This window comes from Pseudomonas eucalypticola (assembly GCF_013374995.1).
Classification (GTDB): Bacteria; Pseudomonadota; Gammaproteobacteria; order Pseudomonadales; family Pseudomonadaceae; genus Aquipseudomonas; species Aquipseudomonas eucalypticola.
On the sequence record NZ_CP056030.1, the window covers coordinates 3007991 to 3064068 of the forward strand.

The following is a 56078-nucleotide window of genomic DNA, read 5'->3' on the forward strand; positions in this document are numbered from 1 at the left end:
TGATGGAGGTCGGCGACCTGGTAGATGCGGCGCTGACAGGCTATGACCGGCGCGAGTTGGTGACCATCCCGCCACTGCATGTGGCCGAGCGTTGGGACGCGCTGGACGGCGCGCGCCGGCTGTTGTTGTCGGACCTGCGCCAGGCGCAGCCGGCCGAGCGGTATCGCAGCGCCTCCTGACCTCGCAAGAGGGGGGAGGCAACTGGTTGGTCAGCGAGGGGTGCAAGCCTCCAACCAGCTCCCCCCGAATGAGCCTTGCCGTGGCATCAACTGCCAGGCGAGCAGTTGATGCCACCCGTGTTGGTCGCCAGCACTTCCTGATGGCGTCGCAACTGCAGGCTGACCTTGTCGGCGATGCGCTGTTCATGGATGTTGTATATCTCGCCATCCTTGAAGTGCGCGTACTCGATCTTGGCGTAGCAGAACTGCGTTTTACCGTTGGGGTCACGTCGCTCGACGATGACCACCAGGTCGTGAGAGCCGGCCGGAAGTTGGAAGGTCCTGCCGTCTTCGGTGGTCTTGCCGTCGAGTTTTTGCCCCAGCACTTCATCCTGGTTGTCATGGCTGAAACGTACCACGGAAAAATCCGGCCCGGGGTTGGGCGGTGGGGCGGCGCAGGCGCCAAGGCAGAGGGTCAGGGCGCATAGAACGGCGTTGGCTGGGCGGGTCGTTTTCAGCATGGCACTTCCTTTTTTCTTTTGTGGACAGGTGACACGGTGAGCGTAGCAGGGGCCGCGAGGCCGCGTCGCGCTTGTGGGCGTGTCGCGGCTCACCACCAAGGGTTCAGATCATGATCACCTGGCGCATCGCGCTGCATCAGAAGCTGTAGCGCGCCGTCATCATCAGGTTGCGCGGGGTGCCGTAACTGTCGCCGCCGTAGTCCACCGAATTGGCGATGGTGGTGTAGTACGTGCGGTCGAAGATGTTGTTGGCGTTGAGTTGCAGGTCCAGGTGCCGATTGACCCGGTAGCCGGCCATCAGGTCGGTGACCGCGTAGGCACCTTGTTCCAGGCGATGGACGCTGCCGTCGGGCACTTGGATATCGTTGTACAGGCGGCTTTGCCAGCTCAGGGTACCGCCTACCCGCAGGTCTTTCAGGGCGCCCTGGAATTGATAGCGGGTGGTCAGCTTGAACAGATGCTCCGGCACGTCCGTGTCGAACCGCTGGTTCACGTTTTGCGGGTTGGCAGCGTCCTTGAGGGTGTGCACGCGGGCGTAGGTATAACCACCGCCGACTTGCCAGTTCTCGGTCAGCGCGCCTTGCAGCTCCAGGTCGACACCCTGGCTGCGCACCTCGCCCGAGGCCTCGGAACAGGTGGCCTGCGGGCAGTTCGGTACGGTGATCGCTACCGCGCGGTTTTGCTGGTCGACGCGAAACAGCGCGAGGCTCGCGTTCAGCGCGCCGTCGAAATATTCACCCTTGATGCCCACCTCGTAGTTCTTGCCCACGATGGGTTTTACCGGGGTGCCGGAGGTATCCTTGGCCGTCTGCGGGGTGAAGATGTCGCTGTAGCTGACGTAGACCGAGTGGTGCTCGTCCAGGTCGTAGATCAGGCCGGCATAGCGGGTGACGTTGCGGGTTACCTTGTAGTCGCCGTCGCCATCGCGGTTGTCATAGTCATACCAGTCCAGCCGCCCGCCGAGGATGAGCTTGAGTGGATCGGCCAGGCTCAGGCGGGTGGTCATGTACACGCCGTCCTGGGTGGTGACGTCGCGGGTGTTGCCGCTATGGACGAAGTTCGGCTTGCCCGCGTTGAGCGGCCAGTTCATGTCGTAGGGGCTGTAGGCGTGGGACGTCATGTCGTAGATGCGCTTGCTGGCACCGACCACCAGTTCATGGGTACGCCCGAAGGCTTCGAAGGGACCGCTGGCGAATGCGTCGATACCCGCCTGGTTCTCGTCATAGGCGGCCTGGTACACCGTGCGCGCCAGGGTGTTGTTGACCCACCGCGACTGATAGGACCCGGAGAACAGCGCGTTCTGCTCGGCGTAGTTGGCATTGACCTGCAACTTCCAGTCGTTGGCCAGACGCTGGCGGACCTCGGCGAACACCGTGTTGATTTCCTGGTCCTTGTCTTCCCATGGAGTGCCGGGGTTGTAGGAGCGCGGCAGGTCGAGGTGGTGGCCGTCCTGGCCGATCATGGCGGAACCCCAGAAGTAATTGGTCTTGTCCTTCTGGTGGGAGAAGCCGAGGGTCAGGGTGGTGTCCTCGCTCAGATCGGCCTCGGTGACCGCGTAGAACAGGTCGTGGCGTTCCTGCACATCATCGATGAAGCTGTTGGCGTCGCGGTAGGACGCCACCACACGGCCGCGCAGCGTACCGCTATCATTGAGCGGGCTGGAAGCGTCTACTTCGCCGCGGTAGTCGTCCCAGCTGCCGGCCGCACCGGTGAGCGTCAGGGCCTGTTCGGCCAACGGCCGCTTGCGCACCAGGTTGATGGCGGCCGAGGGGTTGCCGGCACCGGTCACCAGGCCGGTGGCGCCACGCACGACCTCGACCCGGTCGAACATCGCCAGGTTCGGCTGCGCACCTACCGACACACCGTTGTAGCCGCTGGGAATGCCGTCGTACATGAGGTTGTCGACGTCGAAACCGCGCGATGTGTAAGACTGCCTCCCCGGACCATTGGAAAAATTGAGGAACAGCCCCGGCGTGGCCTGGACCACGTCGTTGATGCTGGTCATGGCCTGGTCGTCCATGCGCTGGCGGGTGATCACCGTGACAGCCTGGGGCGTTTCGCGCAGGGACAGCGGCAATTTTGTCGCGGTTGACATGATGCCGGTGGTGTAGGAGTCGGAGCCTTCGGTAGTGCTGCCAAGTTCAGTGGTACTGACCGCCGTCGCCCCCAGTTCCAGGGTCGTGGCGGGGCCATGCTGCTGTTTTTCGCTGGCCTCGTCGGCAAGCGCCGGCGCCAGGGCGGACATGCACATGGCCATGGCCAAGAGATTGCGGGAAGGGGCGAAACAGCGTTGAGAGAAAACGTGCGACATGAAGGCTTCCTGGCTCGACTACACAATTAATGCATCTGAGAATCATTTGTATTCAATTGTGTCAGTATTTGATACACAGGCAAAGCCATTCATGAACAAATGTTCATAAATATTCTTAAATGCTTGGCAGCGGGGCGCCATTCAGATGCTTCTGCAACGCCTGAGGCGGCTGCCCGAAGGCCCTGAGAAAGGCTTGGCGCAGCCGTTCCCGGTCCCCAAAGCCGGTTTCCCGGGCGATGACCTCCACGGGATGGCGGCCGGTTTCCATCATGGCGCGGGCGGCCTCTACCCGCAGTGACTCGATAGCCTTGGCCGGTGTGCGTCCGGTTTCTTCGCGAAACACCCGGCTGAATTGGCGCGGGCTGAGGCGTGCCACGGCGGCCAGGGACTCCACCGACAGCTCATCGCGCAAGTTTTCCCGGGCGTAGCCAAGGGCCAGTTGCACGCGGTCGGACTTGGGGTCCAGTTCCAGCAGGGCGGACAACTGCGACTGTTCGCTGCCACGGCGTTGGGCGATGACCAGCTTGCGCGCTACCTGCCGGGCCAGGTCGCTGCCCAGGTCGTTTTCCACCATCGCCAAGGCCAGGTCGAGGCTGGCGCTCATGCCGGCGCCGGTCCACACCTGGCCGTCGATGATGAACAGCTTGTCCTCGTCGAGGTCGATATCCGGGTAGCGCTTGCGGAAGGTGGGCACGTGCAGCCAGTGGGTGGTCGCACGCTTGCCGGCCAGCAGCCCGGCTTCAGCCAGCACGAAGATGCCCATGCACAAGGCCACGACCCGCCGCGATTGCGTCGCCGAGGCTTTGACCCGCGCCGGGAGGCTGGCGTCCGGCAGGCGGAAATCCAGGTAGCCGCTGACGATCAGCGAGTCATAGCCCTCGGCCCGCAGCGGCACGGTGTTCACCGAGAACCCCTGGGACGACATCACCGGGCCGCCGGTTTCGGAGACCAAGTGGAACTCGTAGGCGGGTTCGCCGCGCAGCAGGTTGGCGCATTCGAATACCGAACCGACCGACAGGCCGAGGGGCTGGAAGCTAGGGTAGACGACGAGGGCAACGCTGTGCATGGCGGCTTTCCGGGTGGCGGCAATCGGCCGATTGTCGGTGACGCCCAATGCCCTGGCAATGGCTTTGTGCTCGGCCATCGATGTCCGAAATCCTTGCGGATTCGACATTGTCCGGTGGCGACCTCGGTCCTACCATGAACCCACGTTTTATCACTTTGCGAGGAAGCAGCGATGAAAGTACTGATGGTTTTGACCTCACACGACCAACTGGGCGACACCGGCCGCAAAACCGGTTTCTGGCTCGAAGAGTTCGCGGCCCCGTATTACACCTTCAAGGACGCCGGTGCCGATCTCGTCCTGGCCTCGCCGGCCGGTGGCCAGCCGCCGCTGGACCCGAAAAGTGACGAACCGGACTCTCAGACCGAATTCACCCAGCGTTTCAAGGCTGATCCTGCCGCTCAGCAGGCCCTGGCCAGCACCGTGAAACTGGACAGCGTCAACGCCCAGGACTTCGATGCCGTGTTCTACCCGGGTGGCCACGGCCCGTTGTGGGACCTGGCGGAGTCGCCGGTGTCCATCGCCCTGATCGAAGCCTTTGAGCGCGCAGCCAAACCCATTGCCTTTGTGTGCCACGCCCCGGGTGTTTTGCGCCACGTCAAGGCGGCCAATGGCGAGCCGCTGGTCAAGGGCCGGCGCGTGAGCGGCTTTACCAATTCGGAAGAAGCGGGGGTTGGCCTGACCGACGTGGTGCCGTTCCTGGTTGAAGACGAGTTCAAGAAGCTTGGTGCATTGTACGAAAAGGGCCCTGACTGGCAGTCGTTCCTCGTGGAAGACGGCCTGCTGATCACCGGCCAGAATCCGGGCAGCTCCGAGGCGGTGGCTGGGGCATTGGTAAAACGCCTGGCGTGAGTGCTGCCGTGGGCGAGGGACCCGGCGGGCTTGCCGCCGGGTCCTGCCCGGGAGCGCGGGTCAGGCCAACGACTCCCGGGTAATGTCCTGCACCGACCTGGCCCCGGTCAACACCATGGCCACGCGCATTTCCTTTTCGATCAATTCCAGCAGGTTTCGCACCCCGGCACCCCCCGCGACCGCCAGTGCGTAGACGAACGCGCGGCCCAGCAGCACGGCGTCCGCGCCCAAGGCGATCATGCGCACGATATCCAGGCCGCTGCGGATGCCCGAGTCCGCCAGAATCGACAGCTGGCCTTTCACCGCGTCGGCGATGGCGGGCAGGGCACGGGCGCTGGACAGCACGCCGTCGAGCTGGCGGCCGCCATGGTTGGACACCACGATGCCGTCGGCACCAAAGGCGACGGCGTCGCGGGCATCCTGGGGGTCGAGGATGCCCTTGATCACCATGGGCCCTTGCCAGTATTCGCGTATCCATTCCAGGTCTTTCCAGGAAATGGACGGGTCGAAGTTGTTCGCCAGCCAGCCAATGTAGTCGGCAAGCCCGGTGGGGTTGCCCCGGTAGGTGGAGATGTTGCCCAGGTCATGGGGTCGGCCCAGCAGGCCCACATCCCACGCCCAAGCCGGGTGGGTGACCGCCTGCAGCATGCGCCGGGTGGCGGCGTTGGGGCCGCTCATGCCCGAATGGGCGTCGCGGTAGCGGGAACCCGGCACCGGCATGTCCACGGTGAAGATCAGCGTGGTGACGCCGGCGGCGCGCGCACGCTCGAGGGCGTTCTTCATGAAGCCACGGTCCTTGAGTACGTACAGCTGGAACCACATGGGCCGCTGGATGGCTGGGGCGACCTCTTCGATGGGGCATACCGACACGGTGGACAAGGTAAAGGGAATGCCCCGTGCCTCGGCCGCCTGCGCGGCTTGCACTTCGCCGCGGCGGGCGAACATGCCGGCCAGGCCGATGGGGGCCAGGGCAGCCGGCATCGCCAGGGTTTCGCCGAACAGGCGGGTTTCCAGGTTCAGTTCCGACATGTTGCGCAGCACGCGCTGGCGCAAGGCGATGTCGGCCAGGTCATCCACGTTACGCCGCAGGGTGCGTTCGGCGTAGGCGCCGCCATCGAGGTAGTGAAAAAGGAAGGGAGGTAGTTTGCGCTGGGCGGCGGCGCGGTAATCGGTTGAAGCGGAAATGATCATGGAAGGGGCGTTCTCTCACCGGGCAGGAACAGCGCGCATGGCAGCCAGTGGCGAGAAGGTTAGTCCATGTGCCACCAGGCGCAAGCGCGGCCCCACGGCTGTGTCATGGCCCTGTAGCAGCGGACCCGGCCGCGTCGCGACGCGGCGCAGTATCAGACCCGCCGCACGCACCGCCCCGCGACCGCTGCGCCGGTCACGGGTAGCTCGCCACCTTGTTCAGCCGCGCCAGGGCGTGGTCGTACATGCGGGTGCGGCGGTGCCCCTGGGCATAGCCGCCACAGGCGGCCACGGTGCCGGCCTGGATGTGGTCCAGGTAACGGAACAGGCGGCGGGGCGAAATGCTTGCCACCGTCAGGCCCGCTTCGACCATGCGGTCCTGGAGGGTATAGCCGGGCACCCGGTCGTCCATGCAGAAGTGCAACCCGCGCTGCTTCATCACCTTGGCATTCCACAAGGTACAGAAACTTTTCAGATACACTTCTTTCCACGGTTTTGGATCACGCCCAGGCAAACCGACCGCACGTACCAGCCGGCGATAGTGATGTTTGCAATAACGCGAGGTGAAACGCCACGCGGTGCGAATCAGGCCGCGGTCAAGTTGCTCCACGCAACCGGCTGCGACCCTGTTTTCATCACGCATGCATTCATTGAGTAATAATTGGAATACTGCATTATTGTATATAAATGTATCCGTATGCATGAGCAGGATATAATCGGTATCAATACGCTCAAGAATCAAGTCAAGCGCCTTGCCATGGGCGATATGCCCCGGTTCGCCAGCCGCGGGGGCCCGCTCGATGAGGTTGATCCAGTCCAGGCCGCGCAGGTACGCCGTGCTGGCATCGGCGGAACCGTTGTCCACCACCCACACGGGCACGTCCAGGCCTGCGAGTTGTTCGCGCAGCAGTTCCAGGCAGTTGCGGGTGAGTTCGGCGGTCTTGTAATTGACCATGGCGATACTGAAGCGCGGCGTCGAAGTCGATCGAGTAGGGATGTTCATGGGCGTTGCCTTGATACTCTGGCAAAAGTTAAGTCAGATTGAATGAAATAACTATCGCGGCGGCAACGTGAAAATTTCGTCAGGGTTTGGGCAATAAAATGTTTGAACAATGGGCGAAGTGTAAAAGTATGTAAAACGGTGTATCGAATTGTTTCGATAGTTACCACGCTGTGGTGGATGAGCAGACAGGTACTGCTCATCCACTCCCTCTTGTCAGAAGGTCGTACGCAGGCCCACTTCGATACTGCGTCCCGGTGCCGGGGCGATATCGCGCAGGATGGAACTGGCGTAGCGTACCGTCTGGTTCGTCAGGTTCTCGCCCTTGACGAAGGCCAGCCATTGGCTCTGGCCCACCTTGAACCGGTACCCAGCGCTTGCACCCAGGGTGGTGTAGCCGTCGGTGCCGGACTCGTTATCGGGCACGCGGTGCTGGGCGCTGGCGTGCTGCACGTCCACGCGCGCCTGCCACGCGTCCTTTTCCCACAGCAGGCCGCTGTTCAGGCGCAGCGGGGCGATACGCGGCAGGGCTTCGCCGTTATCGAGGTTCGTGGCGCGGGTGTAGTCACCCGACAGCTCCAGGGCCCACTTGCCGTAGGCATTCTCGCCAAGGGCCCAGTGGTCCTGGGCCTCGACGCCGGCGAAGCGCGCGCGCACCCCTGAGTAGGTGTATTCGGGAATGCCGCTGGCGTCGGCCTCACCCTCGTCGTTGAGGGTGCGCCCGGTGCCCAGCAGGCCGATGTAATTGGAGAAGTGGCTGTAGAACACCCCGACGCTGCCGCGGTGCACACCGTTGTCGAAACGCAGCGCCAAGTCACTGGACACCGCCTTTTCCTTGGACAGGCTGGCGTCGCCCACCTCGTAGGTGCCGGTGGCCACGTGCGCGCCATTGGCATACAGCTCGTAGAAGGTCGGCGCGCGTTCGGTGTAGGCCAGGGTGGCGGCCAGCGACCACACCGGCGTCAGGCTGTACACCGCCCCCGAAGACAGGCTGCCAGCGGTGAAATCGCTGTTTTTGTCGGCCGCTTCAAAGCGTTCGTTGCCCTGGGCATCGGGGGACACGCGGGTATGTTCCAGCCGCCCGCCCAGGCTGAGCTTGAGGCGTTCGGTGGCTTGCCAGTCTTCGAGGATGAACAGGGCGGCCGCGTCGGTATCGGTCTGGGGCACGAACGCTTCTTCGCCCAGCGCCTGGAACTGGCTGCGGTTGACCTGGGCGCCAATCACGCCTTCCAACGGGCCCAGGGGCTGATGGCGGCCCTCGATACGGGCCTCGTAGCCCTTGTTCTTGAACGTGGTGCCAACCTCTCCGTCCTCGATCTCGCTGTGCTTGTAGTCGGTGTAGCCAGCGTTGACCTTGACGGAGGTGAACGGCCCATCGAGGTCGCGGATCTGCGAAGCGAACCCGTAGTGCTCCTGCTGCATGCGGATGCGCACGTCGTCCTCGGCGGGCGATCCGTAGTTGGCGTCGTAGGTGCTGTAGGACAGGCCTGCATAGCCATGGTCCCAGGTATAGGAACCGCCGATGGCGCCACCGTCCTGGCGGCCGTCGCTGTTGGCCAGGCGGTGCTTGCCGCCGTTGTCGTCGGCGTCTTCCGTGGCCCGCACACTGGCGCTGTGGGCGTAGCCGGGGATGCGCACGTCGTTGAAGGTGCGAGCATTGGCGTCCAGGTGCAGGGCAAAGGTGCCATCGCCGGCTTCCAGTTTGCCAGCGCTGCTGCGCGTGGTGTCGGCGCCGCCGTAGCGAAGTTCACCGGCGCCATGGATACCCTCGATGGCTTCAGTGGGAATGCGGTTGTCGAGGGTGTTGACCACACCGCCGATGGCGCTGCCGCCGTACAGCAACGCCGCCGGGCCTCGAACAATTTCCACACGCTCGACGTTGACCGGGTCCAGCGGCACGGCATGGTCATAGGACAGTGACGAGGCGTCCAGGGCGCCGACGCCGTTTTGCAGCAGGCGGATGCGGTCGCCATCCTGCCCTCGAATGATCGGCCGGCTGGCGCCGGGGCCGAAGTAGGAGGACGACACGCCAGGCTGGCCATTGAGGGTTTCACCCAGGCTGCCCTTTTGCGCCAGGGTCAGGGTGTCGCCCTCCAGCACGGTGCTGGGCGCAGCGAGCTGGGCATTGCCCAGGGGGTTGGCGGTGATGACCTGAGGTTGCAGCTCAAGCGCATGACTGGGGGCAGTGACGAACAGGGCAGCGGCGAGTGGGCTGAAGCGCAGGGGCAGGGGGGAACGGGAAAAGCGGTGCATCGTGCAAGCCTTAGTGATTTGATTGGATGGCGATGTTATATCATAACATTTAAGCTGTGTTCATCTTTCTCCCGACCGTGCCCCAGTCCATGACGGGTTTCACTCAGGCAGCGCTGTTGCCAGCCCAAGCACTGGGCGAATAGGCCATGCACGGACGGTGAACGGGCATTACGGGTGAAGCCATCGCATTGGCGATGGCCTCAAGGACTCAGGTGATCATGCGCTTGTGTGCTTTCATTGTTGCCAACATCGACCCCATCTCACGCCTCCACCCAGATCACAAGTCCAGCACCAGTACCGCTGACCGCGCCCGTGAACAGCAGGGCGTGAACTGGTCGTTGGCGGCCTGCTCGGCTTCGGTGAGGAACAGGTCGCGGTGCTCCGGCACACCCTCCAGCACCCGCGTCAGGCAGGTGCCGCACACCCCTTGCTCGCAGGACACGGGAATCTCCACGCCGTGGCTCTCCAGCACCTGCACCACGCTCTTGTCTGCCGGGATCTGGAATTCCTGGCCGCTGCTGGCCAGCCGGACCGCGAAGCTGCCGTCACCTGCGGTGTCCTGCGGCGCCGCGGCGAAGTATTCGCGGTGCACCTGGGCGTCGTTCCAACCCTGGGCCTTGGCACTGTCCAACACGTGTTGCATGAAGCCCGCCGGGCCACACACGTACACATGCTGGTCAGGCTGGGGATTGCTCAGCACCCGTGCCGCGTCCAGCGCCGAACCGGGCTCTTCGTCGAAGTGCAGGTGTACCTGGGCAGCGAACGGTGAGGCGCTCAATCGCCGGACGAAGGCCGCGCGCTCGCGCGAGCGGGCACAGTAATGCAACTCGAACGCGTCGCCACGCTGGGCCAGGTGCTCGGCCATGCTGAGAAGGGGGGTAATGCCGATGCCCCCCGCGAACAACAGGCTGCGCCGCGCCTCGGGCGCCAGCGCGAACAGGTTGCGCGGTTCGCTGATCATCAGCCGTGCGCCGGCCTGTACGTGACCATGCAGGGCGAGCGAGCCACCCCGTGATGCACGGTCCTTGAGTACGCCGATCAGGTAGCGGTGGCGTTCCTCGGGGTGGTTGCACAGTGAGTACTGGCGCACCAGCCCCCCTGGCAAATGAACATCGATATGGGCGCCGGCGCTGAACGCCGGCAATGCATTGCCCTTGGCGCAGCTGAGCTCGTAGCTGCAGATGTCCAGGGCTTCGTCGTTACGGGCTGTCACCACGACTTCAATCATGTCGCACCTTCACATGACGGCCACCGTCGGCGGCCGTTTACCGGAGGAGAAAAGGAGGCGTTACTGGGCGCTGGCGATGAGTTCGGCGGCGGGCGCGCGCTCCGCCGCGATGAGCCGGTCCAGAATGTTGCGCGATTGCACGCCGCCGGCATCGATATTCAGCTTGAGCAGGTTGCGCTGGGGGTTGGCCAGCAGGTTGCGCTGCTGTTGTTCGAGCATTTCCAGGTCTTCGCTGAAGATCTTGCCCTGGCCTTCGCGGATGGTGGCGGTGAGCGCCTGGTCCTGTGGGTTGAAGTTGCGCGCCATGCCCCAGAAGTACCAGATGGAGGTGTCGGTTTCCGGGGTGATGAAGTCCACCACGATGCTCGACGCCTTGTGCCGAGCCTCGGCGTGGTAGCCGCCGTTACCAGCATGGGCCACGCCAACCTCGATCAGCACGTGGCTGGGCGGGGTGAAGCGGCAGATCTGCCAACGGTCCACCGGCACGTCATCGGCCAGGTCGTTGCCACGCAGGGCCATCTGCCAGAAGGGCGGCGGCATGATGTTTTCCATGTGCCGCGCGGTGACCACTTCGTCGCCGTGCACGCTGGTGGCAGGGGGCGCTTCGTCGATTTCCTTCTGGCCGATGCTGGAGGCGTGCACGTAGGTTTCGTGGGTCAGGTCCATGAGGTTGTCGATCATCAGGCGGTAATCGCAACCGATGTGGAACAGCCCGCCGCCATAGGCCCATTCATCGCTGACGGCCCATTCCAGGTGGTGAATCAGCGCCGGATCGGCCTTCTCCTGGTCACCGGGCCAGACCCAGATGAAGCCGTAGCGCTCCACCACGGCAAAGGTCTTGTTGCACGGAAAGCCGCGCACGCGCTGGCCGGGCATGGACTGCACCTTGCCGTCCGCGCCCATGGCCAGGCCGTGGTAACCGCACACCAGTTGGCCGTCTTCGACGTAGCCCAGCGACAGGGGGGCGCCGCGGTGCGGGCAGAAATTTTCGACGGCGGCCACGCGCCCTTGGGGCCCGCGGTAGAAGGCCATCTGTTCGCCGCAAATCTGCCGGCCCAGGGGTTTTTCAGCGATCTCATCAGGGGTGCAGGCAACGTACCAGGCGTTCTTCGGGTACATGGTGGTTCTCCATTGTGTTTGTTCTTATGGATCCATAAGGCATCAGGTTCTGGCTTAAAGTCAACAATCATCGATCTAAATGATTTCTATGGATCCATTGGTGGGTGAGCATTGCGTTTTAGGCGTGAGGCGCGACGGCGCGGTTTCCCGCAGCCCCAGCCCCAGCATTGCGACTACCACGGCGCAGCCGGCCTGCAGCATCAAGGGCGCCGCCAAACCATGCGCGTCGGCCAGCCACCCCCCGATGACCGGGCTGAACACTCCACCCAGCACTTCACCCATGCCCATGACCAGCCCCACGCAGGCGGCGATGCGTTGCGGGGGCACGGTTTCCGCAGGAATAGTCGCCATGAAGATCGGTGCCACGCCACTGGCCGACCAACTGACAAACAGCAGTGTGCACAGGGCCCAGAATGGCCCCTGGAAGTACAGCGCGGCTAACGGCGTAAGCGCCCCTATGAGGGAAAACACCACCACTACCGGGCGCCGTCCCAGACGGTCGGAGAGGGCGGGGACCACGCAACTGCACACTGTCGCGCTGGCACCCAGCACGCTCATCAGCACGCCCATCTGCGTCGAACTGAAATGCCGTTCGTTGACGTAGAACACCGGCATGAACGCCCAGCCCAGCACCATCCACGCCACGTAGAAACACGCGATCACCATGCTCAGCCAGACATTGCGGTAACTCAGCAACCCCGGCGTGGACTCAGCGGCGACCATGGGCATCGCAGAGGCTGTGGCGACGTCCCTGGGCTCGTTGACGTATCGCCAGATCAGCCACGCCGCCACCAGGCCCGGGAGGCCGGCAATGAAAAAGGCCAGGCGCCAGTGGTAATGGCTGGCGATGGCCACCAGTACCAGCGGTGCCAGGCACGAGCCCAGCAGGTTGCTGCCGAAGTTCTGCATGATGCCCATGTTGCGGCCGCGACGGCGGGTCGCCGAATTCATCGCCATCACGGTTTGCGAGATCGGCAGTATCGGCCCTTCGGCCACGCCCATCAGCAGCCGCGCCGCCAGTAGCATGAAAAATGAACCCGCCAGGCCGGAGACGAACGAGCACAGCGAAAACACCATCACCGCCACCAGCAGGTAGGGTTTGCGCCGCCCGCTGCGGTCGGAGCGGGCACCCAGCACGAAGCCTGATACCGCCCACGTCAGCGACAGCGCCGAGACCAGCAGGCCGATGCGGGTATTGCTCAGCCCCAGGTCGGCGGCCACGAACGGCGCGAGGAAGCTCATGGCGTTGCGGTCGAAGAAGACGAAGCCAAAACTGAGGCTGAGGACGAACAACAGGCGGTTTTCGTAAGACAGGAACCACTGGCGCATGGCGAATCTCCGGCGTGATTATTGTTATTGGAGGGCGGGCGGTGGACATTCGGCCAACCACCGCGCTACCCCCGACGTAGCAAGGGCCGGGCCATGCCCAGGGTGCCCGCGCTGCCTGGGTGCGCTGGCTGCGCAGGTGTATCACGCCTTGATCTTTGTTGATGAACATGGGAAAAATTGATCATCAAAACCGCTGTCTCCGATCCCCTGGCGTGCCTGTCCAGCGGATAACAACAACAAGAGGAGCAGGTATGAGCCGTTTGTCCGAAGGCGGCGCCCAGGCGCACGCCCACCGCCCATTGCAGGGCTACGAAACCAGCACCCCGACCCAGGCGGACCTGCGCCGCTTTCTGCGGTTTTCCGATGAGGACGCACGTATCTGGCTGGATGACCAAAGCATGGTCATGCTCCATTCCACGGCACTGGGCGCCATGCGCCGTGAGCTGATCGAGAGCGTCGGCGAGGACGGCGCACGGCGCATCCTCATGCGCATCGGCTATTCGGCGGGCACCCAGGACGCGGCGTTGGTGCGCAAGCGCTGGCCCGGCTGCAACGAGCGCAGTTCCTTTATCGCCGGCGGTCGCCTGCATGCCTTGCAGGGCATCGTGCGGGTCGAGACCCAACGCCTGGACCTGAATATCGAACAAGGCCATTTTCACGGCGAATACCTGTGGCACGATTCGCGCGAGGCCCACGAGCACGTCAGCCATTACGGCATTGGCGACCAGGCGGCGTGCTGGATGACCCTGGGCTACGCCGCAGGCTATGCCAGCGCGTTCATTGGCAAGCTGGTGGTGTACCGCGAAGTGGAGTGCGTCGCTGCCGGGGGTAAAGTCTGTCGTATCGTCGGGGACACCGCCGACCGCCTCCCGGATGCCGAGCAGGCCGAAGCTCAACGCCACTGGGATCCCAGCCATTTCATTCGCTTGAACTCCATCTGGGCGACGGATGAGGCAGCAGCACCGCCGCCGGCCGCCACGACCCTGGGCCTGCCCGTGCAGGATGACATGGTCGGTGTTTCGGCCGCCTTCAGTGTCGCCCGCCATCAGATCGCACAGGTAGCGCCTACCCGCGCCACGGTACTGTTCAGCGGCGAGTCGGGGGTGGGCAAGGAAGTCTTCGCCCAATGCCTGCACCGTCTCAGCCCCCGCGCCCGACAGCCGCTGGTGGCGGTCAACTGCGCGGCCCTGCCGGAAAGCCTGCTGGAAGCCGAGTTGTTTGGGGCGGAAAAGGGCGCCTACACCGGCGCCACCCAATCGCGCACCGGGCGCTTCGAACGGGCGTCGGGCGGCACGCTGTTTCTCGACGAAATCCAGGCCCTGAGCCTGGGCGCCCAGGCCAAACTGCTGAGGGCGTTGCAGGAAGGTGAAATTGAGCGGGTGGGGGGCAACAGGCCCATCAAGGTCGACCTGCGGGTCATTGCTGCCACCAATGCCAACCTGCGCCAGGCCATCGCCCAGGGAACGTTTCGCGAAGACCTGTTCTTCCGTCTCAACGTCTTTCCCATCCACCTGCCGCCCCTGCGCGAGCGGCGCGACGATATTCCCTTGCTGATGGAGCATTTCCTCAAGCACTTTACCCAGCTGCACGGCAAGCAGGTGACCGGTTTCAGCGCCCAGGCGGTGCAAGCGTTGCTCAACCACGACTACCCAGGCAACATCCGTGAGCTGCAAAACCTGGTGGAGCGCGGTGTGATCGCCGCGCCCGGCAACGCGGCCATTCGCCCGCAACACTTGTTCCCCAGTGGCGAACAAGCGCCACCTGGCGGGTGGGGTATCAACGGCGATGGCAGCCTGGACGGCAATGAAACCCAGGCACAGAGGTCGCCCTTGGTGCAACTCAAGCAGTCGATCCATGCGCGGCAGTTGGCGCACTACCGTCAGGTTGTGCAGGCGTGCGCGGGCAATCTCTCAGCCGCCGCTCGCCAGTTGGGGGTAACACGGCCGCAACTGGCCTATCGGCTCAAGGCCGGCGATCTGCAGGACGATTGATCATCCAGCCTGATCAAAGCTGATCAAATGACCGTTGCCCTTTCACGTCTCCATGCCCGTCACAATGGGCGTGAAGGGGGATGGCACAGCCCTTGCGATGCACCTCTGGCGGCTTGAGGGCCGCCCTTCATAACAACAAAAATAGAGCGTGCATCATGATGAATCTGCAACCTGGCGTTCGCGCGCCCGGCGTTCGCCTGACCTGCCTGTCGGCGCTGCTGCTGGCTTTGGCCACCCCGGCGGGAGCCGATGACGCCGTGCGCCTGAATCTGCAACTGTGGAACCTGTCGGTGAAGAACCTCGGCACCGGCCCCCAGCCATACCACTATGCCAACAGCGGCGACGTGTTCGCCGGTGCCGACTTCGACCTGGCTCGGCTGGCCGGCATGGCCGGTGCGTCAGTATCGTTGCAGTATGTGTTCTTCCCCTGGATGCAAGGCGCCGGGCAACCGGCCGAGGCTCATTGGCAGGGCAAGGCCGGCAGTTACTTCGCCGGGGCGCCGATGCACAATGACATCGACAGTGGCTACCTGGCGCGGCTTACCTGGAACCAGCGCCTGTTGCAGAATCGCCTGGAGCTGGTGGCCGGGCGCAGCAATGCGCGGCAGCATTTCTACCTGGCCAACTGCGACAACGTGGTGACATGCAACGACCCGCTGCTGGACAACTCCACGGGTGTGCTGCCGTACCCTTACGGTAGCTGGGCGTTGTACGCGCGCTATCGGTTCGAGCAAGGCCGCTACCTGCATGCCGGCGTGTTCGAATCCAACCCGCAGCATTACCTGGCCCGCAGCAAGGGCCTGGACTGGGACCCCGGTGACGCCAGTGGCGTGTCGGCACTGGCGGGCGTCGGTGTGGAGCGCGGCTTCGACCAGGTGCCGCTGGCGTACCACTATGAACTCAACGGTTTTTTCAACAGCGGGCAACAGATCGATCCGCTGGATGGCCACCTGCGTCGTGGTAGCAGTGGGGCGCTGTTCAAATTCCGCCAGACCCTGGCTCGTGACGGCGACAGCGGCGAGCCGCGACGGGGTTGGCAGTGGTTCGGCAGTGGGTCGTGGAGTGCCGACGACATGCAGCCCTTTGAGTATTTCGCCGAAGTCGGCCTTACCCGGCTGGGCCCCTGGGGCCGACCTGAAGACCGCCTCAATCTCAAGGTCAGCTATCTGCGCCTGGGCGAGCGCCAGGCGCGCTGGCAGGAAAAGGCGCGCCTCGCGGCCACGGGGCAGGACTCGCACACCCGGCGCGGCGTCGCCCGGGTGGAGCTCAACACCCACTGGCAGGTGACCCCTGACCTGGCGCTGGAACCAGGCGTGCAATACATCATCAACCCGGACAACTTCTACGACCCGCAGGCCGAGCTGAGCAGCAATGGCGCGGTAGTAGCGGTGCAGGTCATCTACGACCTGGGCAGTGCGTTGGGGTTGTAGCAGGGTAGAAAGTTAGCGCTGCAAGGGAGCTTCCTCCTCCTGTGGGACCGGGCGCCAGCTCGGGAAGCAGGCGGCGCGGTGTATCAGGCAGACCGCGGCGCGGCCTTCCCGAGCTTCGCCCGGTCCCACAGGGTGGACTGCGCCGGCCAACGCCCCCCCTCAGGGGGGCGCTAGCTGGTCTGGGGCGCCACCATGACTTTGCACTGGTGTGTGCGTTGGCGCAGGTGCTCGAACGCTTCGGGCATCTGTGCCAGTGATACGGTCTGGCTGATCAGACTCAAGGGGACCGCGCCTGGGCCTTCCAGTGCGTTGAGGGCCGCCTGGAACTCGTCGAGGGAGAAGAACGCCGACGTGACCAGGTTGATCTCCTTGGATACCGCGCGAAACGGCATGAAACGGTCAGCGACAGTGCATAGACCCAGTACCACCACGGTGCCTCGGGGTCGTACGTAGTCCACGGCATTGGCGATCAATCCAGGCCGGCCGACACACTCGAACACGATGTCAGGCGGCCCGCCGAGGCAGTGGTCGATGTGGGTGCCCAGGCCGGGCTGGTCCACCAGGAAAGCACTGGCGCCCAGACCCATGGCGCGTTCGCGCTGCCAATCGCCCAGGTCGGTGATGGCCACCCGCGCGGCACCCAGGCGCCGAGTCCAGAAGGCCACCGCCAGGCCGATGGCCCCTGCGCCCAGGATCAGCACCCGTGCGCCCGGACGCAGGTTGGCGCGCATCACGCCGTGCAACGCTACGGCCAGAGGCTCGGCCAGGGCGCTGTCGGCCAGCCCCGTGGCGGCGGGCAACACGACGCACTGGTGCGCGCGGGCGCTGGCCAACTGGGCGAAACCGCCACCTTGCAGCTGGAACGCCGCGCACCAGGCCGGCTCGCCACGCTGGCAAGCAGGGCAGTGGCCACAACCGCGCAGCGGTGCCACCGTGACCGCATCACCGACCTTCAGGCCTTTCACCTGCCTGCCGCATTCCACCACCCGGCCACTGTATTCATGTCCCAGTACCGCGCCCGGGGCGATGGCGAAGGCCGGGTCGTGGGTCATGTGCAGGTCGCTGCCGCAAATCCCGCAGCGGCATACTTCGACCAGCACCTCATCGGCGCCAGGCACGGGGTCGGGGAGGCTAGCGGGTTGCAATGGCCGGCCCAGCCCGTTGAAGACAATTGCCTGCATGGGTACCTCCTTAATCGACCCGGCCGAGCATCTGCCCGCCGTCAATGACTATTTGCGCGCCAGTTACGTAGCTCGACGCCGGGGATGCCAGGAACAGCGCCAGGCCTTTGATCTCTTCGGTGTCAGCGATACGGTGCTGGGGCACGCGCTGGGCGAAGGCCGCGCGGTCGGCCGCGTTGCGCAGGCGCCCACCGGCGATGTTGGTGACAAATGGCCCAGGGGCGATGGCATTGACGTTGATGCCGTAGCGCGCCAGCTCCATGGCGGCCTGGCGAACCAGGGCGGCGGCGCCGGCCTTGGCCGGCATGTAGGGGGTGCCGACGATGGCCTCGTTGAGCACCGCGGCGTTGCTGGTGGTAACGATGACACGACCGTGACCCTGGGGCTTCATCAGCCGCACGGCCGCCCGCAGAGTGGTGAACACCGCAGTGAGGTTGGTGGCCAGGACCTTGTCCCAGTCATGCTCTTCGAGGTTTTCCAGTGCACCTTCGGCGCACCGCTGGCCGTCGGTGTCGAGAAAGCCCGGGCCGGCATCGATGCCGGCATTGGCGAAGACTATATCCAGCCTCCCGTAATACTGGCCGATGCGTTCAAAACACTGGTACATGGCCGCGCGGTCGGTGGCATCCACCACCTCGCTGCGCACATTGAACCCGGCGGCCGTCAGGCGTGCCACCTGCGCTTGCAACTGCACGGCGTCGATGTCCAGCAGTACCACTCGCGCGCCAGCCTCGGCCATCACTTCGCAATAGGCCAGGCCTATGCCACTGGCGGCACCGGTGACCACGCAAACCAGGCCTTCCACCGTGAATCGTTCCCAGTACTTCATGGGCAGCTCCTTCTGCAAAGGGGTCAAAGGAACAGCGCCTGGTTGATCGCCAGGCCGTGTTTCTCGCAATGGCTGACGTAGTGGTTGATGAACCAGAACACGTCGGTGGTTTCGGTGTGGTTGCCGTGCTCGTCGAAGAATTCGATGGGGCCGTGAATCCAGAACAGCGCCTGCATGCCTTGGGGGTCATCGGAGTACAGGGTATGGGCAGTGCCGGGCGTTTCGTAGACAAAACTGCCGGGGCGCGCAGTCCAGTCGTATTCGTAGTAGCCCCAGCTACCTTGCAGGGTCACGGCCGAGACCGCCGCGCGATGACGGTGGGTACCGATGCACCCGCCGCCCTTGACCCACAGGACGTTGCAGACGCTGCCGGTGCGCACGTCGAAGCTCAGGTGGCGGATGGCGGCGCTGTCACCGAAGGGCACCCAGGGCGATTGGTCTTCACTGGTACCGATGTGTGCGCCGTGCAGCGCGAAGCGGTCAATGATGGCCGCGTTGGGTTCAGGGGGCAGTTGGACGATAGGGGACATGGGCAAGCCTCGCATGATTGTTGTTATGGGTCAGGCAATCGAAGACTTAGCACAGCGTGTGCCAGAGCGTGCCAGGCCCTGATTCTTCTGCGGGGGCGGGCCGTCGAGGTGCGTGCTGGATAACGGAATATGAGCAGATTGATCATCAAAATGGGTGAAAGAGCCTCGGTGCCACGCGATCCCTGCATCTCGCCTTGGCGGCGCAGCGCTCAGGCAATATAGTCGTCCCCGTTTCTACCCCTAAGGACAGCCAACATGCACATCCAACGCCTTGCCGAGCTGGACGACGCGCTCTGCGCTCAACTGGCCGATATCCTCATCGACTGCGTGGAAGGAGGAGCGTCGGTGAGCTTCATGCTGCCCCTGTCACGCGACCGCGCCCTGGGCTTCTGGCAGGGCCTGCGGGCCAGTATCGCCGCGGGCGAGCGGGCGCTATTGGTGGCGCGAGATGAGCACGGGCAACTGTTGGGCACCGTGCAACTGATCCTGGCCCAGCCCGAGAACCAGCCGCACCGTGCTGATATCGCCAAGTTGCTGGTGCACCGGCGCGGCCGCCGGATGGGCGTGGGGCGAGCCCTGATGGAGGCAGCGGAACGGGAAGCGGTCGAGGCGGGCAAGGGCCTGCTGGTGCTGGACACCGCGGGCGGCGATGCCGAGCGCCTTTACCAGCGCCTCGGCTGGCAGGCGGTGGGGCAGATCCCCGCGTACGCGTTGTGGCCGGCCGGTGGGCTGTGTGCGACCACAGTGTTCTACAAGTGCGTGGGTGGGTTTTCGGCGTGAGCCCAGCTCGACCACGCCGATGGGTTAGGGCGCTGGCTTCACATGAACGCGCCATCACCCATTCTGGCCGCCAGGGGCTTGTCTTGCAGTGGGCCGGCGCCGTGCAGCGAGTAGCGGGGCAATAGCGCCTGAATGTCGTCGACGGTGTTGAACATCAGCACGTCGATGATGGAAAGGTTGGCCACGAAGGGCGCCTGGAACTGGGGGTAGTCGAGCGCGTGCATGCGGAAGAATTTCAGCGCCACGCCCCGGCTGGCGAAGTATTCATGATCATAAAGCGCCAACCCCCCGATCGGGTTGACGTAGGTGCTGGCCGCGAAGCGGCGCGCGATCTGGATGACCCTGTCCTGCTTGTCGAGTGGCACGCCCAGTTTCAGCGCCGAGGCGCGGAAGATCGGCGTGTCGATGCGCAGGTAGGTGCACAGCTGCCTGATCGAATGCTCGATGTATAACGCCAGGTTGCGTTCCGGATGGCGGATCAACGCTTCGACCACGGGCATGGCCAGGTCAAAACACGGCGCCTTGGCGTAGCTGACCCGGATCAGGTTGACCAGGCGATCCGCCTCGTCGCTGAAGGTGGTACTCAATGTACGTTGATTGATGGCCAGCTCGAAACTGTCGCGCTTCACCGGAAAGCTGATCAAGCGCGCCTGCTGGTTGAACAAGACGGTGTTACGGTTCACCCAGCCCGACTTGATGAATTGCAAGTCGTCGCCCAATACGAAGACGTCGACTGCATTGATTAATTGAAAGTAGCCCAGGTAGGGAAACAAATAAGGTTGCATCATGGCAACGGACGAGTGCACGTTCGATCCTCCTTATCCGGTGACAGACCAGTCGGGCCCGTATTTCAATGTCCAGTCGGTGGCAGTGTCAAACGCGTGGGTAGATTGAAGCTGACTTGCATTGTAGGAGGCAACCGGGACAGTTGATTATTCGTTATTCGACTGCAGGGGGACGCGTGGTGGGTGATTGGCGCTTTCGCGCTAGCCCCATAGCCAACGTGCATGATCGAACAGGTCAATGGGTCGGCTTCGACACACCTATCCCGCGCAACAGCAGGTCGGTCAGAAACCGTGAGTACTGCTCTGCCAGGGCGTCATCGGTGCTGTCCGTGAACAGCACGTTGAACAGAGGTTGGGCCGTGGCGAAAAAGGTGCAGGCACCGACCAGGGCCACGTGCAGCAAGCGGGGATCGATGGCGGGCAAGCCCTCGGCGGCCGGCCTGGCCTGTAGCAGTGCCTCACTCAGGGCCACGCCGCGCTGGGCGATGGTGTCCAACGCCTCGCCGGTCTGCGGGTCCTGGCCCTGGTAGATCTCGCGCAGCACCAATTGCACGAAATGCGGGTTCTGCCGGCCGATGTCGATGATCAGGCGAATGCGCCGGTAGAGCATCTTCTCGATGTCCTGACCGTCCTCCGCTGCCTGGCTGCCCAGTTGGGTCACGTCCAGCAACTGCAGAGTGGCGGCGCGCAGCAAGCCGTCCTTGCCGCCGAAATAATAGCGGACCAGCGCAGGGTCGACGTTCACGTGCCGGGCGATGTCCAGCAGGGTCAGGTCGGTGGGTGAGCAGTCGCGCAGCAACCCCAGGGTCGCCTCGATCAGGCCCTCGCGGCCAATGGCGACCTTGTGCGCGGGGCGACCGCGTTTTTTCTTTTCGGTTGGAGTGTCCATGGCCGGGGATCATAACCCGGGGAAACACCCTTTTGGGTAGGCCGGTGACAATTTGCTGCACCGTGGTGCAGCCGGGTGCGTGGCGAGGCCTGTTTCGTTAGAGGAACGCGCTAACCCTCTGAATATCCGCGGTTTTTATTTAATTCCTTTTAAAAGGAATTAATGGCATTCATTCTGCATTGCTGCACTCCATCAACCACAGGAGAGCAGTCACCATGAATATCGCCATCATCGGCGCCGGTATCGGCGGGTTATGCGCGGCCATCGCCTTGCAGCGTGGCGGGCATCGGGTCACGGTGTACGAACAGGCCCAGGGCTTCATGCGCGTAGGCGCCGACATCAATCTGACACCCAACGCGGTGCGCGCCCTGGACGGCCTTGGCGTTGGCGCAGCCGTACGCGCGCCGGCGGCGCGGCCGACCCACCGCATCAGCCGGATGTGGGACAGTGGCGAGGAGACCTCGCGGCTGGCCATGGGCGATACCGCCGAGCAGCAATACGGTGCCCCGCAACTGACCATTCACCGTGCCGACCTGTTGGCCGCCCTGGCCGCCGCATTTCCCGTCGAACAGGTGCGGTTCGCCAAACGTTGCGAGTCCATTACCCAGGACGACACCGGTGCCACCGTGACCTTCGTCGACGGCAGCCGTGCCCAGGCGGACCTGGTGATCGGGGCCGACGGCATTCACTCCGCGGTGCGCACTGCGATGTTTGGCGCCGAGCAGCCACGCTTCACCGGTGTGGTCGCTTACCGCGCCGTGGTGCCGGCCGCCCAGGTGGCCCATGTGCCCGACTTGCAGGCCTTCACCAAATGGTGGGGCCCGCACCCGCACAGCCAGATCGTGACCTTCCCGCTGAACCGCGGCCGCGACATTTTCATCTTTGCTACCACCGCCCAGGACAGTTGGCACCTGGAAAGCTGGACCACCCGCGCCTGCGTCAGCGAGCTGCAAAGCGCCTACGCCGCCTTTCACCCTGACGCCGTAGCGTTGCTGGATGCCTGTGACGAAGTCCTCAAGACCGCGCTGTACGAGCGCGACCCGCTGCCCAGCTGGACCCAGGGCCGCTTGACGCTGTTGGGCGACGCGTGTCACCCGATGATGCCCTTCATGGCCCAGGGGGCCGGCCAGGCCATCGAGGACGCCGTGGTGCTGAGCCGTGCCCTGAGCCTGCCAGGGTTGGAGGTGGGCGCCGCCTTGCAGGCGTACGAGGCCGCGCGCCTGGGCCGCACCAGCCAGATCCAGGTCGGCTCGCGCGGCAACCAATGGCTCAAGGGTGCCGGCAGTGCCGATTGGGTCTACGGCTATGACGCCTGGAACGTCGCGCTGGGCTGAACCCGAACCGTTGCTTCACCGCCTGCTACCAAGAGGAACCGACATGCTCAGCGAAGAAAAGAACCGGACCCTGACCCAGGTCGGCCCGGGCACCCCCATGGGGGATTACCTGCGCCGTTACTGGCAACCCATCGCCGGCGAAAGCGAGTTCGATGACAAGCCCATCAAGACCCTGACCCTGATGGGCGAAGACCTGGTGCTGTACAAGGACCTGAGCGGCACGTACGGCCTGATGGACCGTCGCTGCCCGCACCGCAACGCCGACATGTCCTACGGCTACGTGGAACAGTCAGGTCTGCGTTGCAGCTACCACGGCTGGCAATTCGACCAGCAGGGCGGGTGCCTGCACCAACCCTACGAGGACACCTGCGATCCCACCGGGCGCATGCGCAGCAAGACCCGCATCAAGGCGTACCCGGTGGTGGCCAAGGCGGGCCTGCTGTGGGCCTACCTGGGCCCGCTGCCGGCACCGCAATTACCCGACTGGGAGCTGTTCAACTACAAGAACGGCTTTGCCCAGATCGTCTGTGCAGAGATTCCGTGCAACTGGTTCCAGTGCCAGGAAAACTCTATCGACCCGGTGCATTTCGAGTGGACCCACAACAACTGGACGCTGCGCCAGCAAAGCGATGACGTGGATTATGTGCCCACCCATCTGCAGCTGGCGTTCGATGAATTCGACTACGGCTTCGTCTACCGGCGCCTGCGCGAAGGCGAGGCCAGCGACGATGTCATGTGGAATGTCGGCCGTGTGACCCTGTGGCCCAATGGCTTCTACCTGGGCCACCATTTCGAATGGCGGGTACCCATCGACGACCACCGTACCCTGAGCATTCTGTGGGTGTTCAGCCGCGTGCCCACCGAGCAGGAACCCTATGTGCAGGACAAGATCCCGACCTGGTACGGGCCCATCAAGGACCCGGTGACTGGCCGCTGGATCACCAGCCACGTGGCCAACCAGGATTTCGTGGTGTGGGTGGGGCAGGGCGCAATCACCGACCGTACCCGTGAGCACCTCGGCCAGAGTGACCGCGGCATCGTGATGATGCGCCGGCGCTTTTTCGAAGAACTGGATGCCCTGCGCGAAGACCCCGGCCACGTGCCCAAGGGCTTGATCCTGGACCCGGAAAAGAACCATGACGTGTTCCTGCCCTCGGCGTGTCGCGACGAACTGATACAGGGGCTGGACCGCGAACAACTGGCCGCGCACCCGTTGCTGGGGCCGTACCTGAAGGACTTCTTCGGGCAGGCGGGGCAGCCGCCTCACGTGCGTGCCGCCTATGAGCAGGCGGTCGGCCAGAAAATGAATGGCGCGCAGTTCTTCGCCGTGCATGGCAGCCGACGCTAGGCGTCGGCACGCCATTGTTCCATTCCCGGGCTTGCCCTGTGGGACCGGGCGAAGCTCGGGAAGTAGCCCTCACACAACTATCAGAACCACAAAGGTAGCAACCATGAAAAGCCTGATCCGATGGTGCGTGTCTGCTGTGTTTGTTTTCCCGTTGCTGCAGGCCGCCCAGGCCGATACGCAGGACGTCACTTTCCTGATGCCGGCACCGCCCAATCTGCCCGGCTTCGCGCCGTGGATCATTGCCCAGCAGAAGGGCTACTACACCCAGCTGGGCTTGCGGGTAAACCTGGTGGCCGCCAAGGGCGGCGTCGATGTGGCCAAGCAGGTGGGGGCGGGCAACGCGCTGTTCGGCGCGGCCAGCGGTGACGTGCCGGTCATCGTGCGGGCCAACGGCGTGCCCGTGCGCAACGTCGCGGTACTGGGCACCCATGGCTACACGCTGCTGGCGACCGATGCGGCCCAGCACATCGACGCCATCGAGCAACTGCGAGGCAAGACGGTGACGGTCATGTCCTATTCGGACTCGTTGTACTACGCCTTGCTGGCGTCCCTGCGCAAGGCGGGCCTGAGCAAGAACGACGTCACTATCCAGGCCGCGGGGCCAGCGGGGGTGTGGCAGCTGCTGGCCGATGGCAAGGCCGACGCCATGGCAGGGTCGCCGGATTGGGTCGTCAACGCCCAGGAGGCCGGCCGGCCATTGCGGCTCATGCCCCAGGCACAGATGTTCGACAGCATGGCCCAGTCGATCCTGGCCTCCGATGACGCCATCGCCCAGCACCCCGACCTGGTGCAGAAAATGGTCGACGGTACGCTGATGGGGCTGCGCGATATTCTTCAGGACCCTGCGCAAGCGGCCAGGACCTTTGCCGCGGCGGTACCCGCGTATCAGGGCAAGGAGCAGAAAGTGGAGCAGGTCCTGGGCCTGTACCGCCAATACGTCTACGGCCACCAGGAGCGGCTGGGCGAGATTCAGCCGCAGCGGGTGGCCGAGTCGGTGCGGTTCTTCAGTGAGGAGGGCATCGTCAAGTCGACCTTGCCCACGGATGAGTATTTCACCAACCGCTTCATCGGGGCACTACCGGCTTCACAGCCCTGACCGATAGCGTTTCGCGACACCAATCAGATCAATCCAATCATTGGGCATGCGGCGGCCGCCTCGAGGGCGCCCTGCACGCCAGGCAGGAGTGTGGGCGATGGCTTTGTTGAAGTGGAGTGCGGTGGTAGTGAGCATGGGGCTGATCCATGCCCCGGCAGTGATGGCAGCGGCCTTCGTCAGCGATCAGGGCGGTGCCAAGGGCTTCATCGAGGACGCCTCGCTGAACCTGTTGCTGCGCACGCTCTACTGGAACCGGGACAACCAGAACGGTGCGCCGGATGCGCGGGACTGGACCCTGGGTATCCAAGGGGTGTTCACCTCGGGGTTCACCCAAGGCACCGTGGGGGTGGGCGTGGATGCGTTTGGTTACCAGGGCCTGAAATTGTGGGCGCCGGATCAGTATTCGGTGCCCGGCTACGTGTCGGGCAACCTGACCGAGGGGGCTGATGGCCACGCGGACGATGATTATGGCAAGGCGGGCGCGGCATTGAAGGTGCGGGTGTCGCGAACCCTGCTGAAAATCGGGGACATGCAGCCGTCCACCAGCCCGGTATTCGCGGTAGGTGGCAGCCGGCTGACGCCGGTGACCGTCAGCGGCGTGCAGGTGATGAGCAGTGAAGTCAGCGACCTGGACCTGGAAGCCGGGCATTTCTACTCGGGCACCAGCCAGGACCAGACCAACCGCAATGGCAGCCTATGGGCCGCCTACGCGAACCGGCCATCGCGCGCCATGGACTTCGCCGGTGGCCGCTATGCCCTGGCCGATACGCCCTGGAGTTTCGGCCTGTACAGCGGGCGCCTGGAGGACATCTGGGACCAGTACTACGCCAACCTCAATTACACCCAGGCGCTTTCCGATAGCGAGTCGCTGGTGGTGGATGCCAACTACTACCGCACCCGCGACCAGGGCGCTGCCCGGGCCGGGACCATCGATAACAACACCTTTTCCCTGTCAGCGGGGTACACCTTCGCATCGGCTCATACGCTGACGGTGGCGTTCCAGAAAATCAACGGCAACACCCCGTTCGATTACGTGGGCACCGGTGACAACAACCGGCCAGGGGACTCGTGCTTCATCGCCAACTCGGTGCAGTACTCGGACTTCAATGGCCCGGGCGAAAAATCCTGGAAACTGCAGTACGACCTGAATCTGGCCGCCTTCGGCGTGCCGGGCCTGACGTTCATGACCCGGTACGTGTACGGGTATGACATCGACGGCACGCACCTGTCGCCCAGCAGCGCGTATTACGGCCTGTATGGCGCCGATGAACGCCACCATGAGACCAACGTCGAGGCCAAGTACGTCATCCAGTCCGGCCCGGCGCGCGATCTGTCCATCCGTCTGCGCCAGGCCTGGCACAGCGCCACGGCGGGCGACCCGGACGGGGACGCCAATGAATTCAGGCTGACCGTCGATTATCCGATCGCGGTGTTCTGATACCGGCGGGGGGCGTGTCAGGGATCGCATTGGCGCCCCCTTCCCGAGCTTCGCCCGGTCCCACGGGGAACAGATTGCCATCGCCTGCACCGCGGGCGGCTTTTGCGAGCTTGGCCCGACCCTGCAACTCCTGGTGCCGGCGCTGGTCATTGAGAGACGGGCTGCCAGGGCAGGCAAGGTAGCGCTGGCGCAGGCGGCCTGCTCTTGGAATAATGAGCGGGGTCGGTTGATGCTCGCGCTCCCTGTCCGGAACTGGCGCACACGTTCGGTGTGCAAATAGCAGTCGCAACGCAACGGTGCGCAATTGAACGACACGCTTACCCATCTTTCTCGCGAACAGCTCGAAACCGAAGTCCTGCGCCTGCGCCAGGCCCTGGCCACTACCCAGCACGAGGAAGTGGCGGTCCAGGAAGCCGAGGCGCGCTACGAACTGGCGGTGAAGGCCACCAACGACGCGGTGTGGGACTGGGACCTGCGCACCCAGCATGTGCAGTGGAACGACGCCCTGGAGCGTGCCTACGGCTATCCTCCGGCGGCCGTGGAAGCCACTGGTGAATGGTGGCTGGAGCAGATCCACCCCGATGACCGCAAGGCCGTGCGGGCCTCCATTCACGCCGTCATCGACGGCACGGCTACCGACTGGTCGGCCGAATATCGCTTTCGCCGCCTCAATGGCTCCTATGCCGAGGTACTGGACCGCGGCTATGTCATTCGCGACGCCCAAGGGCGTGGCATACGCATGCTCGGCGCCATGCTGGACCTCACCCGCATGCGCACCGCCGAAGCGGCGTTGCGTCAGAGCGAGGAACGCTTCCGCACCATCCTGGAAACCATCGAGGCGGCCTTCGCCATCGTCCAGGTCAAGTTCGACGAAAACGATGACCCCGTGGATTACCGCTTCGTCGACGCCAACCCGGCCTTCGAACGCCAGGCCGGGGTCGACCTGCGCGGCAAATGGGTCACCGAGTTCGCCCCTGACCTGGAGCCGTTCTGGTTCCAGGCCTATGGCCACGTGGCCAAGACCGGCACCCCGGCCAATTTCGAAAGCTACGCCAAGAGTTTTCAGCGCTGGTTCGATGTGCGGGCGGTGCGCGTGGGCGATCCGGAAGACCGCCAGATCGCGATTTTCTTCAGCGACGTCACCGGTCGCCGGGACGCCGAGGAGCGCCTGCGCCGCAGCGAGACCGTGGCCCGGGAGAACATTGAGCGCGTGCAACTGGCCTTGGCGGCCGGGGCTATTTTCGGCACCTGGCACTGGGACCTGCCTAATGACAGCTTCACCGTGGACGAGGCCTTTGCCCGCGCATTCGGCCTGGACCCGGCCTTGGGTCGTGAGGGCTTGAGCCTGGAGCAGGTGGCCGCCACGGTACACCCGGAGGACCGCGAAGGGCTGCTGGCGGCCATCAGCGAGGTGGTCGCCCGGGGCGGGGCGTATGCGCATCAGTACCGCGTGCGGCGCGCCGACGGCCAGTATTACTGGATCGAGGCGAACGGGCGCGTCGACCATGCCGAGGACGGCACGCCACTGCGCTTTCCGGGCGTACTCATCGACGTCCAGGAGCGGCGTTCGGTGGAGGCTCAGCGTGACCTTGCCAACCAGGCCCTGCGCTCGCTCAACGAAACCCTGGAATTGCGGGTGGCCGAGCGCACCATTGAACTGATGCAGGCAGAAGAAAAACTGCGTCAGTCGCAGAAAATGGAAGCGGTGGGGCAACTGACCGGCGGCCTGGCTCACGACTTCAACAACCTGCTGGCAGGAATATCCGGGGCGTTGGAGCTGATGAGCAGCCGCATCGCCCAAGGCCGTCTGAGCGCAGTGGACAAATACCTGGCCACCGCCCAGAGCGCCACCAAGCGCGCCGCGGCGTTGACCCACCGGTTGCTGGCATTCTCGCGCCGCCAGACCCTCGACCCGCGCCCCACCGACGTCAACGCCCTGATCGAGGGCATGACCGAACTCATCCAGCGCACCGTGGGCCCCGCCATCGCTCTACGGACCGGCGGCGCCCCCGATTTATGGCCGGCACTGGTCGATGTCAGTCAACTGGAAAACGCGCTGTTGAACCTGTGCATCAACTCTCGTGACGCCATGCTGGGTGGCGGCTGCATCGACATCGTCACCGCCAACCGCTGGCTGGGGGCCCAGGAGGCAAAGGCGCTGGACCTGCCGGAGGGTCAGTACCTGACGTTATGCGTCGTCGATACCGGGACCGGCATGACCACTGAGGTCATGGGCAAGATTTTCGACCCGTTTTTCACCACCAAGCCCATTGGCCAGGGTACGGGCCTGGGGCTGTCGATGATCTATGGGTTCGCCAAGCAGTCGGGCGGCCAGGTGCGCGTGGAGTCGGTGGTGGGCGAGGGCACGACCATGACCCTCTTCCTGCCTCGCTACCATGGCCAGCCGGCCCCGCACGAAGACGTCGAGCTGGCCGTGAACGTCGCCGCCAGCGCCGAGGGGGAAACCATCCTGGTCGTGGACGACGAACCGACAGTGCGCATGCTGTTGACCGATCTGCTCAAGGACCTGAGGTACACCGTGCTCGAAGCCGCCGACAGCGTCGAAGGGCTGAAGGTACTGCGCTCTGACGCGCGCATCGACCTGCTGATTACCGACGTGGGGTTGCCGGGTGGCATGAATGGACGGCAGATGGCGGACGCGGCGCGCGAGACGCGCCCGGGCCTGGTGACGCTGTTCATTACCGGTTATGCCGAGAGTGCCGCCATCGGTGACGGGCACCTGGCGGCAGGCATGCATGTGCTGACCAAGCCATTCGCGATGGATACCCTGACCGCGCGGGTACGCGAATTGATGGGTAGCTAGCAGCGGCCGCAAGGCCGCTGCCGGTGAGGCCGTCAGCAGTACTGGTCGATGACCTTGACCTGCTGCGCCTGGCGGGCTTCAGGCCACTGATCTTCGAGGGTGTGCAGCACTCGGCCAATGAATTCCCGGTCCGCCGCGGCCTTGCGGCCAATGTAGCCCTGGCCCCGGCGGTAGGTGCGCAAACGGGCGCGCATGGTCGGCTTGCTCTGCTCGAATTCGGCCTCGCCGGCATGGCGTGCCATCCCATCGATATGAACTTCGCCCGATTCGCAGACCCACAGGATGTGGTTGTCCAGGGTGTCCTTGCGCGAGGCGAACAATTGAGCCAGTTCTTCAATGGTAGGTTGATTGTTCAAGTTCATGAGTAAGCCCCCTTCGACTGTTATTCCATTGTGTAGGTGATGAGTTCAAACATGGGCCCCAATCGGCCATTGCACTGCGCTGCACGGTGTGAACACCGGGTGCAGAGGTCAGGGCGGGATGTGTGTAGCGTTGATGGAAAGTGACTACAGCAGCAAGGAAGGCGTGCGGAACCCGGGATGTCACGGACGACGGTACGGCTGTCAGCCACAAGCATCTTGAGATCGTCTCGCCAGCCGGGTGCCCCATGCGGGCGGCCTGCTGGTCAGCTTTTCATCAATCTGCCTTGTGGGCAGTACCCATCACGCAACCGGACGACGGCTTGTCGGCTGGCTTTTGACACCCTTTACCTGGGCTCCCGATCGGGGAGACGGCCTCACTATGCAAGGCGCAGGAATGGCCGTCAATACTTTTTGTAGTGATTTTTTTCTAGCACTACATATTTTTTGGAGGGAACCCGTGTTCATCGGGGTGGCGAGCAAAAGAGCGACCGCAGGGCTTGAAACTGACCCTTGGGTCACGCCAATTGCAGCCACCGCACGTCGCTCAAACCCGCCGCCATCGCCTGTTGCTGCCAGCACTCCTTGCCCTCATTGAGCACCTCAAGGCCCAGGCCGGTGCCTGCGTGCAGCGCGGCGTAGTACCAGGCGTCGGCGTCGGTCATCAAGGTATCCCGTTGCAGGAAGTGATGAGGCCGACCGTGGAGGCAGTAGCGGATTTCGAAACGGTGCAGCGTAAGCATGACCAGAAAACTCCCTAATATCGGGGGTCAGACATAACGGCAAAAGGCCAGTTCCATGGAAAGGTAACAAGTTTCTCACAATGGGCGCCTCGCTAGGTTTTGCGGGCGCTATACCGGCCGTGACCCGTGTCAGGCATTGCGGTCGGTGAGCGTCTTGATCGTCCCCGTGCCGACCAGCCTGCCATTGAGCCGGATGGCAAATATTTCACCGGCCCTTAACGTCGACGGCCGCACCAATCGAAACTCGGCCCCCTCGACTCGGTCTTCTGGTTGCAGGTTTTCCTGCCCGTCGGGCAAGCGTATTTCGGCGGTAACGACATAAGTCGGAAAAAGCAATTCGGCCCTGGCGTTATTGTTCAACACTGCGCTGGCTTCAAGATCACCCATAAATCTTGCATATAAGCTGACGGTCTCAGGCGTCGCAAGGAGGCTTCCTCGCAGAGGTTCGGATACGGAGAGTGGCAGGTAAATATCGACTTCCGCTGATGATTCGCAAGCCTGCTCCTTTTCGACGTTATTGAGGAAGATACCCAGGCAGGTAGTGTGCTGCCTGGCATAGTCACTCACCCATTCAACCACTTGACCCTTGCTGACGCAGCCCTGCAGGACGTGGCCAGACACTACGATCATGCCGGGCGGGCCAAAACTGCGCGTGATTCGCATAGCGAAATCCGAGCGATTTTCCTTGTTTCCATTCAGGGGAGGCTGTGCGGTGCTCATGGCTGTTTCTCCTCATTCAGGCCCCCGGTTCGGGCGCCGTGGCTGGAAATGGTCGAGCACATTCGCTGCCCTGTAACCTGTCAAAACTAGCAGTTCCCTCCGTCATATTTATGGCGGCATATGTAAGTTCCATGAATAGCGTCGATAACTCGACGAAAGGCATGGTTTTTTCGCTATGGGAGATAGGTGCATTTGAGAGTCGCTGCTAATCTCAAGCCTGCTCCGCATCGTGTCGATGCCGGGCGCGCAGGGACGCACACGCAGTGCAGCAGCGGTTATGCGGCGGGGCGGTGGAGTTCCCTGACCGGCCGGTGGGCCGCGCGGTGCTTCAGCGCTACCTGGGCGTATGAAGCTGCCAAGTCAAGGATGAGCCAGCCCGTGCCATGCCATCAGAGCCGTCACGAACGGAGCAACGGGACTGGTTTTACTTCGCTGCCTTACACCTCGCCTGCCGTAGAGGTTTGAGCTCAAGGATGGACCGACACTGCATCAGCCGTGGGTGGACTGACACCATCGACGCATTGTCTTGCTTCACGCCTGCCTGAGAATTGCGCGAATACGTTGCCCCAGCGGGGCGCGTGGCTGCCTGGTAGGCGGCTTCGAACAACCATGAATCATGACAGAGTTGGGGAGACGAGCATGCAATACACCACGTTCAGCGATGAAGAAATCAAAACACTGGCCCAGTCGATCGACCAGCAGGGCTACGCGGTGCTGCCCGCCTGGGCCAGCCCGGCGGAGCTGGAAGAAGTGCAGGGGCTGGTGAAGCGCTCGGTGCAGGAGGCCGGCAACAGCTACGTGGCGCTGACCGGCCATCAGGCCGTGGCGGGTACGCTGCTGCAGGAGTGGGGGCGGTCACCGGTGCTGCTGGACCTGTGCAAGCGCATCGTTGCGTACGCCACCGGGCGCGCGGCCAATGATAGCGAAGAAGGTATTCATCAGGTGTTGCGCTGCCTGGTGGGCGACACCGGGCGGCGTGAGTCGATGATTTTTCACTACGACTCCTTCGTGCTGACCACCATCATGCCAGTGTGCATGCCTGACGGCGCCAAGGGTGACTTGTTGATGTTGCCGAGCAAGCGGCCGCTGCGGGGCAGCTACGCCATGAACCTGATCGACAAGCTCAGGGTGGACAACCGCTGGAGCCAGCGCCATCTGGTCAAGGCGTGGGAGAAGGGCAGCAGCCGTTTCACCCAGGTGGCCATGGAGCCTGGCAACATGTACTTGTTCTGGGGCTACCGGTCGCTGCACACCAACCTTCCGGCCGACCCCAACGGCATTCGTGCCACGGCCGTTTTCCATTACGACAACCTGCACGGTGCCAGTTCGCTGGCCGGGCGCATTCGGTCATCCCTGGCCTACGTCAGGCCGCGGCGCCGGGCGATGGTATGAGGCTCGGCGCTCAGGGCGCCAGGCGTTCTTCCAGGCAGTCGCTACCGCCCATGTCGAACTCGCGGCAGATCAACGGGCGCTGCCGGTAGATGCTGCAGCTCATGGTGCGCCGGTCCAGGGCCGCGCACCAGCCGTCGTCCAGGCGCGCCATGGTCTGCGAGCCCCAGTCATCGGTGGCGATGAAGCGCTCGGGCACGCCGGTGTCGGTGATCAGCATCACCTCCAGGCGGCAGCATTTGGCCGCGCAGGTGTCGCAGGTGACGGTGGGGTCGATGGCCGGAAGCGAGTGTAACGCGATCAAGGGCAGGGTCCTGGGTGGCATGAGCCATGAGGGTACCGACTGCCGGGCCATTCACAAAGCATTGGTTGCGAGCGTTCGTTGAATCCCGACCAATTGTCGAGCGATGCTCACGGTTTGTCGGGTTTTTGCCGTGGATCGCACTTTTCGCCGTTTTGCCCCTCTATAGGTCGCTGTCGCCGTTCTTCATTCGCCCTGACCCGACCTGCCGATGCGTTGCGTACTGACCCGTATTTTCACTTTCAGCCTGTTCTCGGCCCTGCTGCTCGCGGGCCAAGGGTGCAGCCGCCAGACCGGCCAGGACATTGCGACCCAGCTGGGCAATGGCAAGCCTGACGAATTCTTCCAGACCAGTGTCGACCGCATGACCACCCTGGCCATGCATGACAACCTGCAGAGCCTGTACCTGCTGATGAACAAGCTGTACCTGCGCAACCCGGCGCAGTGGCAGCGTTCGGGTTTCCTCGATGCAGCCACCGCCGAGCGGCAAGTGCGCCAGGCCATCGAGCAGCAGAAGCCGTTACCGCAGTTGGGTGGGCGCAAGGACCTGGCGGCATTGAGCTACGCCTTGAGCCCCGACTTTCTGGGCGACCGGGTGGGGGCGTTCATCTATGCCATCGGCAGCATGCTGGTGACCGCTCACGGCAACCGCACCACCTTCTACATGACCGACAGCCTCAACCCGACCTTCATCAACAACGCTGCGCGCAACATCGAGAAGGCAACCTGGTTGCTCAGCCAGCGCCAGAATGCCCAGGGCGAACCGCTGCTGTTTTCCAACGCCATCTCGGAAGAGGGCAGCAACCTGAGTTTCGCCACCGAGTTCGGCAAGATCGTGGCGCGCCTGGACCTGGTCACGCAGATGCTGGATGAACGCTATCGTCGGATAGGCCTCAACTACGCCCAGAGCCTGTTGTTCCTCAACTTTCTGCCCGTGCAATAAGCGCCGAGCGCTGCCTGCCCAGCAAGGACAGGCTCACGCCAGCAACCGGGCCGTCAGGTACAGGCCCACCGCGAACACGACGTGGCCGACCACGTTGAGCAACCGCGCCAGGGCCGGGTTGGCGGCGCCCGAACAGGCGATGCCGACGCCCATGCCCGGCTGCAGGATGAACCACCCCGCGCCCACGGTCACCAGGCCAACGATCAGCGCTGGCGCGAAGCTGGGCGCCGCCGCCCAGCCCAAGCCCCAGATGAGCAGCAACGCGGCGGCGAACACCACGCCGGTGACGTAGTGCATCGCCCAGCCGATGGCCCGTTCGCGCGGCACTGGCGTGGAGGCAGCGATGCCCTGGCGGTGGACGAAGTGGCCACGGGGCAAGCCGGCGAACCAACGCCCCACCAGGTGCCAGGGCGGAACGGGTAGGCCAAAGACCTTGTTCAGCAGCAGGTTCCACAGGTCCAGCAACGCGGTGGCGCCGGCGCCGAAAACGACCGACAGGGCAACGAAAGCAAGCATCAGGGGTATCCTTTCCATTCAACGGTGGGCCAGACGATATCAGGTTTGCGCCTGTCAGGTGGCTGCCGCCTTGGGTTTGCGCGCGCGCGGGGCGGCACCCTTGCGCGGCGCCGACTTGCGTTTCTTCTTCCAGGGCGCGCCGCGGCCTGCGGGGTTGGCAGGGCCGCTGATGGTCAGGCTCAGGCCGGCGCAGCGTTCCACCTGCCGGCTCATCCAGGCCGACTGCTTGGCGACGAATTCTTCCAGGCTCATTTCGCCGCTTTGCACCATGTCCAGCGCCTGTTCCCAGATGGCCGTGGTGCCGGGGTCGGCGATGGCGCGCGGCACTGCGTCGATCAGGCTGAACGCTGCGGGCGTCGCGTTCAGCGCCTTGCCGTTCTTGGCCAGGTAACCGCGGTCGATCAGGCCTTGGATGATGCCTGCCCGGGTGGCCTCGGTGCCAATGCCGGTGGTGTCCTTGAGCTTCTGTTTCAAGCGCGGGTCGTCCACCAGCTTGGCGACGTTTTTCATGGCCTTGATCAGGTCGCCTTCGGTGAAGGGCTTGGGCGGTTGCGTCCACAGGTCCTTGAGCGTGACATCGCCCACGCCATAGTCCTGGCCCTCGCGCAGGGCGGGCAACGCCTGGGGCGCCGGGGCCTCGCGGCCCCGCGGTGGGGTCAGGGCTTCGGGCAGGGCGCGGCGCCAGCCCGGCTCGACGATGCGCTTGCCCACGGCGCGCAGGCGTTGGCTGGCGCAGTCGAAATCGGCCTGGGTGCGGTCGAACTCGTGGTTGGGCAGGAACTGCGCCAGGTAGCGGGCGCGGATCAGGGTGTACACCGCCCGCTGCTTGCCCGCCAGGCGGCCCAGGTCGGTGCCGGCCGCCGTGGGAATGATGCCGTGGTGGGCACTGACCTTGGCGTCGTTCCAGGCGCGGGAGCGGCGGCTGGCGTCAATGTGGGGTAGCAGGTCGGCAAGCGCCGGATCGGCACGGCCCAACGCGGCGATGATGGCCGGTGCTTCGCTGTGCTGGCTGTTGGGGAGGTAGCCGCAGTCGCTGCGTGGGTAAGTGATGACCTTGTACTGTTCATACAGGGCCTGGGCGATGTCCAGGGTTTCTTGGGCGCCGAGCCCCAGCTTCTTCGAACACACTTCCTGGAGGGTACCGAGGTCAAACGGCAGCGGCGCCGGTTCGCGCTGGCGTTCGGTACGCAGCTTGACCAGGCGAGCGCTGGCCGCCCCGCGCAGTGCCGTGGCCGCGGCGTGCGCCACCGCTTGCTGCGGGCAGCGGCCCTGATCGTCACAGGCTTGCGGGGGCGGGCACCATTGGGCGGTAAAGGCGGTGCCATGGGGGTCCAGCTGCACGTCGATGGCCCAGAACGGGGCCGGGACGAAGGCAGCAATGCTGCGGTCGCGGTCCACCACCAGGCGCAGGGTCGGGGTTTGCACCCGGCCTACCGGCAGCACGCCCTGGTAGCCGGACTGGCGGCCCAGAAGGGTGAAGAGCCGGCTCATGTTCATGCCGATCAGCCAATCGGCCCGCGAGCGGCCCAGGGCCGAGTGGTACAGGCTGAAGGTTTCTGCGCCGGGCTTGAGCGCCGCCAGGGCCTTGCGAATGGACGCGTCGTCCAGCGCCGACAGCCACAGGCGCTGCACCGGGCCTCGGTAGCGGCAGTGTTCCAGCAGCTCGCGGGCGATCATCTCGCCCTCGCGGTCGGCGTCGGTGGCGATCACCAGCTCCCGGGCCTCTCCCAGCAGGCGCTTGACTGCCTTGAACTGGCTCGCGGTCTTGGGCTTGACCAGCATCTTCCACTTTTCCGGGACGATGGGCAGGTCGGTCAGCACCCACCGTTTGTAGCGTTCGTCGTAGGCGTCGGGCGGTGCGGTTTCCAGCAGGTGGCCGATGCACCAGGTCACCGTCACATCGGTGCCCACCCAGCAGCCATCGCCACGGCGGCTGGCACCCAGCACCTTGGCGATATCCTTGGCCTGGGAGGGTTTTTCGCAAAGGTAGAGGCGCATGGGCAGTGTCGTTGGGGTGGTGGTGGGTGGGTATAGGATGGCCGGTGAATGGGCAGGGAGCAAGAAAAATATGTATGGATATACAGCTTTCCTGATTGAACCGCTTTCGCTCCCTCGCCATCGCCGAACTACCTGAGCCGCAACCCTTCGCACAGCAACAGCGCGCACCAGCGGGCATTGGCCTGGCGGCCAGACGCATCTACCGCGTCGCGGCCCAGCTGGTCGACCATGCCGACGAATGCTTTGCCGATCATCGGTGCGGGCACGTCGCTGCGAAACAGCCCTATCTGCTGTTCCTTGGCGATGTTGTTGCCGATCCAGCGGGCCATGCCGGCCTTGGTCAGGGTGCAGCCCGGTGGTTGAAAGAAGCCTATCTGGGTCAGGTCAGGGTCCTGGGCCAGGAAGTCGAAGAACTTCAGGAAACTGTCGGCGACGCTGTCTACCAGTTGTCCGGTGTCCAGGGAGGTCTTGATCAGCAGGGTACTGATCAGCGCTTCCAGGCGTTGACGAAACTCGCCCACCAGCTCTTCATAGGCCGCCTCCTTGCTTTCGAAATAGCTATAGAAGGTGGGCTGGCTGAGCCCGCTGGCCTTGACGATGTCGCTGACCTTGGTGCTGTGGAAACCGCGGCAGGCGAACTCGGCGGCAGCGGCGCGGCGCAGGCGGGCGTGGGTCTGTTCGCCCTTGGTGCGAGGGAGCAGGGTGGTCATGGCAGTTCCAGACAGTCTGGCAGGGAATTATTTACTTGTGAGTAATGTTACTCAAGAGTAGCCTTTTGCGGCAAATACTACTCGCGAGTATGTTTTTTTAGACTGGGAGGTCTGATTTCATGAAGTTGATTTTGTTCGCGCTGGCCCTGGCGGCCTTCGCCATCGGTACCACCGAGTTCGCCCCCATGGGTTTGCTGCCGGTGATCGCCGACGGGGTGCACGTGTCCATCCCCACGGCCGGGCTGTTGATCAGCGCCTACGCCATTGGCGTGATGGTCGGGGCGCCACTGATGACCCTGCTGCTCGCGCCGTACCGCCGCAAGGCGGCGCTGGTGGGGTTGATGGCGATCTTTACCGTGGGCAACCTGTTGTCGGCGGTCGCGCCCGGTTACGACATGCTGCTGCTGTCCAGGGTGTTCACCAGCCTGGCCCATGGGGCGTTCTTCGGCATCGGCTCGGTGGTGGCGGCCAGCCTGGTACCGGCAGACAAGCGTGCCGGCGCCGTGGCGACCATGTTCATGGGCCTGACCATCGCCAACATCGGCGGCGTGCCGGCGGCCACCTGGCTGGGTCAGACCATTGGCTGGCGGATGGCCTTCGCGGCGACCGCGGGCCTGGGTGCGGTCGCCATGCTGGCGTTGGCGTGCTGGCTGCCTCGCGGTGAAGCCGGCCAGAAGCCCGACGTGCGTGCCGAACTGCGGGTGCTGGTGCGCCCCACCGTCGTGCGGGCGCTGCTGACCACGGTGCTGGGCGCCGGCGCCATGTTCACCCTGTACACCTACGTGGCGGCGGTACTGGAAAACCTGATCCACGCCACACCGGCTTTCGTGACCGCCATGCTGGTCATGATTGGTATCGGTTTCACCCTGGGCAACTACCTCAGCGGCAAGCTCGCCGACCGTTCGCTGGAAGGCACCCTGGCCGGTTTCCTGCTATTGCTCGCGGTGCTGATGCTGGGCATGCCGATGCTGTTGCAAGGGCATACCAGTGCCACCGTGCTGATGCTGTTGTGGGGTATCGCCACCTTTGCGGTGATCCCGCCGCTGCAGATGCGCGTGATGCAGGCGGCCCACGAAGCGCCTGGGTTGGCGTCGTCGGTGAACATCGGTGCGTTCAACCTGGGCAACGGCCTGGGCGCAGCCGTCGGTGGCGGCGTGCTGGCGCTGGGCATGGGCTACGCCTGGATAGCGCCCGCCGGTGGCGTGCTGGCCCTGTTGGGGCTGGTGCTGGTGGGGTATGGCCGCTACGCGGTGCCGGCGAGCGCCGCGCAAACGGCCTGATCAGATATTCCAGCGCTTGGCGGTCTTGTCCAGGCGCTGGCGCAAGCCTTCCAGGGTAGTCGCCAGTTGCAGGGTCAACAGGCGAAACCCCTGGGCATCCTGGGAGGCGGGCACCACGGCGTGCTCTATCTCGGCGCCACGCTCCACGCGCCGGGCCAGGCGGTCGGTGGCGCCGGTTTCCAGCGCACGGGCCATGGCGATCAGCTGGCGGTTGATCTGCCGGTGCTCGGGGTGCAGCCAGTCGTGCCAATGCGCGTGGTCGCGGGGGCGCAGGTTGGACAGCAGTTCCAAGGTGCTCAGGCACAGGCGAAACTGCCCCTGGATCACTTCCAGTTCGGTAAGCGGAATGCGCACCTCCTTGGACACCGACGGCATCAGTGAGCGCAACTGCACCATGATGCCGTTCAACTGCGCGGCCAGTTTCAGGTATTCGTCGTCGGTCACCGAGTGGCCGTTGAGAATGCGCCCGTAGGCCTTGGCGCACCCGCGCAAGCCTTTGGCCAGGCTGAAGCGCCAGGAGTACACGGCGTACAGCGGTATCGCGAAGGAAAACGCCAGTGCCAGGACGATGCCGATGAGGATGTCCACGGTACGCCACAGGCCATCGCTGATCGGGTTGTCGCCATGCCCGGCGACGATGAACACCGTGATGGCCGACAGCAGGGCAATGTAGCCGCCCTTGCCGATGGCGTGGTAAGCGAAAAACCCGCAGGCGGTGGACATGGCCACGTAGGTCAGCCATTGCTGATGCAGCCATTGTTGTTGCAACACCAGAACCAGCCCCAGTGCCGCGCCGATCAAGGTGCCGTAGGCACGCTCCAGCGACTTGCGGCCGATGTTGCCCTGGTGCTGCAGGCCACCGATGACGATCAACAGCGTCACCGACGCCCATTCACCGTGCGGCAGGTTCAGGCCGGTGGTCAGCAGGATCGACGCCAGCAACCCCACGGCCACGCGCCCGGCGTGAATGTAGCGGGCATGCAGGTAGCGGCGGTGCGGGTCGAGCAAGGGGCGCAGCAGGTGGCGCAGGATGGGCAAGCGGGTTGGGCGCAGGGCCTTCATGAGGGGGACCAGTTGGCGGGTGATTGCAGTTGAGGGGAGTGTAACAAGGGTCGGGGGTATTTGGGCGGCGTCTTCCAGGCGCATGGCGTTCAGGGAGTTGGAGCAGCCCCTAAGCCAGCACCGCCACCGCCTTGATCTGTCCCCATACCGCGCTCCCGACCGCCAGCCCCAGCTGGTCCCACGAGTACCGGGTGATGCGCGCCAGCAGCGCGGTGCCGTCGACGTCCAGGCCGACCAGCACATGGGCATTGTTGTCCGCGGCGCGCCAGCCGGTGACCACGGCGGGCAGGCGGTTGAGGATGCTGCTTTGCCCCTGGCCATCCAGGCTGAGGCTCACGTCGCGGGCCTGCACCTTGGCACGCAGGGCGCTGCCCGGCGCCAAGGGGCCATGGGCCACGCGCAGGTGCAGGTCGCTGCCGGGTAGCCCCAGGCTCAACAACTGGTAGTCGGCATCGTGGCCGACTACCCGGCCCTCGATAACCACGCCGGCGTCGTCGCCCAGGGCCAGCGGCAAATCCAGCCGCGCCAGTGTCTGGCCTACAGGGCCGCTGGCTTGCACCTGGCCTCGGTCCAGCAGGGCCAGGTGGTCGGCCAGGCGCGCCACTTCGTCCTGGGCATGGCTGACGTACACCACCGCAATCTCCAGCTCGTCGTGCAGGCGTTCCAGGTAGGGCAGGATCTCGGCCTTGCGCTGGCTGTCGAGCGCCGCCAGCGGTTCGTCCATCAGCAGCAGGCCGGGGCTGGTCAGCAGGGCGCGGGCGATGCCCACCCGTTGGCGCTCGCCGCCCGACAGGTGCGCCGGCATGCGCCCCAGCAATTGGCCGATACCCAGCAGCTCGCACGCCTGTTCCAGCTGTACTTTGCGCTGGGCAGCCGGGATGCGCCGCCAGCCAAACTCCAGGTTGCGCTGCACGTTAAGGTGGGCGAACAGGCTGGCTTCCTGGAAAACGTAGCCCAGGGAGCGTTGATGCGGTGGCACGAACAGGCCTTGCCGGCTGTCGTGCCAGACCTGGCCATTGACTTCGATGTAGGCCTCGGTGGCCCGCTCCAGGCCAGCCAGGCAACGCAGGCAGGTGGTCTTGCCCGAGCCAGACTGGCCAAACAGCGCGCTGACCCCGCGCCCGGGGAGTTGCAGGTCAACGTCCAGGGTGAAGTCGGGAAAACGGTGGTGGATACGTGCCGTCAGGCTCACGGGTCAACTCCAGCGGGCTTTTGCGTGGCCACGGGCGTACAGGGCCAGTAGCACCAGAAACGAAAACGCCAGCATGGCGCCGGCCAGCCAGTGGGCCTGGGCGTACTCCATGGCTTCCACGTGGTCATAGATTTGCACCGAGACCACCCGGGTCTTGTCGGGGATGTTGCCGCCGATCATCAGCACCACGCCAAACTCGCCCACGGTGTGGGCAAACCCCAGAATACTGGCGGTGACGAAACCGGGCCGCGCCAGGGGTACGACCACGGTGAAAAAGCAGTCCCAAGGCGAGGCACGCAAGGTGGCCGCCACTTCCAGCGGCCGGTCGCCGATGGCGGTGAAGGCGTTCTGCAGCGGCTGCACCACAAAGGGTAGGGAATAGAGGGCCGAGCCGATCACCAGCCCGGCGAAACTGAACGTCAGGGTGCCCAGCCCCAGCGCCTGGGTCGCATGGCCAATGAAGCCGTTGGGGCCCATGGCCAGCAGCAGATAGAAACCGATGACGGTAGGGGGCAGCACCAGCGGCAAGGCCACCACCGCCCCCACCGGCCCGCGCAGGCGCGAGCGGGTGCGGGCCAGCCACCAGGCGATCGGGGTGCCGATCACCAGCAGCAACAGGGTGGTCAGCGACGCCAGTTTGACCGTCAGCCAGATGGCCGACAGGTCACTCGCGTCCAGTGGCATCAGAGTTCGTAGCCGTAGGACTTGATGATGGCGGCCGCTTTCGGACCTTTGAGGTATTGCACCAACGCCTTGGCGGCGGCGCTGTCCTTGCCCTTGTTGAGGATGACTGCGTCTTGTTTGATCGGGTCATGCAGGTTGGCCGGCACGATCCACGCCGAGCCGCTGGTGACCTTGCCGTCCTTGAAGATCTGCGACAGCGCGACGAAGCCCAGTTCGGCATTGCCGGTGGAAACGAACTGGTAGGCCTGGGTAATGTTCTGGCCTTCGACGATCTTGGCCTGGGTGGCTTCGGTCAGTTTCAGCTTGTCGAGTACCTGGGTGGCGGCCAGGCCGTACGGGGCGGCCTTGGGGTTGGCGATGGACAGGTGCTGGTACTGGTTGGCTTTCAGTACGTCACCCTGGTTGTCCACGTAACCGTCCTTGGCCGACCACAGGGCCAGGGTGCCTACCGCGTAGGTGAAGCGCGAGCCCTTGACGGTGTCGCCTTCGCTTTCCAGCTTGGCCGGGGTGGTGTCGTCGGCCGCCAGGAACACGTCGAATGGCGCGCCGTTCTTGATCTGGGTATAGAACTGGCCGGTGGCGCCGTAGGCGGCGACGAGCTTGTGGCCGGTATCAGCCTCGAAGTCCTTGGCGATGGCCTGGATCGGTGCGGTGAAGTTGGCGGCGACAGCCACCTGGACCTCGTCGGCCTGGGCGTTGAAGGCCAAGGCTGCGAACAGCCCGAGCAGGGCCAGGCGGGGGGTAGTGACGGACATCGTGCAACTCCTTTGGATGGGTATTCTCGTTATGCAGGCGACTATATAGCGAAGCGCCATGACGTGCCTACCCTCAGCCGCGAATTCCTCACGGGCCCATGGCCATCAGGGCAGCCCGTCCGCCTGTTAGGTATAAGCAGTTGACAATCGAGACGGCCAGTCTAATATCCATTCCCATGACTACGCCAACCATAGCTCCCGCACCCCGCAGACCCGGCCGCCCTCCCAAGGTACCTCGCGAGCATTACGATACTCGTGAGCTATTGGTGCGTTGTGGTACGGAAATCCTTACCGAACAAGGCTTCAGTGCCACTGGCATCGACATGATTCTCAAGCGTGTCGGCGTGCCCAAGGGCTCGTTCTATCACTACTTCGCCAGCAAGGACGCCTTCGGCCGTGCGCTGCTGGAGAACTACGCACAGTATTTCGCCCGCAAGCTCGACCACTGGCTGCTGGACGAGTCGGTGGCGCCGCTGGAGCGGATCCTGGCCTTCGCCGAAGACGCCCAGAAGGGCATGGCCCGGCATGAGTACCGCCGCGGCTGCCTGGTGGGCAACCTGGGGCAGGAAATTTCGGTGCTGCCGGAGGGCTACCGCGAGGCCATCGAGCGTGTGTTCGCCGACTGGCAGCAACGCCTGAGTGCTTGCCTGAAAGCCGCCCAGGCCAGCGGTGACCTGCCCAAGGACGCTGACTGCGACGAACTGGCCGCGTTTTTCTGGACCGGCTGGGAAGGCGCGGTGCTGCGTGCGCGCCTGGTGCGCAGCGCGCAGCCCATGCGCATCTTCGTCAGCGGCTTCCTGCGGTCGGCGTTTTTCCAGATCTGAGGGAGCCCAGCCGGCACCTGCCGGCTTTTTCATGGCACTTTAAAGACAGTCGGTCTAAAAGAAGGAGAGCAGCATGTTCAATGCCATCGTGATCGAGCAGGACGACAACGGCCAACGGGCCAGTGTGCAAGCGCTGGACGAGTCGCGCTTACCGGAAGGCGACGTGACCATCGATGTGGCCTACAGCACCTTGAATTACAAGGACGGCCTGGCCATTACCGGCAAGGGGCCGGTGGTGCGCAGCTTCCCCATGGTGCCGGGCATCGACTTGGTGGGCACCGTCAGCCAGAGTGCTCATGGTTGCTGTCAACCCGGCGACACTGTGTTGCTCAACGGCTGGGGCGTGGGCGAAGGGCATTGGGGCGGCCTGGCCCAGAAAGCACGGGTGAACGGCGACTGGCTGATCCCGCTGCCCAGTGCCTTTACCCCGGCTGAAGCCATGGCCATCGGCACGGCGGGCTACACCGCGATGTTGTGCGTGATGGCCCTGGAGCGGCACGGCGTTACCCCCGACCAGGGCGATGTGCTGGTGACCGGTGCCAACGGCGGTGTCGGCAGCTTTGCCATCGCCTTGTTGGCGCGCCTGGGTTACCGGGTGGTGGCGTCGACCGGGCGCAGCAGCGAACACGAATACCTCAAGCACCTGGGGGCCAGCGAGGTCATCGACCGCGCCAGCCTGTCGGCACCGGGCAAGCCGTTGGGCAAGGAGCGCTGGGCGGGCGCCGTCGACTCGGTGGGCAGCCATACCCTGGCCAACGTCTGCGCAACCACCCGCTACCACGGCGCAGTGGCCGCCTGTGGCCTGGCCCAGGGCATGGATTTCCCGGGCTCGGTGGCACCGTTCATCTTGCGCGGGGTGTCACTGTTGGGCATCGACAGCGTGAAGCGCCCCCAGGCCGATCGGATCGAGGCGTGGGAGCGCTTGGCCCGTGACCTGGACCGCGACCTCCTGGCGCTGATCAGCCGCGAAATCGGCTTGAGCGAGGTCGTGGCAGTGGCCGCTCAGCTCATGGACGGCGGGGTGCGAGGCCGGGTGGTGGTGGACGTCAACCGCTGACTCAGCGCTTGCCCATGGAACGGCGCGTGCCGTTGGGCGCGCGGCCTGGGGTCTTGTCGTGGTTGGACTTGCCGGCGCCGGGGTAGGTCGGGGCCTTTTTCGCCGCTGCGAAGGCGCCGGGCTTGAACGGGAAGCTGAAGGCTGGCACGGCTTCCTGGCTGTCGTCGCCGGTGGCTGGGGACGGGGTGGCGGTGTGGTCGACGGTCATGGGTGCTCCGGGCAGTGCGGGTCTGGGCCGGGGCCATCCCCGGGGGCGCGCAGTATACCTGCGGCGCCCCAGGCGCGAACCTACTCGCCGCGAATATATTGTTCCAGCTGGCGGATCAGGTCGGCCTGCTCGGCAATGGCTTCCTTGACCAGGTCGCCGATGGACAGCAGGCCCAGCAACTGCCCATCCTCCACCACCGGCAGGTGGCGCAGGTGGCTGTCGGTCATGATGTTCATGCAGGCATCCACCTGCTTGTGCGGGTCGACGGTGATGACCTTGGCGCTCATGATCGCGCTGACCGGCGTGCCCACCGACGAACGGCCCTGCAACACGACTTTGCGCGCATAATCGCGCTCACTGATGATGCCCACCACGGCCCCGTCCTCGACGACCGGCAGGGCGCCGATGTTCTTTTCCGCCATCAGCTTCAGCGCGTCCAGCACCATCTGGTCCGGGCCGATGGTGTGGACCTGCTGATGGTGCTGGGCCTTGAGCTTGAGTAAATCGGCGACGGTTTTCATGGCTGCCTCTACGGTCCTGGGCGTTATTGTCCTTACAGCGTCGTAGAGGTTGGCGCTCCCTGCAAGGTCGCCGCGTATCAATCGGTGGCTTTATTGCACCTTCGGCGCCGGCGCGCCCTTGGGCCACAGCAACCAGATCTGACCTTGCTGCTTCATGTTGCCGGCCAGTTCCCCGGCCTTGTCGCCGGTGCCCCAGAACAGGTCCGCGCGCACTTCGCCGGCAATGGCGCCGCCGGTGTCCTGAGCGGCCACGGGCCGGGTCACGGTTTTACCGTCGGGGCTGGTGGTGTTCAGCCACAACAGGCTGCCCAGGGGGATAACCTTGCGGTCGATGGCCACGCTGTAGCCCGCCGTCAACGGCACGTTGAGCGAGCCGCGTGGCCCTTCGTCGCTGTCCGGGCGCGTGGTGAAGAAAACGTAGCTGGGGTTGCTGGCCAGTAGTTCAGGCACCCGCTCGGGGTTGGCGGTGGCCCAGTCGCGGATCTTGCCCATGCTGACTTCCTCTTTTTTCAGCAGCCCCTGTTCCACCAGCCAGCGACCCACCGGCTTGTAGGGATAGCCGTTCTGGTCGGCGTAGGCGATGCGCAGTTGGCGGCCGCTGTCCAGGCGGATTCGCCCCGAGCCCTGGATCTGCAGGAACTGCAGGTCCATGGGGTTGTTCAGCCACGCCAGCACCGGGGCGTTGACGCCCTTGCTGTTGATGGTGGAGGCATCGTCATACGGCCGCAATATGCGGCCGTCCAAGCGCCCGCGCAGGCGCTTGCCCTTGAGTTTGGGGTAAATGCTGTCCAGGTTGACGATGATCAGGTCATCAGGCACCCCCAGCACGGGCACGCCATGCTGTTCGTCCTGGGTCAGGCTGCCGCCGTAGACCGGTTCGTAGTAGCCGGTGATCAGGCCGCGGTCCTTGTTGTCGCCAGAGCGCAGGCTGTAGACCTGCAATTGGGTTTGCAGGAAAGTGCGGATCGCAGCGGGTTGCGCTTGCACCTGGGCCGCGGCGGCGCAGGTAGCGCCCCAGTTCGGGTCTTTGGCCAGGCGCTGGCAGGCCGACTTCCAGGCGCTAAAGCCGGCGAGCAGGTCAGCGTCGCTCACCGCCGGCAAGGCGCTCCAGTCGACGCTGACATAGGTGGTGGGGGCAGGGGGTTTGGGCTTGCCGAAGTCACAGCCGGCCAGCAGCACCAATACACCCGTGGCGGCCAGCAGCAGGCGTGGCCAGTTGAACGCTGAAGTTTTCACTCAGAGGTAGTCCGCAATGCGAGTGGAAAGACGCGTAGCTTGGGCAAAGCCCGGGCGCCCGTCAAATCGTCGGCGTGAACGGGTACAATGGCGTTTTGCCAAGCGGTTGCGACGAGGTCAGTGCAGTGGATGTCCAGCAAGGTTTTATCCTGACTCGCCATTGGCGCGACACGCCGGCGGGTACGGAGGTCGAGTTCTGGCTCGCCACCGACGCTGGCCCCCGGCAGCTGTGGCTGCCCGTGCAGGCTTCGGTGGCATTCGTGCCCCAGGCCCATGAAGACCAGGCCCGGGCGTTGCTGGCGCGGGAAAGCCTCGGTGAGCTGCGGCCGTTGGCCCTGCAGGACTTTCACCACCGCCCGGTGCTGGGGCTGTACTGCCAGCAGTACCGGCACTTGCTAGACCTGGAAAAAAGCCTGCGTCGCTCCGGGGTGGATGTCTATGAAGCCGACATTCGCCCACCGGAGCGCTACCTGATGGAGCGCTTCATCACCGCCCCCGTGCAGTTCACGGGCCAGGTCGACGAGCAGGGGGTCGTGCAAGGCGCGCAGCTGAAACCGGAGAAAGACTACCGCCCGGTGCTGAAAGTGTTGTCCCTGGATATCGAGACCACCGAGCGCGGCGAGCTGTACTGCATCGGCTTGCAGGGGTGCGGCCAGCGCCAGGTGTACATGCTGGGGCCGCCCAACGGCGACGCCACGGCCGTGAACTTCGATCTTCAGTACTGCGCTTCGCCGGTGCACTTGCTCGAGTGCCTGAACCAGTGGCTGGTGGACCACGACCCCGACGCCATCATCGGCTGGAACGTGGTGCAGTTCGACCTTCGCGTGCTGCACGAACAGGCGCGCCGGCACGGGGTAGCCCTGCGCATGGGCCGCAACGGCGCCGAACTGCTGTGGCGCGAACACGGCAGCGGTAACGGGCATTACTTCGCCAGCGCCGCCGGGCGGCTGATCATCGACGGCATCGAGGCCCTGCGCCAGGCCACCTGGAGTTTTCCGTCCTTCAGCCTGGAGAACGTCGCCCAGACCCTGTTGGGCGAGGGCAAGGACATTTCCACGCCCTACCAGCGCATGGACGAGATCAACCGCCTGTTCGCCGAAGACAAGCCGGCGCTGGCGCGCTACAACCTCAAGGACTGCGAGCTGGTGCTGCGCATCTTCGACAAGACGCGGCTGTTGGACTTTCTGCTCGAACGCGCCACCGTCACCGGGCTGCCGGCCGACCAGAGCGGTGGCTCCGTCGCTGCCTTCACGCACCTGTACCTGCCGCTGATGCACCGCCAGGGGTTCGTCGCCCCCAACCTGGGGGAACGCCCGCCCCAGGCCAGCCCGGGGGGCTTCGTCATGGACTCGCGCCCGGGGCTGTACGAGTCTGTGCTGGTGCTGGACTACAAGAGCCTGTACCCGTCGATCATCCGCAGCTTTCTCATCGACCCCATCGGCTTGGTCGAGGGGTTGCGCCAACCGGACGACGAACATTCGGTGCCGGGTTTCCTGGGCGCGCGCTTTTCCCGCGAGCGCCATTGCTTGCCGGCCATCGTCCAACGGGTGTGGCAGGGGCGCGAGGCCGCCAAGGCCGAGGGCAACGCGGCGTTGTCCCAGGCCCTGAAAATCATCATGAATGCGTTCTACGGGGTGCTGGGGTCCAGCGGCTGCCGCTTCTTTGATCCGCGCCTGGCCACGTCCATCACCTTGCGCGGCCACCAGATCATGCAGCGTACCCGGCAACTGGTGGAGGCTCAGGGCTACGAAGTGATCTATGGCGACACCGACAGCACGTTCGTCTGGCTCAAGCGCGCCCATGGCCAGCAGGAAGCGGCCGACATTGGCCGGGCGCTCGTCGCCCACGTCAATGCGTTCTGGCGTGAGCAGCTGCACACCGAGTACCGCTTGCATAGCGCGCTGGAGCTGCAATTCGAGACCCACTTCACGCGCTTCCTGATGCCCACCATTCGGGGCGCGGAGGAGGGCAGCAAGAAGCGCTACGCCGGGCTGGTACGGCGTGCCGATGGCCGCGACGAGATGATCTACAAGGGCCTGGAGGCGGTGCGCACCGACTGGTCGCCGCTGGCCCGAGCGTTTCAGCAGCAGTTGTACGAACGCATCTTTCACCATCGCCCTTACCAGGACTATGTGCGCGACCTGGTGCAACGCACCCTGGCAGGTGAACTGGACGATCAGCTGGTGTACCGCAAGCGTCTGCGCCGGCCCCTGGACGACTACGAACGCAACGTCCCGCCCCATGTGCGTGCCGCGCGCCTGGCCGACGAATTCAACGCCCGCCAGGGGCGGCCGCTGCAGTACCAGCGTGGGGGGTGGATCAGCTACGTCATCACCCTGGCGGGCCCGCAGCCGTTGGAGGCCGTGGACGCGGCCATCGACTACGACCACTATATCAGCCGGCAACTGCAACCGGTGGCGGACGGCATCCTGCCCTTTGTCGATGATGATTTCGGCACCTTGATCGGCGGGCAGATGGGGTTGTTCTGATACCCCGCGTGGCCAGGGGCAGGGCGTACCACGCAGGGGCAGCATGGCTGCGGTGGGTCAGTTCCAGCGCGGTGCGGCCTTCCCGAGCTTCGCCCGGTCCCACAGGGCAAACCCCGCCACCGCGGCTACCCCCCCTGTGGGACCGGGCGTCAGCTCGGGAAGCGGACACGCGGTGTATCAGGCGGCCCGCGGTGTGGCCTTCCCGAGCTTCGCCCGGTCCCACAGGGCAAACCCCGCCACCGCGGCCACCCCACCCCCGGTGGGACCGGGCGCCAGCTCGGGAAGCGGACACTGCGGTGTATCAGGCGGCCCGCGGTGTGGCCTTCCCGAGCCTCGCCCGGTCCCACAGGGCAAACCCCGCCACCGTGGCCACCCCCCCCTGTGGGACCGGGCGCCAGCTCGGGAAGCGGACACGCGGTGTATCAGGCGGCCGCGGTGTGACCTTCCCGAGCTTCGCCCGGTCCCACAGGGCAAACCCCGCCACCGCGGCCACCCCACCCCCTGTGGGACCGGGCGCCAGCTCGGGAAGCGGACACTGCGGTGTATCAGGCGGCCCGCGGTGTGGCCTTCCCGAGCCTCGCCCGGTCCCACAGGGCAAACCCCGCCACCGTGGCCACCCCCCCCTGTGGGACCGGGCGCCAGCTCGGGAAGCGGACACGCGGTGTATCAGGCGGCCCGCGGTGCGGCCTTCCCGAGTTTTGCCCGGTCCCACAGGGGTGAACCCGCCGCGGCTACCTCTGTGGGAGTGCGCGGTGCGGTGTGACAGGCTTGAAGGTGAAAGCGGTGGTAGAGTTCGCTGTCATTTTCCAGAGAGGCCGCGCCATGGCTCGCATGCTGTTGATTACCTTGATGCTGCTGTGCAGCTTCGGCACCGCCGACGCTCGCCAGAATAGTCAGCGCCCGCCGTCAGTGGCGGGCCAGTTCGATTATTACCTGTTGAGCCTGTCGTGGTCGCCGACCTTCTGCTTCACCCACGGCAACAATGAACAGTGCAGCGGCAAGGGCTATGGGTTCGTGTTGCATGGCCTGTGGCCGCAGTACCTCAAAGGCGGCTGGCCGCAGAACTGCGAGCCGATCACGCCGCTGACCGCTGCCGAGCGCACCCAGGGCGCCGGCCTGTATCCCAGCCGCTCGCTGGTGGAGCATGAGTGGAACAAACACGGTACGTGCAGCGGCCTCGGTGCCGCCGCGTACATGGACACCGCCGACCGTGCCCTGGGCCGGGTGAAGGTGCCGGCGGCCCTGCAGCCGTCCGAACGCACACAGTCATTCGCACCGCAGGAAATCGTCCAGCTGTTTCGCCAGAGCAACACCGGCATGCCCGAGGATGGCGTGGTGGTGCGCTGCAGCGGGCCGCAACTCGCCGAGGTGCGGGTATGCCTGTCCAAGGACCTGGCGTTCACCGCCTGCGGGCGCGGGGTGAAAATGCAGTGCCAGCAAGACCAGGTGCGAGTGCCAGGTATCCGCTAAGGCGCCAGCACGGACCGCCCTTGGGCGGACCCGAACACGCAGCCCACATCATGGGCGCAGCCAGGGACCTCGATCAGCGGTTGGCCCAGGGCTTGGGTAAAAGCCCTGGCGCGCTCCAGCCGGTACGGCCCCTGGGCCATGGCCGCGCAAGAGCGGTCGAGCAGCCGGTACGCAGTGCCCTTGGCGTCACCGGTGTCCCGGCTTCCGGCCAGGTAATGAACCTCGGCGCTGGCGTAGCGGCTCCAGGCCTCGCTGGCATGGCCGGGTAGCCAGGCAGGTAGCCCCTCAATCCCGTATTTCCACTGGTTGGCCCCCGGGCAGTCGTTCACTGCATAGGGCCGTTGCGCTTGGAAATACAGCCAGGTGCCGGGGTCGGCGACGACGAAGCGCAGGCCGGGTTGGGGCGCGGCGAAGGCGACGTAATGCTGCACCATCTGCGCACCGGCCGAGAAGCCCGCCACGGTGATCGTCCGCACCTGTGGCCATCGATGGCGCACCTCGGCCACCAAGGCGTCCATGGCCGCAAAGGCGCTGACCTGGGGGGCGTTGATCGCCGGCTCGCCTTGTATCCACCCCGAACAGGTCCATACCAGCTCACCGGGCACGGCACGAGGTTCGTCGCCACGCTGGCAGCGGTCGGCGTCATTGGCCTGAAACAGTGGCGCCAGCACCACGGCGCCGGGGTTGGCCACCACGCCGGCGCGGAACGTGCGCAGGGCGTCGTGGGGGAACCCGTGGACCACCACCAGGGCGGCCGTCGCCTGGGCATTACCGGGCTGGGAGCTGTAGTAATGCAGCTCGCCAGCCCCGGGGCGCGGCGTCACGCTCAACCATTGGCCAGCCTGGGCCGCGGCGGGGAGGGTCAGGAGGAGGGCAAGCCAGCGGCGCATGATGAGCCCCTTTCAGTGGGGGCCTTACTGTGGCGTATTTACCTTCACGGGCGCAACCGGGCTGGCTGCTTTGCGTTGTAGTGCCGATCTGGCAAGCTGCCGCCCACCACAGCCAAGGAAGCCATGCCATGCCAGGGGATTTTCAAGTCAGCGGTAGCAATGCCGCGGCGTTGTTCACACTCAAACTGCACCGCAGCGAAGGCATGCTGCTGTTGGCCATGAACTGGAAAGACGGCCCGCCGCCTGCGGATTTCGTCGGTTTCGGCATCGAATACAAGGAACCAGCGGGTGACCGCTTCTATGCCCTCAACAACCGCCTGACGTTCCCCTCGGCGGATGGCCGCGTGCCGACCACGGCGCTGTCGAGCCTGCTGTCGCCCATCCAGAAATTTCGCTGGGTGCATTTTCCCCGCAACGCCGAGCTGCCGGGGGCGTTCACCTACCGGGTCACGCCGGTTTTCATGAATGCCCAGGACCAGCTCAGCTATGGCGAGGCGCAGCTGGGCGACATCGAGCTGCAACGGGACACCTGGCCGGGCCAGCTCAACGTCACGTTCACCCGCGGTTATGTCTCGTCACAGGCCTTTGTGGAGCGCTACGCCAAGGACGATCGCAACCTGGTGACCCTGTTGCCGCGCAAGGCCGCCGATGGCCTGGACTTTGCCCCCACCCACGCCGATGCCCAGGCCGCGCTGCAGTGGATGGGGTTCGAAGCTCGCGAGGCGATTCTGGCGGTGCTGGACCAGGCCATCCGTGACCGCGACGCCCAGGTGAAAGTCATCGCCTATGACCTGAACGAGCCCCATGTCGTCACCCGCCTGGAACAGCTCGGCAGCCGCCTGCAGATCATCATCGACGACAGCGCCGGCCATGGCGCGGCCGACTCCGCCGAAACCCAGGCCGCCGCGCGGTTGACCAGCGCGGGGGCGACGGTCAAGCGCGAGCACATGGGCGGCCTGCAGCATAACAAGGTCATTCTGCTGGACGGCAGCACGGCGAAAACCGTGGTGTGTGGTTCGACCAACTTCAGTTGGCGCGGCCTCTACGTGCAAGCCAACAACGCACTGGTGGTGCAAGGTCCTACCGCGCTGGCGCTGTTCCAGGCGGCGTTTGCCCAGTACTGGGCCAGTCCCTCGGCCCAGACATTCGGCGCTTCGGCCATGGCCCGCTGGCAGAGCCTGGGGCTGGAAAACATCGACGCCCAGGTCACGTTTTCACCCCATGGCCAGGACAACGCGGCGCTCGCCGGGGTGGGCGAAGACATCGCCCGCACCGGTTCCAGCCTGCTGTTTTCCCTGGCCTTCCTGTACCAGACCCGTGGCCCCATCCAGGCCGCCATCAAACAGGTGGCCGCCAACCCGGCGGTGTTCGTCTACGGCATCTCCGACCGGCACATGCAGGAAGGCCTGGACGTGCTGCTGCCTGGAGGGCAGAGCGCGATCCTGCATGCCGCGGTCCTAGACAAGCACGTACCGGTGCCGTTCCAGGCCGAGCCTACGGGGCTGATTGGCGGCGCCGGGGTGCGCCTGCACCACAAGTTCGTGGTCATCGACTTCGACAAGCCGACGGCCCGGGTGTACATGGGTTCCTACAACTTCGCCGATGCCGCCGACCGCAGCAACGGCGAGAACCTGCTGGTGATCCGCGATCGCCGCGTGGCGGTGGCTTACATGGTGGAAGCCGTGCGCCTGTTGGACCACTACCATTTCCGCGTTGCCCAGGAAAGCGCCGACGCCGGCACCCGCAGCGCCCTGACCCTGCGGCGGCCGCCGCGCCAGACGGGCGAGACCCCTTGGTGGCAGGAGGACTACAGCGATCCGCGCAAGGTGCAGGATCGGCAATTGTTTGCCTGACCCGCCGGCTGGATCAGAACGAGTCCACGATCCGCCCCAGCATGGCCATGGCATCCTCGCTGCGCTTGTCCCATGGGTGGCCATGGTTCAGCCGCGCGCAGTGCGCGAAGCCGCGGGTAGCGGAGAAGATAGGCCCTGGGGCGATGCTTATGCCCTGGGCCAGGGCCAGCTGAAACAGTTGCAACGAGTCCACCTGCCGGGGGAATTCAAACCACAGGAAGTAACCGCCGTCGGGCCGGGTGACCCGCGTGGCCTCGGGGAAGTGCCGCGCGGCCGACGCCAGCATGGCGCTCTGCTGCATTTCCAGGTTGTGCCGCAGCTTGCGCAGATGGCGGTCGTAGCCGCCGTGCTGCAGGTAGTCGGCAATGGCCGCCTGGGCCGGCACCGAGGGCGAAATCGTAGTCATCAGTTTCAGCCGGCTGATCGTCTGGGCGAACTGCCCGGCGGCCACCCACCCCACCCGGTAACCCGGCGCCAGGCTTTTGGAAAACGAGCCGCAGTGCATCACCAGGCCGTCACGGTCCAGGCGCTTGACCGGCTGCTGCGGCTGGGGCCCGTAATGCAGTTCGCTGTAGACGTCATCTTCGATCAGGGGTACCTGGTGCTGGCGCAACAGGCCGTACAAGGCTTCCTTGGCGGCAGCGGGCAGGCTGGCGCCCAACGGGTTCTGCAGGCTGCTCATGAACCAGCAGGCCTTGATGGGCAGGCGTTGCAGGCGATCGGCCAGGGTGTTCAGGTCGACCCCTTCGCGCGGGTGCACGGGAATTTCCACCGCCTTGAGCTTCAGCCGCTCCAGCACCTGCAGGGTGGCATAGAACGCCGGTGACTCGATGGCCACCAGGTCCCCCGGCTGGGTCACGCTCTGCAGGCACAGGTTCAAGGCCTCCAGCGCGCCGTTGGTGATCACCAGTTCGTCCATCGCCAGGTGCACGCCGCTGATCATGTAGCGCAAGGCTATTTGCCGGCGCAGGTCGGGGTTGCCGGCTGTCATGTCGGCGATCACCGCCTGGGGGGGCATATCGCGCACGGTGCGGGCCATGGAACGCGCCAGGCGCTGCAAGGGGTACAGGTCCGGGCTGGGAAATGCCGAGCCGAAGGGCACGGTGTTGGGGTCTTTCAGCGACCCCAATACCGAAAACACCAGTTCACTGACGTCCACTTCGGTGCTGTCGGCCTGGCGAGGGCCGATGGCCGGCTCGCTCAGCGCTCGCGTGGCCAGCTCCCGGACGAAATAGCCCGAGCGCGGCCGCGCCTGGATCAAGCCGCGATCTTCCAGCAGGTAATAGGCCTGGAACACGGTAGAAGGGCTGACCACGAAGGTACGGCTGGCCGTGCGCACCGACGGCACCTTCTCGCCCGCCTTGAGCACACCCGTACGGATCATCAGGGCGATTTCATCGGCGAGCTGTTCATAGCGTTTCATGGTAAGCCGGGACAGGTAAGGGGGCCCTAGCATGCCGCTGAATCGGTTTGCCGACCAGCGTCAGATTCAGCACGAAACAGCGGATCAGGTGATTGCGTCGTAGCCGTCGATCGGCTCGGGCCATGGGGTGAGGATCTGGAAGCCATCGTCGGTGACCGCCACCATGTGCTCCCACTGCGCCGACAACGACTGGTCGCGGGTGATCACGGTCCAGCCGTCCGCCAGGGTCTGGGTCTGACGCTTGCCGGCATTGAGCATGGGCTCCACGGTGAAGATCATGCCCTTGACCAGCTTCATGCCCATGCCGCGACTGCCGTAGTGCAGCACCTGGGGTTCGTCGTGGTACACCTTGCCGATGCCATGGCCGCAGTATTCACGCACCACGCTGAAGCCTTCGCGATGGGCGACGGTCTGGATCGCGTGGCCGATGTCCCCCAGGTGCGCGCCCGGGCGTACCTGGCGAATGCCGGCGCACATGGCTTCATACGTAGTACGTACCAGGCGCTGCGCCTCGTCGCTGGTCTGGCCTACCAGGTACATGCGGCTGGTATCACCGAACCAGCCGTCCTTGATGACCGCCACATCGATGTTGAGGATGTCACCGTCGGCCAGCACCTTGCCGTTGGGGATGCCGTGGCAGATCACGTCGTTGACCGACGCGCAGATGGTCTTCGGAAACCCGTGGTAACCGACGTTGGCCGGCTTGGCCTTCTGCACGTTGACGATGTAGTCGTGGCAGATACGGTCCAGCTCGTCGGTGGAAACCCCGGGTTTCACGTAAGGGGTGATCATGTGCAGCACATCGGCGGCCAGCTTGCCGGCGGTGCGCGACAGCTGGATTTGCGCGGGGGTGTTGATCGTTACAGCCTTGCTCATCGTGCAGCCTCCAGGCGTTCATCCATGCAGGTGGAAACGGTGTGCAGGTCGAAACCGCCGGCCTGTTCGGCGCGAATCAACCACTGCGCCAGTTCATTGTGGGGAAGGTGGGGGTGCAGTTCGGCCAACATGCCGATGCGCATCCAGTGCTCGGCCTGGGCGTTGATGGAGCGGCTGAGCGCGCCGGAGGCCACGCGCAGGTTTTCGTGCATCACATCGGAGATCTTGACGATACCCATGGGTGTTCCATATATGAAATGTATATGGAACGTATGTTAACGGTGTTTCGCGGTGGAAGGCAAATCCAACCGTGCGGCGCTGGCCGCGCCAGGCATGGCCGCTAGCCCCCGGCGCGCGCTCGCGCCAAGGCAAACACCCCGTCCATGCGCCAGTGCTCATTCTGATGTGCGGGGTGGCCTGCCCATTCATTCCAGCCTGAGTCACGGCGGTACTGGCCCAGCAACCCGCTGGCGGCGATCTGCGTCGGGTCAGGGTGGTGCAGCTGTTCGGGGTCGGGATCGACGTACAGCGCGTCCTCGGGGCAGTACAGCTCGCACATGAAACACGTCTGGCAGGCGTAGGGGGCGCTGATCCGCGGTAGAGCGCCGGTAAAGGTCAGCACGTTGGTGGGGCAGACGCTGGCGCATTGGCCGCAGCCGCTGCAGCGGTCAGTGAAGATCAGTTCGAGCATCAGGCGTGCGCCTCCAGCGCAGCAAGGGTGTCCAGGCGGGTCCAGGGTTGGTCGAGGCCGCCGGTTCGCAGGTGGCCGTCGAAGGCCGTGGATTGCGTGGGGGTGTCGCTGCGCTGGTGCATGCCACGGCTTTCGCGTCGCGCCGCCGCTGCGCCGTAGCACCAGCGCGCCGTGGCGGCCATGGCGACGATTTCCCGCGCACGCAGTGGGTTGTCTTCGGCGCCGGGCCCTTGCTGCACCTGGTCCCAGACATTGTCCAGCGCCCGCAATGAGCGTTCCAGTTGGCTGCCGCGACGGAACAGGTTGCGGTCCAGCGGATGAACTTCCGCCTGGATACGGGCGAGCAGGGCGCTGCTGTCCTGGCCGCGGCCGTGGCCCAGCCCCAGGCCATTGAAACCCTGCACCGGGCCG

Annotated in this window: 52 protein-coding genes (2 of these 52 running past the window's edge); 18 read left to right on the forward strand and 34 right to left on the reverse strand. The window is 64.8% G+C overall.

Features of this window, described 5'->3' with window-relative positions; genetic code table 11:
• Positions 1-179, forward strand: partial view of an SDR family NAD(P)-dependent oxidoreductase gene (locus HWQ56_RS13490; protein WP_176570811.1) — the end only. It extends 610 nt beyond the left edge of the window; only the last 179 of its 789 coding nucleotides appear in the window; its start codon lies off the left edge, out of view; the stop codon is at positions 177-179.
• 86 nt (positions 180-265) lie between these two features.
• On the opposite strand, the gene HWQ56_RS13495 is transcribed toward HWQ56_RS13490, so the two are convergent.
• The 3 genes from HWQ56_RS13495 to HWQ56_RS13505 all read right to left on the reverse strand — a co-directional run bounded on the left by HWQ56_RS13495 (position 266) and on the right by HWQ56_RS13505 (position 4056).
• Positions 266-679 (reverse strand): PA0061/PA0062 family lipoprotein, encoded by a 414-nt coding sequence (locus HWQ56_RS13495; protein WP_158154882.1) that lies wholly within the window; start codon positions 677-679, stop codon positions 266-268.
• Between the two features lie 136 nt (positions 680-815).
• On the reverse strand, positions 816-2990 hold the full coding sequence (locus HWQ56_RS13500) for a TonB-dependent siderophore receptor (protein WP_176570812.1): 2175 nt from the start codon (positions 2988-2990) through the stop codon (positions 816-818).
• A 115-nt stretch (positions 2991-3105) separates the two neighbouring features.
• Positions 3106-4056 (reverse strand): GlxA family transcriptional regulator, encoded by a 951-nt coding sequence (locus tag HWQ56_RS13505; RefSeq protein WP_158154916.1) that lies wholly within the window; start codon positions 4054-4056, stop codon positions 3106-3108.
• Between the two features lie 171 nt (positions 4057-4227).
• Here HWQ56_RS13505 and HWQ56_RS13510 point away from each other — a divergent pair, with 171 nt between their 5' ends.
• Positions 4228-4905, forward strand: a complete 678-nt coding sequence (locus HWQ56_RS13510) for a type 1 glutamine amidotransferase domain-containing protein (protein WP_158154884.1) — start codon at positions 4228-4230, stop codon at positions 4903-4905.
• Positions 4906-4965: 60 nt separating this feature from the next.
• Here the strand turns inward: HWQ56_RS13510 and lldD are convergent, their stop codons facing one another.
• From lldD to HWQ56_RS13540, 6 genes are all read right to left on the reverse strand, one after another.
• Entirely contained in the window at positions 4966-6096 is a 1131-nt protein-coding gene (lldD, locus tag HWQ56_RS13515; RefSeq protein WP_158154885.1) for an FMN-dependent L-lactate dehydrogenase LldD, read from the reverse strand.
• Between the two features lie 193 nt (positions 6097-6289).
• Positions 6290-7096, reverse strand: a complete 807-nt coding sequence (locus tag HWQ56_RS13520) for a glycosyltransferase family 2 protein (protein ID WP_158154886.1) — start codon at positions 7094-7096, stop codon at positions 6290-6292.
• Positions 7097-7309: 213 nt separating this feature from the next.
• Positions 7310-9346 (reverse strand): TonB-dependent receptor, encoded by a 2037-nt coding sequence (locus HWQ56_RS13525; RefSeq protein ID WP_176570813.1) that lies wholly within the window; start codon positions 9344-9346, stop codon positions 7310-7312.
• Positions 9347-9623: 277 nt separating this feature from the next.
• Positions 9624-10574 carry a PDR/VanB family oxidoreductase gene (locus HWQ56_RS13530; protein WP_158154888.1) on the reverse strand — a complete coding sequence of 317 codons (951 nt, stop codon included), beginning with the start codon at positions 10572-10574 and terminating at the stop codon, positions 9624-9626.
• Positions 10575-10634: 60 nt separating this feature from the next.
• Positions 10635-11693: an aromatic ring-hydroxylating oxygenase subunit alpha gene (locus tag HWQ56_RS13535; protein ID WP_176570814.1), complete on the reverse strand. Its 1059-nt coding sequence runs from the start codon at positions 11691-11693 to the stop codon at positions 10635-10637.
• 75 nt (positions 11694-11768) lie between these two features.
• Positions 11769-13022: an MFS transporter gene (locus HWQ56_RS13540; RefSeq protein WP_176570815.1), complete on the reverse strand. Its 1254-nt coding sequence runs from the start codon at positions 13020-13022 to the stop codon at positions 11769-11771.
• 251 nt (positions 13023-13273) lie between these two features.
• On the opposite strand from HWQ56_RS13540, the gene HWQ56_RS13545 reads away from it, so the two are divergent.
• Positions 13274-15013, forward strand: coding sequence for a sigma-54-dependent Fis family transcriptional regulator (locus HWQ56_RS13545; RefSeq protein WP_158154891.1), 1740 nt, complete (start codon positions 13274-13276; stop codon positions 15011-15013).
• Between the two features lie 155 nt (positions 15014-15168).
• Complete coding sequence (locus HWQ56_RS13550; protein WP_245217857.1) at positions 15169-16443, forward strand: carbohydrate porin; 1275 nt, start codon at positions 15169-15171, stop codon at positions 16441-16443.
• A 170-nt stretch (positions 16444-16613) separates the two neighbouring features.
• Here the strand turns inward: HWQ56_RS13550 and HWQ56_RS13555 are convergent, their stop codons facing one another.
• The 3 genes from HWQ56_RS13555 to HWQ56_RS13565 are packed head-to-tail and all read right to left on the reverse strand — an operon-like array spanning position 16614 to position 18983.
• Positions 16614-17624, reverse strand: coding sequence for a zinc-dependent alcohol dehydrogenase (locus HWQ56_RS13555; RefSeq protein ID WP_176570816.1), 1011 nt, complete (start codon positions 17622-17624; stop codon positions 16614-16616).
• A gap of 10 nt (positions 17625-17634) precedes the next feature.
• On the reverse strand, positions 17635-18453 hold the full coding sequence (locus tag HWQ56_RS13560; protein WP_176570817.1) for an SDR family NAD(P)-dependent oxidoreductase: 819 nt from the start codon (positions 18451-18453) through the stop codon (positions 17635-17637).
• A 23-nt stretch (positions 18454-18476) separates the two neighbouring features.
• Positions 18477-18983: a 2,4'-dihydroxyacetophenone dioxygenase family protein gene (locus HWQ56_RS13565; RefSeq protein WP_245217858.1), complete on the reverse strand. Its 507-nt coding sequence runs from the start codon at positions 18981-18983 to the stop codon at positions 18477-18479.
• Between the two features lie 255 nt (positions 18984-19238).
• On the opposite strand from HWQ56_RS13565, the gene HWQ56_RS13570 reads away from it, so the two are divergent.
• Positions 19239-19763: a GNAT family N-acetyltransferase gene (locus tag HWQ56_RS13570; RefSeq protein WP_176570819.1), complete on the forward strand. Its 525-nt coding sequence runs from the start codon at positions 19239-19241 to the stop codon at positions 19761-19763.
• Between the two features lie 38 nt (positions 19764-19801).
• Here HWQ56_RS13570 and HWQ56_RS13575 read toward each other — a convergent pair whose 3' ends face one another.
• Positions 19802-20569 (reverse strand): WbqC family protein, encoded by a 768-nt coding sequence (locus tag HWQ56_RS13575; protein ID WP_176570820.1) that lies wholly within the window; start codon positions 20567-20569, stop codon positions 19802-19804.
• Between the two features lie 214 nt (positions 20570-20783).
• A complete protein-coding gene (locus HWQ56_RS13580) occupies positions 20784-21437 on the reverse strand; it encodes a TetR/AcrR family transcriptional regulator (protein WP_176570821.1) in 654 nt (217 codons plus the stop codon).
• Positions 21438-21652: 215 nt separating this feature from the next.
• Here HWQ56_RS13580 and HWQ56_RS13585 point away from each other — a divergent pair, with 215 nt between their 5' ends.
• From HWQ56_RS13585 to HWQ56_RS13605, 5 genes are all read left to right on the forward strand, one after another.
• A complete protein-coding gene (locus tag HWQ56_RS13585) occupies positions 21653-22771 on the forward strand; it encodes an FAD-dependent monooxygenase (protein ID WP_176570822.1) in 1119 nt (372 codons plus the stop codon).
• A gap of 43 nt (positions 22772-22814) precedes the next feature.
• A complete protein-coding gene (locus HWQ56_RS13590) occupies positions 22815-24119 on the forward strand; it encodes an aromatic ring-hydroxylating oxygenase subunit alpha (RefSeq protein ID WP_176570823.1) in 1305 nt (434 codons plus the stop codon).
• A gap of 103 nt (positions 24120-24222) precedes the next feature.
• The gene (locus tag HWQ56_RS13595) at positions 24223-25215 is read left to right on the forward strand and encodes an ABC transporter substrate-binding protein (protein WP_176570824.1); all 993 of its coding nucleotides are present in this window, start codon (positions 24223-24225) and stop codon (positions 25213-25215) included.
• A 97-nt stretch (positions 25216-25312) separates the two neighbouring features.
• Entirely contained in the window at positions 25313-26653 is a 1341-nt protein-coding gene (locus HWQ56_RS13600) for an OprD family porin (protein WP_176570825.1), read from the forward strand.
• A gap of 304 nt (positions 26654-26957) precedes the next feature.
• Entirely contained in the window at positions 26958-29477 is a 2520-nt protein-coding gene (locus tag HWQ56_RS13605) for a PAS domain-containing protein (protein WP_158154903.1), read from the forward strand.
• 32 nt (positions 29478-29509) lie between these two features.
• On the opposite strand, the gene HWQ56_RS13610 is transcribed toward HWQ56_RS13605, so the two are convergent.
• From HWQ56_RS13610 to HWQ56_RS13620, 3 genes are all read right to left on the reverse strand, one after another.
• Positions 29510-29839: a hypothetical protein gene (locus HWQ56_RS13610; protein WP_158154904.1), complete on the reverse strand. Its 330-nt coding sequence runs from the start codon at positions 29837-29839 to the stop codon at positions 29510-29512.
• A 515-nt stretch (positions 29840-30354) separates the two neighbouring features.
• Positions 30355-30579, reverse strand: coding sequence for a DUF6555 family protein (locus tag HWQ56_RS13615; RefSeq protein ID WP_158154905.1), 225 nt, complete (start codon positions 30577-30579; stop codon positions 30355-30357).
• A gap of 129 nt (positions 30580-30708) precedes the next feature.
• Positions 30709-31299: a hypothetical protein gene (locus HWQ56_RS13620; protein WP_176570826.1), complete on the reverse strand. Its 591-nt coding sequence runs from the start codon at positions 31297-31299 to the stop codon at positions 30709-30711.
• 639 nt (positions 31300-31938) lie between these two features.
• On the opposite strand from HWQ56_RS13620, the gene HWQ56_RS13625 reads away from it, so the two are divergent.
• Positions 31939-32691, forward strand: coding sequence for a hypothetical protein (locus HWQ56_RS13625; RefSeq protein WP_158154908.1), 753 nt, complete (start codon positions 31939-31941; stop codon positions 32689-32691).
• Between the two features lie 10 nt (positions 32692-32701).
• Here HWQ56_RS13625 and HWQ56_RS13630 read toward each other — a convergent pair whose 3' ends face one another.
• Positions 32702-33013, reverse strand: a complete 312-nt coding sequence (locus HWQ56_RS13630) for a YkgJ family cysteine cluster protein (RefSeq protein ID WP_158154910.1) — start codon at positions 33011-33013, stop codon at positions 32702-32704.
• A gap of 187 nt (positions 33014-33200) precedes the next feature.
• Here HWQ56_RS13630 and HWQ56_RS13635 point away from each other — a divergent pair, with 187 nt between their 5' ends.
• On the forward strand, positions 33201-33932 hold the full coding sequence (locus HWQ56_RS13635) for a hypothetical protein (protein ID WP_158154911.1): 732 nt from the start codon (positions 33201-33203) through the stop codon (positions 33930-33932).
• 33 nt (positions 33933-33965) lie between these two features.
• Here HWQ56_RS13635 and HWQ56_RS13640 read toward each other — a convergent pair whose 3' ends face one another.
• From HWQ56_RS13640 to HWQ56_RS13650, 3 genes are all read right to left on the reverse strand, one after another.
• Positions 33966-34448, reverse strand: a complete 483-nt coding sequence (locus HWQ56_RS13640) for a DUF2938 family protein (protein WP_158154912.1) — start codon at positions 34446-34448, stop codon at positions 33966-33968.
• 54 nt (positions 34449-34502) lie between these two features.
• A complete protein-coding gene (locus HWQ56_RS13645) occupies positions 34503-36446 on the reverse strand; it encodes a DNA topoisomerase III (protein WP_176570827.1) in 1944 nt (647 codons plus the stop codon).
• A gap of 128 nt (positions 36447-36574) precedes the next feature.
• On the reverse strand, positions 36575-37156 hold the full coding sequence (locus HWQ56_RS13650) for a TetR/AcrR family transcriptional regulator (RefSeq protein WP_176570828.1): 582 nt from the start codon (positions 37154-37156) through the stop codon (positions 36575-36577).
• Between the two features lie 119 nt (positions 37157-37275).
• Between HWQ56_RS13650 and HWQ56_RS13655 the strand changes: the two genes are divergently transcribed.
• Positions 37276-38436: an MFS transporter gene (locus HWQ56_RS13655; protein ID WP_176570829.1), complete on the forward strand. Its 1161-nt coding sequence runs from the start codon at positions 37276-37278 to the stop codon at positions 38434-38436.
• Here the strand turns inward: HWQ56_RS13655 and HWQ56_RS13660 are convergent, their stop codons facing one another.
• The 4 genes from HWQ56_RS13660 to modA all read right to left on the reverse strand — a co-directional run bounded on the left by HWQ56_RS13660 (position 38437) and on the right by modA (position 42129).
• A complete protein-coding gene (locus HWQ56_RS13660; RefSeq protein ID WP_158158574.1) occupies positions 38437-39498 on the reverse strand; it encodes an FUSC family protein in 1062 nt (353 codons plus the stop codon).
• Between the two features lie 109 nt (positions 39499-39607).
• Complete coding sequence (modC, locus tag HWQ56_RS13665) at positions 39608-40684, reverse strand: molybdenum ABC transporter ATP-binding protein (protein ID WP_425331964.1); 1077 nt, start codon at positions 40682-40684, stop codon at positions 39608-39610.
• A gap of 9 nt (positions 40685-40693) precedes the next feature.
• Positions 40694-41374, reverse strand: a complete 681-nt coding sequence (gene modB / locus HWQ56_RS13670; protein ID WP_176570831.1) for a molybdate ABC transporter permease subunit — start codon at positions 41372-41374, stop codon at positions 40694-40696.
• Positions 41374-42129: a molybdate ABC transporter substrate-binding protein gene (gene modA, locus HWQ56_RS13675; protein ID WP_176570832.1), complete on the reverse strand. Its 756-nt coding sequence runs from the start codon at positions 42127-42129 to the stop codon at positions 41374-41376. The genes modB and modA overlap by 1 nt, the downstream gene beginning before the upstream one ends.
• 176 nt (positions 42130-42305) lie before the next feature.
• Between modA and acuR the strand changes: the two genes are divergently transcribed.
• Positions 42306-42953, forward strand: coding sequence for an acrylate utilization transcriptional regulator AcuR (acuR, locus tag HWQ56_RS13680; protein WP_176570833.1), 648 nt, complete (start codon positions 42306-42308; stop codon positions 42951-42953).
• A gap of 73 nt (positions 42954-43026) precedes the next feature.
• Positions 43027-44010 carry an acrylyl-CoA reductase (NADPH) gene (gene acuI / locus HWQ56_RS13685; protein ID WP_158158579.1) on the forward strand — a complete coding sequence of 328 codons (984 nt, stop codon included), beginning with the start codon at positions 43027-43029 and terminating at the stop codon, positions 44008-44010.
• A 1-nt stretch (position 44011) separates the two neighbouring features.
• On the opposite strand, the gene HWQ56_RS13690 is transcribed toward acuI, so the two are convergent.
• The 3 genes from HWQ56_RS13690 to mltA form a co-directional block, all read right to left on the reverse strand.
• The gene (locus HWQ56_RS13690) at positions 44012-44218 is read right to left on the reverse strand and encodes a hypothetical protein (protein WP_158158580.1); all 207 of its coding nucleotides are present in this window, start codon (positions 44216-44218) and stop codon (positions 44012-44014) included.
• Between the two features lie 80 nt (positions 44219-44298).
• Positions 44299-44739, reverse strand: a complete 441-nt coding sequence (locus tag HWQ56_RS13695) for a CBS domain-containing protein (RefSeq protein ID WP_158158215.1) — start codon at positions 44737-44739, stop codon at positions 44299-44301.
• 90 nt (positions 44740-44829) lie between these two features.
• Positions 44830-45975 (reverse strand): murein transglycosylase A, encoded by a 1146-nt coding sequence (mltA, locus tag HWQ56_RS13700; RefSeq protein WP_176570834.1) that lies wholly within the window; start codon positions 45973-45975, stop codon positions 44830-44832.
• Between the two features lie 125 nt (positions 45976-46100).
• Between mltA and HWQ56_RS13705 the strand changes: the two genes are divergently transcribed.
• Both HWQ56_RS13705 and HWQ56_RS13710 read left to right on the forward strand, forming a co-directional pair.
• A complete protein-coding gene (locus tag HWQ56_RS13705; RefSeq protein WP_176570835.1) occupies positions 46101-48464 on the forward strand; it encodes a DNA polymerase II in 2364 nt (787 codons plus the stop codon).
• 822 nt (positions 48465-49286) lie between these two features.
• Positions 49287-49934 (forward strand): ribonuclease T2 family protein, encoded by a 648-nt coding sequence (locus tag HWQ56_RS13710; RefSeq protein WP_176570836.1) that lies wholly within the window; start codon positions 49287-49289, stop codon positions 49932-49934.
• On the opposite strand, the gene HWQ56_RS13715 is transcribed toward HWQ56_RS13710, so the two are convergent.
• Positions 49931-50824: an alpha/beta hydrolase gene (locus HWQ56_RS13715; protein WP_176570837.1), complete on the reverse strand. Its 894-nt coding sequence runs from the start codon at positions 50822-50824 to the stop codon at positions 49931-49933. The two genes, HWQ56_RS13710 and HWQ56_RS13715, sit on opposite strands and share 4 nt — an antisense overlap.
• Positions 50825-50952: 128 nt before the next feature.
• Between HWQ56_RS13715 and HWQ56_RS13720 the strand changes: the two genes are divergently transcribed.
• Complete coding sequence (locus tag HWQ56_RS13720; protein WP_176570838.1) at positions 50953-52677, forward strand: phospholipase D-like domain-containing protein; 1725 nt, start codon at positions 50953-50955, stop codon at positions 52675-52677.
• A gap of 13 nt (positions 52678-52690) precedes the next feature.
• Here the strand turns inward: HWQ56_RS13720 and mapR are convergent, their stop codons facing one another.
• The 5 genes from mapR to HWQ56_RS13745 form a co-directional block, all read right to left on the reverse strand.
• Positions 52691-54100, reverse strand: a complete 1410-nt coding sequence (gene mapR / locus HWQ56_RS13725) for a GntR family transcriptional regulator MpaR (protein ID WP_158159227.1) — start codon at positions 54098-54100, stop codon at positions 52691-52693.
• A gap of 84 nt (positions 54101-54184) precedes the next feature.
• Positions 54185-54976 carry a type I methionyl aminopeptidase gene (map, locus tag HWQ56_RS13730; protein WP_158159228.1) on the reverse strand — a complete coding sequence of 264 codons (792 nt, stop codon included), beginning with the start codon at positions 54974-54976 and terminating at the stop codon, positions 54185-54187.
• Positions 54973-55215 (reverse strand): ParD-like family protein, encoded by a 243-nt coding sequence (locus HWQ56_RS13735; protein ID WP_158159229.1) that lies wholly within the window; start codon positions 55213-55215, stop codon positions 54973-54975. The genes map and HWQ56_RS13735 overlap by 4 nt, the downstream gene beginning before the upstream one ends.
• A 101-nt stretch (positions 55216-55316) precedes the next feature.
• Positions 55317-55667 carry a 4Fe-4S dicluster domain-containing protein gene (locus HWQ56_RS13740; protein ID WP_158159230.1) on the reverse strand — a complete coding sequence of 117 codons (351 nt, stop codon included), beginning with the start codon at positions 55665-55667 and terminating at the stop codon, positions 55317-55319.
• A protein-coding gene (locus HWQ56_RS13745; protein ID WP_176570839.1) for an FAD-binding protein crosses the window boundary here: on the reverse strand, positions 55667-56078 show its 3' portion. 1163 nt of this gene lie beyond the right edge of the window; only the last 412 of its 1575 coding nucleotides appear in the window; the start codon falls outside the window, past its right edge — the gene reads right to left on this strand; the stop codon is at positions 55667-55669. The genes HWQ56_RS13740 and HWQ56_RS13745 overlap by 1 nt, the downstream gene beginning before the upstream one ends.

What these genes read in the sequence shown, in the direction of transcription:
- HWQ56_RS13495 (WP_158154882.1), bottom strand. Translation starts at nt 679, where the DNA reads ATGCTGAAAACGACCCGCCCAGCCAACGCCGTTCTATGCGCCCTGACC.
- HWQ56_RS13500 (WP_176570812.1), bottom strand. Translation starts at nt 2,990, where the DNA reads ATGTCGCACGTTTTCTCTCAACGCTGTTTCGCCCCTTCCCGCAATCTC.
- HWQ56_RS13505 (WP_158154916.1), bottom strand. Translation starts at nt 4,056, where the DNA reads ATGCACAGCGTTGCCCTCGTCGTCTACCCTAGCTTCCAGCCCCTCGGC.
- HWQ56_RS13510 (WP_158154884.1), top strand. Translation starts at nt 4,228, where the DNA reads ATGAAAGTACTGATGGTTTTGACCTCACACGACCAACTGGGCGACACC.
- lldD (WP_158154885.1), bottom strand. Translation starts at nt 6,096, where the DNA reads ATGATCATTTCCGCTTCAACCGATTACCGCGCCGCCGCCCAGCGCAAA.
- HWQ56_RS13520 (WP_158154886.1), bottom strand. Translation starts at nt 7,096, where the DNA reads ATGAACATCCCTACTCGATCGACTTCGACGCCGCGCTTCAGTATCGCC.
- HWQ56_RS13525 (WP_176570813.1), bottom strand. Translation starts at nt 9,346, where the DNA reads ATGCACCGCTTTTCCCGTTCCCCCCTGCCCCTGCGCTTCAGCCCACTC.
- HWQ56_RS13530 (WP_158154888.1), bottom strand. Translation starts at nt 10,574, where the DNA reads ATGATTGAAGTCGTGGTGACAGCCCGTAACGACGAAGCCCTGGACATC.
- HWQ56_RS13535 (WP_176570814.1), bottom strand. Translation starts at nt 11,693, where the DNA reads ATGTACCCGAAGAACGCCTGGTACGTTGCCTGCACCCCTGATGAGATC.
- HWQ56_RS13540 (WP_176570815.1), bottom strand. Translation starts at nt 13,022, where the DNA reads ATGCGCCAGTGGTTCCTGTCTTACGAAAACCGCCTGTTGTTCGTCCTC.
- HWQ56_RS13545 (WP_158154891.1), top strand. Translation starts at nt 13,274, where the DNA reads ATGAGCCGTTTGTCCGAAGGCGGCGCCCAGGCGCACGCCCACCGCCCA.
- HWQ56_RS13550 (WP_245217857.1), top strand. Translation starts at nt 15,169, where the DNA reads ATGATGAATCTGCAACCTGGCGTTCGCGCGCCCGGCGTTCGCCTGACC.
- HWQ56_RS13555 (WP_176570816.1), bottom strand. Translation starts at nt 17,624, where the DNA reads ATGCAGGCAATTGTCTTCAACGGGCTGGGCCGGCCATTGCAACCCGCT.
- HWQ56_RS13560 (WP_176570817.1), bottom strand. Translation starts at nt 18,453, where the DNA reads ATGAAGTACTGGGAACGATTCACGGTGGAAGGCCTGGTTTGCGTGGTC.
- HWQ56_RS13565 (WP_245217858.1), bottom strand. Translation starts at nt 18,983, where the DNA reads ATGTCCCCTATCGTCCAACTGCCCCCTGAACCCAACGCGGCCATCATT.
- HWQ56_RS13570 (WP_176570819.1), top strand. Translation starts at nt 19,239, where the DNA reads ATGCACATCCAACGCCTTGCCGAGCTGGACGACGCGCTCTGCGCTCAA.
- HWQ56_RS13580 (WP_176570821.1), bottom strand. Translation starts at nt 21,437, where the DNA reads ATGGACACTCCAACCGAAAAGAAAAAACGCGGTCGCCCCGCGCACAAG.
- HWQ56_RS13585 (WP_176570822.1), top strand. Translation starts at nt 21,653, where the DNA reads ATGAATATCGCCATCATCGGCGCCGGTATCGGCGGGTTATGCGCGGCC.
- HWQ56_RS13590 (WP_176570823.1), top strand. Translation starts at nt 22,815, where the DNA reads ATGCTCAGCGAAGAAAAGAACCGGACCCTGACCCAGGTCGGCCCGGGC.
- HWQ56_RS13595 (WP_176570824.1), top strand. Translation starts at nt 24,223, where the DNA reads ATGAAAAGCCTGATCCGATGGTGCGTGTCTGCTGTGTTTGTTTTCCCG.
- HWQ56_RS13600 (WP_176570825.1), top strand. Translation starts at nt 25,313, where the DNA reads ATGGCTTTGTTGAAGTGGAGTGCGGTGGTAGTGAGCATGGGGCTGATC.
- HWQ56_RS13610 (WP_158154904.1), bottom strand. Translation starts at nt 29,839, where the DNA reads ATGAACTTGAACAATCAACCTACCATTGAAGAACTGGCTCAATTGTTC.
- HWQ56_RS13615 (WP_158154905.1), bottom strand. Translation starts at nt 30,579, where the DNA reads ATGCTTACGCTGCACCGTTTCGAAATCCGCTACTGCCTCCACGGTCGG.
- HWQ56_RS13620 (WP_176570826.1), bottom strand. Translation starts at nt 31,299, where the DNA reads ATGAGCACCGCACAGCCTCCCCTGAATGGAAACAAGGAAAATCGCTCG.
- HWQ56_RS13625 (WP_158154908.1), top strand. Translation starts at nt 31,939, where the DNA reads ATGCAATACACCACGTTCAGCGATGAAGAAATCAAAACACTGGCCCAG.
- HWQ56_RS13630 (WP_158154910.1), bottom strand. Translation starts at nt 33,013, where the DNA reads ATGCCACCCAGGACCCTGCCCTTGATCGCGTTACACTCGCTTCCGGCC.
- HWQ56_RS13635 (WP_158154911.1), top strand. Translation starts at nt 33,201, where the DNA reads ATGCGTTGCGTACTGACCCGTATTTTCACTTTCAGCCTGTTCTCGGCC.
- HWQ56_RS13640 (WP_158154912.1), bottom strand. Translation starts at nt 34,448, where the DNA reads ATGCTTGCTTTCGTTGCCCTGTCGGTCGTTTTCGGCGCCGGCGCCACC.
- HWQ56_RS13645 (WP_176570827.1), bottom strand. Translation starts at nt 36,446, where the DNA reads ATGCGCCTCTACCTTTGCGAAAAACCCTCCCAGGCCAAGGATATCGCC.
- HWQ56_RS13650 (WP_176570828.1), bottom strand. Translation starts at nt 37,156, where the DNA reads ATGACCACCCTGCTCCCTCGCACCAAGGGCGAACAGACCCACGCCCGC.
- HWQ56_RS13655 (WP_176570829.1), top strand. Translation starts at nt 37,276, where the DNA reads ATGAAGTTGATTTTGTTCGCGCTGGCCCTGGCGGCCTTCGCCATCGGT.
- HWQ56_RS13660 (WP_158158574.1), bottom strand. Translation starts at nt 39,498, where the DNA reads ATGAAGGCCCTGCGCCCAACCCGCTTGCCCATCCTGCGCCACCTGCTG.
- modB (WP_176570831.1), bottom strand. Translation starts at nt 41,374, where the DNA reads ATGCCACTGGACGCGAGTGACCTGTCGGCCATCTGGCTGACGGTCAAA.
- modA (WP_176570832.1), bottom strand. Translation starts at nt 42,129, where the DNA reads ATGTCCGTCACTACCCCCCGCCTGGCCCTGCTCGGGCTGTTCGCAGCC.
- acuR (WP_176570833.1), top strand. Translation starts at nt 42,306, where the DNA reads ATGACTACGCCAACCATAGCTCCCGCACCCCGCAGACCCGGCCGCCCT.
- acuI (WP_158158579.1), top strand. Translation starts at nt 43,027, where the DNA reads ATGTTCAATGCCATCGTGATCGAGCAGGACGACAACGGCCAACGGGCC.
- HWQ56_RS13690 (WP_158158580.1), bottom strand. Translation starts at nt 44,218, where the DNA reads ATGACCGTCGACCACACCGCCACCCCGTCCCCAGCCACCGGCGACGAC.
- HWQ56_RS13695 (WP_158158215.1), bottom strand. Translation starts at nt 44,739, where the DNA reads ATGAAAACCGTCGCCGATTTACTCAAGCTCAAGGCCCAGCACCATCAG.
- HWQ56_RS13710 (WP_176570836.1), top strand. Translation starts at nt 49,287, where the DNA reads ATGGCTCGCATGCTGTTGATTACCTTGATGCTGCTGTGCAGCTTCGGC.
- HWQ56_RS13715 (WP_176570837.1), bottom strand. Translation starts at nt 50,824, where the DNA reads ATGCGCCGCTGGCTTGCCCTCCTCCTGACCCTCCCCGCCGCGGCCCAG.
- HWQ56_RS13720 (WP_176570838.1), top strand. Translation starts at nt 50,953, where the DNA reads ATGCCAGGGGATTTTCAAGTCAGCGGTAGCAATGCCGCGGCGTTGTTC.
- mapR (WP_158159227.1), bottom strand. Translation starts at nt 54,100, where the DNA reads ATGAAACGCTATGAACAGCTCGCCGATGAAATCGCCCTGATGATCCGT.
- map (WP_158159228.1), bottom strand. Translation starts at nt 54,976, where the DNA reads ATGAGCAAGGCTGTAACGATCAACACCCCCGCGCAAATCCAGCTGTCG.
- HWQ56_RS13735 (WP_158159229.1), bottom strand. Translation starts at nt 55,215, where the DNA reads ATGGGTATCGTCAAGATCTCCGATGTGATGCACGAAAACCTGCGCGTG.
- HWQ56_RS13740 (WP_158159230.1), bottom strand. Translation starts at nt 55,667, where the DNA reads ATGCTCGAACTGATCTTCACTGACCGCTGCAGCGGCTGCGGCCAATGC.